The sequence below is a fragment of the Chitinivibrionia bacterium genome, assembly GCA_009779925.1.
Taxonomy (GTDB): Bacteria; Fibrobacterota; Chitinivibrionia; order Chitinivibrionales; family Chitinivibrionaceae; genus WRFX01.
Genome location: WRAZ01000013.1, coordinates 1 through 46,564 on the forward strand (window position 1 = coordinate 1; position 46,564 = coordinate 46,564).

The window sequence follows — 46,564 nt, forward strand, 5'->3', positions numbered from 1 at the left end:
AAGCGAGGTGTATAATGGCTAATATTTTTTATACAATGCAAAAAAACAGTTATGATTTAACTGCAATTGATGTTTATAACGATTTGGCGAACTCGTATTTTCCGACATACAAAGGAAGAATTTACGATAAAATAAATCTGCTGAACGACAAATATCGGCTTTACGGCGATATAAACAAGGCGTTGCAAGAAGCAAGGGAGAGAGTGTAAATAATGGCAATAGAGCAACATCAAATCAGAACAGCGGAAAGTCAAAATATGTACGCAATAGAGCGCAATATCATAATAAATGACAGTTTACTGCCGTCCGCCGATGAATTGTCAAAATTGGCGCAAATAGACGTGTCTATTGTTAAATGGCTGATGGATAAAGCGGATATTGAGCAGGAAATCAGAAAAAAGGTAACTTTGGAAGGAATAACGCTTGCTAAAAATTCTATGTGGATTGCTTTTTCAATAATACTGCTTGCTATGGCTATATCTGTTATTTTCGCCCTTGTAGGAAACGAGTATTTAGGAATAGCGTTTAGTGTTATTTCTGTAATCGTATTCGTTCAAGCATTTCTGAGATTCGGTCGCAATCAAAAGCAGTAGGCGGATATTTGGGCTGGCAGCCCCCGCCCCTATAAAACGCAATCGTCTGGAATCTAATCAACCAATCAGGCAGATACGTCGCCAACGGCACATACCTAATCATTGTAGAGACGCAAACGTATGTTCGTGGAGCGGAGCGTAATCAATGCCTTGCGTCTCCCAACGGTCGAAGATTTTCGTATTCTGCGAGGATTGGGGTAAGTAGGTAAGGAATTTTCGGTTATTTGTAAAGGCAGACCTATGTGTCTGCCTTTTTTTTGCATTTTCTTGCAGGTGTACCGAGAAAAGTCGGTAAAAATGTGGTTTTTTCACGGTATAAGTGTAAAAACTTGCAAAATAGCGAGGTTTTTTGCTTTGTTCTCAAAACCCCAGCTCTTTGGCTACCTCGTTCATTTGTTTTTCTACTAAAATTTTTCTTCGTTTTTCTGCGCAGTTTACTTTCACGCCGAAATATGACGGGCAAAAATCGACTGCAACGGCGATTACAAATGCTACTCCCATAACGGCGGAGAAAATTTTTACGGTGTTATTGGGAATAGAAAAAGTCGTTATCGCAAAAACTGTGGCGATTATCAGCATTCGGAGTATTCGGTCTTTTTTTTCGGCGGTCATTTATTTGGCGCGGGCAAAAAGATATTTCAGTTCCCCCTCCTTAGTGAGCGGGATTATTGTGTTTTCGTAGAAATTTCCGATTAAGTACGAGTCGATTTTTTTTCGCAGTTTTGAGGTGTAAGCGTCTTGGATTTTGTCGCATTTTTCTTGAACTCGCAGAATTATTTTCTCCTCGACTTCTTTGCGGGTCAGCATTGCCATTACGGCTTCTTTATCGTTTGCTTTTACCGCTTCTTTGTAGGCGGGCGGATTAGACAGAAATTTGCTTTCGGCAACATAAAAAGAGCCGTAGTGTATTCGCTTTGAAACGGCTACCAGCGCCGAAATATCCGCTTCCGCCGTGCTTCCGTATTCGCCGTCGTCGCCATTTTCGCAGGAATTGTTTATAAACGACAAATAATGCGCTTTAACTTTATCGGTTATGTTTATTTCGCTTAAAATATCTTTGGTAAAATTCTCTTTGTTTTGGACGATATTCGCGTTTATCGGCAGAGTGGTATCGTGGAAAAAAGGTTTTTCTTCGGCGACGGTGAATTTTCCGAGTTGCGCAAAAATCTGCTCGATTTGCTTGTGCATATAGTCAAGCGGAGAAAAGGCACAGGGGGAGAGGGTGTTTTTTATAAGAACTTTGTCGGTCGAGTAAACGGGCGAATTTTTTTTGTATTGCATACGGTCAAGAATTCGCGAAATTATTGTTTCTTCCATCGACTCCAAACGGTCGGCTATTTGCATAAGGTCAAAGTTATTCATAATCATAAAAATTGCTTTCCTTGCTCTTACGAATAATAACTTGCGTTTTTGCTTGAACGGGAAATATCGCCGTGCGCAAGGGAGCCCCAAACTCTTATTGCTCTTATTTCGCAGGATGAAATACAACGTCCGCAACCTATACACAAATTTTTGTTTACACTGTGGCGTTTGCCCTTTTCTCCGACAATTGCTCCTTTTACGGGGCAGATTTCTACGCATTTTCCGCAACCGTTGCATTGCATATCAATATTTACTGTAGGGCGACCTTTTGCCAAATCTGTGAAGCTGTTTGAGGGGCATTTTTTCATTGCAAGTATAAAGTTTTCACTTGTTTTATAATTAAGTTTAGGCAAATTGTTTTCCATTTCTATGGCGTTTGGATCGACCACCGCTTTTATGCAAATTGTGCAACCTGTGCAACCGACTGAACAGCACGACCTTACGTTTGCGCCTCTGTTGTGGTTGTTGCAAGCCAAAAATATTTTTTGCGAATCGGGCGTAATATCTATAAGGTCTCGCGGGCAAGACGCTACGCAGGCAACGCAACCGCAACATTTTTCGTTGTCCACAACGGCTATTTGGTTTTTGTTTATTGAAATAGCGCCAAATGGGCAGGCGGCTACGCAATTTCCGAAACCAAGACAGCCGAAACTGCATTCTTTTGAGCCTCCCGCTACTAAAACAGCGGCAAAACAATCATTAATTCCGTCGTAAATTGCTCGTTCCTTTGCCTCTGCTCTTCCGCCTTTGCAACGAATTTTGGCAGTTTTCGGCACAATCTGACCCGTGGATTGGCTTCCTGTAATATTTGCTATTTCGCTTGCGACATTAGCTCCTCCGGGAGGGCAACCGTTTGTTTTTGCGCTTGCGTCGGAAGCGGCAAGCGCTTCGGCAAATGCTTTGCAACCTGCAAATCCGCAGGCGCCGCAGTTAATTCCGGGGAGAACCGAAAGAATTTTTTTTACTTTCACGTTTTCTTCGACATAAAATTTTTTATCGGCGAAAACCATAATAATCGCGAGTATTAAGGCAAGTGTGGTAAAAGCTAAAATAGTCGTAAACATTTATCCTCCTATCGACATTCCTGTAAAACCCAAAAACGCAATCGCCATAAGTCCTGCGGCAATCAGCGATATAGGCAAGCCTTCAAGCGCTTTGGGAACATTGGCAAATTCGAGCCGTTCTCTTATCCCCGCCATAAGAACGATTGCAAGCGTGAAGCCTACTCCCGACATAAATGAATGTACAATCGCTCCGTGAAATTGGAAGATTTCGCCTGTAAATTGATTTACTTGCACGTTAAGCAACGCCACGCCCAAAATAGCGCAGTTTGTCGCCATCAGGGGTAAAAATACTCCCAAAGATTCGTAAAGCATCGGAGAAAATTTTTTCAACATCATTTCTACGACTTGGGTGAACGCCGCAATAATCAAAACAAAGGAAATGGTTTGAAAATATTCCATACCGTTTGTTGTAATTCCCCCGCCTATTCGCATTTGTGTTTCAGGGTCGATAATCATTGGCTTAAGAATAAATTCGTTAAACGGGTAAGCGAACAGCGTTGAGCCGACCATAACAAATGTAACGGAAAGCCCCATTCCTAAAGCGGTCGACAGCTTTTTTGATACACCGAAAAACGGGCACAAACCCAAGAACCTCGACAAAACGAAATTCGAGATAAATATGGCGCCGATTGATATTTGCATAAAAACTACAAGCATTTCACTCATTTTGCACCTCTCAATTTAATGTGATTTATTATAGCCAATACTAACGCAATTGAGAAGAACCCGCCAGGCGCTAAAATAAATATTGTCATAGGTGAAAAATCGGGGATAACCGTTAGTCCGAGCAATCTGTTTGCGCCCAAAAATTCGCGAATGGCGCTTACGACCACAATCGCCAGAGTGTAGCCTATCCCCATAACAAGCCCGTCGGTTATTGACGGGAACACGGGATTTTTTGCGGCAAACGACTCGGCTCTTGCAAAAATTATACAATTTACGACAATCAGCGGAATAAATATCCCCAAACTTGTGTTGAGTTCGGGAGAATATGCCTTAATAAGCAGTTCAATCACGGAAACAAAAGTCGCAATAATTACAATATAGCAGGGAATTCGCACTTTGGCGGGGATTAAATTTCTGAAAAGCGAAATTATAGTATTTGAACCGATAAGCACTGCCGTTGTCGCTACGCCCATTCCTATCCCGTTTTGGACGGAAGTGCTTACGCCGAGCGTCGGACAAAGCCCAAGTCCCAATATCAGTATGGGATTTTCTTTTATAACGCCTCTTTTTAGTTCTTGTATGAATTTATTGAACATCAGTTTCGTCCTCCGTTAAATCTTCGGCGTACGGCTCTTTGTTTGGCTGTGAATATTTGTTTACAGCAAGCAAAGCCATAAGTTTTTGCGCTCTTGCCGAAAGTTCTTCTTTTATCACTCTGACAGTTATTGTCGAGCCTGTGATAAGCGTAATTTCGTTTTTTCTCAGCAAATCGTCTCTTTGCGAGGCGGATAATTTGTGCCATTCGTTGCTTGTTCTGTTAATGCTTATAGGTTTTGTCGCCAAAATTCCTCTGAATTGCTCGCCAAACCAAGGCGTATTATCTTCGCTTCTTCGGAACGGAAACCAAGTGCCCGAAGCGGCTTCTGTTATTCTTGCTCCAAGACCGGGGGTTTCGGTTTGGCTTATTATGGAAAGTCCTTTAATTTTGCCGTCCAAATCTATACCGCAAATAAATCTTATTATGCCCGAATAGCCGCGCGTTTCCCCTATAAATGCGTATCCTATGGCATTGCCGTCTTTGTCGTATTCTCTCCAAAATTCACCGAAGCCGTCGAGCGTGTCCGTCTTTGCGTTTGCGCCGTATGACAAAACATTTCTAAGCGATGCCTGTTCTGCTTTGTTTTCGTTGTCCTTAATTATCTGATATGTTTTTTGATGGACGGAGCTTATCGTTAATGCCGCGATAAACGAGAAAAACAAAATAGCCAATATCATTTTAACAGAGTTGCTTTTAATCATTTTTTACCTCCTGTGCCGTAAACTTTCGGTCTGACGTATCTGTCTATGAGCGGGGTCAGCAAGTTCATAAATAAAATTGCATAAGACGCTCCCTCGGGATAGCCGCCGAACGAGCGTATGAGAACTGTTATAACGGCGCAACCCGCCGCAAAAAGCGCCTGCCCTTTTATGGTTATCGGTGTGGTTGTCATATCGGTAATCATAAAGAATGCCGCCAAAAATATTCCGCCCGAAAGTATGTGGAAAGTCGGAATTGTAAGCGCCGTCGCGTTGAAAAGGCTGGCGTTGCTTCCCGAAAATAGCCAATAAATCAAAAATATGCCGCCTATATATATTAAAGGTACAATCGGGTGTATAACTTTTCTTAATATCAAATAAATTCCGCCCAAAAGAAGAGCAAAAGCCGATGTTTCACCGATAGTTCCGCCGACATTTCCCCAAAATAGAGGTACGAGCGCTTCTTGTAAAACTTGCAGGTTAATGCCTGCATTCTGCAAAATATTGAGCGCGGCAAGCGGTGTTGCCTCCGAAATTCCGTCTATTGCTATGGCGCTTGATACGGTATCAAGTTTAAAGCCCGACAAATGTATGTTTACAAATCCTCCCGAAACATTTTGTGCGAAAATGCTGCCTGTCATAGCCGCAGGATACGACGCCATCAAAAACGCGCGACCTGCAAGCGCGGGGTTTATGAAGTTGCACCCCAAACCTCCGAATGCCATTTTTGCAACGCCGATAGCAAAAACCGTTCCGACAATAACTAAAAGCGGACTTATTGCAACAGGCAGGTTAAACGCTAAAAGAATTCCCGTAATAACTGCGCTTAAATCGCCTATCGAAGTTTTTCTTTTCATCATAAATACCGATATAATATGTTCGGTTATTACGGCGGTGGCAACTGCCAAGAGCGTAATAAAAAGCGCTCTTACCCCAAAAAACATTACTGCTCCAACCATTGCAGGCATAAGCGCAATAATCACGTCGAGCATAATTTTTGGCACCGTGCGGCTGTTTCTTATATGCGGCGAAGACGAAATATGTAGTAAATTAACCTCTGTCATTTTATTTTCCCTGCTTGGTTGATGATTTTTTAGCGTTTTCGCGAATGATAGCGTCTTTCGCAAAACGAATTTTATGCAAAATGTTTACCTTTGACGGGCAAAGATATGAGCAACATCCGCACTCCATACAATCTCTGATGTTGTTTGCTATAGCCTGTTCAAGCATAAGTTTTCGGGAATATTTTGCAAGTATCGAGGGAACAAGCCGCGCAGGACATTTACTTACGCAAAGTCCGCAGTTAATGCAGTTGTTTTCGCACATTCCGGGAGAAGATTTGCTCAAAACCAAAAGTCCCGATGTCTGTTTCATAACGGGAACATCCAGCGATGACAGCGAAACGCCCATCATAGGACCGCCCATAATAACTTTTTTTGTGTTTGTAAAGTCGGTTTGGCAATATTCTAAAATTTCACGAACGCTTGTTCCTACAGGAATAAGATAATTTCCCGGTCTTTTTACGCCGTCGCCCGTTATTGTGATAATTCTTTCGGTAAGCGGAATTCCCAGCACTACTGCGTTGTAAGCGGCTACGGTAGATGCCACGTTTTGCACTACGCAACCTGCGTCCGAAGTTAGCTTACCGCTCGGGATTTCTCGTTTCAGAACCGCATAAACCAATTGTTTTTCGCCGCCTTGCGGGTATTTTGTTCTGAGTGCAACGACTTTTATATCACGGAATTCCGTGTTTGGGGCAGTTAAGCGCTTAAGCGAAGCAATCGCTTCTGGCTTGTTTTTTTCTATTGCAATAAAGACTTTTTGTACGCCTAATATTTTTTGAAATATTTTTGTTCCGTTAAGAAGTTTCTCTTGACGGTCTAACATAAGGCGATGGTCGTTTGTAAGATACGGTTCGCATTCGGCGGCGTTAATTATGAGTGCGTCTATAGTTTTGTCGGGCGGCGGCGAAAGTTTTACGTGCGCAGGAAACCCTGCACCGCCCATTCCCACAATTCCGCAGTCCTTTATTCTTGCGATTAAGGTTTGCGGCGCCTGAGTTTTCCAGTTTTTTATAGGTTCAAAGCGATGCTCTTCGTTTTGGTCGTCGCTTAAAATTTCTATTCCCGCAATCGACTGTCCTGACGCGTGCGGAAAAATTCCCACAGTATTGACAACACCCGAAACGGATGAAAATACAGGAGAAGAAACGTGTCCGTCCGCTTCGGCAAGGCATTGTCCTTTTGCAACTTTATCGCCTTTTTTCACGATTACCTTTGCAGGAGTTCCTATGTGCATTACAGTCGGAATGATGACTTTTTGCGGCAGAGGATATCTTTCGATAGTCAAGCCTTGAGTTGCATCTTTATTATGTGGGGGGTGAATTCCGCCCGGAAAAGTATATCTTCTAAACAATATATTACTTCTGACCTCCATAAAAAATTTGTATAAAATTGCACAAATTTATATAAAAATTCGCATAAAAATACTTTTTGGGCATATACATATAGTATCTTTTCGTAAAAAAAGCAAAAAAAAGGCGGAAATATATGGGAATAAGCAAAACGTTGCAGTCAACCGAAATCTTGCAAAAGATAGCAGGGAAATCGTTTGACGAAACAAAAGAAATCTTGCTTGAGGCAGGAAATGTTTACTACGCTCAAAACGTTGAGGAGAGTGAAACTATAAAACAAAATTTGGCGAGTTTCGGCTTGCCGAGCGACGAAGCAACAATAAAAGAAGTGCGCGATAATATAGTTTATCATTACGCCGAAAAAATTTTCCCGCTTACGGGAGCGCCCGCGCAACTTGCCGAGTTTATTAAAGAACGGATAGATTTTTCCAAGGCTCAATCGCAAATAGAGACCGCGCTTAAAGATGGGGCGGTTCTTATAGCAACCCCGCATTTCGGCGGCGTGGAATGTATAACGCCGACAATATCGCTTATGAAAGTCCCCGCAAACGCCGTCCTTAAATTCAGTACGCAAAACTTGTCCGACAGAATTCGCGCCTTTGCCGACAATATGGAAAAGAGCGGACTTTTCGCAAAAATAAACTTTATAGAACTCGGCAAACCCAATTCGCAGGGCGCTTTGGCAATGGCGCAAGTTTTAAGTAAAAAAGAAGTTCTCTTTTCAGTTTTCGACGAAGAAACGCCTTACTCAAAACCCGTAAATCTTTTCAACAAAAAAGTATTAGGCGGCGCAGGATTAGATAAACTTCTGAAATTCGCAAGCGACAACGTCAGCGTTTTCACCGTATTTATGATAAGACACGGCAAAAACTACGAAATGAAACTCCTGCCGATAGACCCAAAATCCGACAACCCAATTCAGCAAATGTACAACAATCTCGAAAGCGTTCTGCGCGAGCATTACGTTCAATGGTATTTCCTGCACGAAGAAATCCCGTTTGCGGAATGAAAAAAGGGTGGCGCTCGTCGCTCAAAACGTATTTTCTTGCTAAAAACGGAGAATAAATGAACAAAGAAATGCAATTTTTAATATACAACACCCCGCAGGGAGATGTGAATGTTAATGTTGTCGTAAAAGACGAAACAATATGGCTATCCCAAAAAGCAATGGGACAGTTGTTTGACGTGGATAGAACGTCAATAGGAAGACACTTAAAGAATATCTTTGAAGAAGAAGAACTTGACGAAAAAGTGGTTAGTGCATTTTTTGCACATACCACTCAACACGGAGCAATAGCAGATAAAACGCAAACAAATGAATCTAAATTCTATAATCTCGATGCAATTATCGCTGTCGGCTATCGCGTTAATTCAAAAAAAGCAACCGCTTTTCGTATTTGGGCAACCAAAACACTGAAAGAATTTATCACCAAGGGCTTTATTCTTGACGACGAACGCCTAAAACTCGGCAAAACCGCTTTCGGAAAAGATTATTTTCGCGAACTTTTGGAGCGCGTTCGTTCCATTCGTGCAAGCGAGCGGCGAATATGGCAACAAATTACGGATATTTTCGCCGAATGCAGTATTGATTACAACAAAAATTCTTTAACAACCCACGATTTTTACGCAATGGTGCAAAATAAATTCCATTTTGCCATTACAGGACAAACGGCGGCGGAAATTATTTACACAAAAGCTGACAGAAACAAAGAAAATATGGGACTTACAACTTGGAAAAACGCACCCGAAGGACGAATTCTTAAATCAGATGTTAAAATAGCGAAAAACTATTTGTCGGAAACAGAAATCAGGCGTTTGGAAAGAGCGGTAAACGGTTATTTTGACTATATTGAAGATGTAATAGAGCAAGAAAACGCCTTTAGTATGGCAGAATTTGCACAAAGCGTAAATGAATTTTTATCATTCAGAAAATTCAAGATTTTGGATGGTAAAGGCAAAATTTCAAAAGGAGAAGCAGAAGAAAAAGCAGAGGCTGAATATGATGAGTTTAATAAAATTCAAAAGATTGTTTCTGATTTTGATAAAACAATAAAAATATGCAAGGAGTGAATATGGTAATCACAGGACTAGCGCAACTGTCGGCGAATATCGACAAATACATCGGCAAAAAAAACATTGCAATTTTATGCCACGCGGCTTCGGTAGATGCAAAACTTAATCACATAATCGACATTTTGCAGAAAAAAGGCGCGAACATCAAAGCGATTTTCGGTCCTCAACACGGACTTTTCGGGCAAACTCAGGATAATATGATAGAGTGGGAGGCGACGGTCGCCCCCCGTGATGAAAAATCGGCGAAAAACACCGCAAGCGTTTACTCGCTTTACGGACAAACCCGCACGCCCTCGGACGAAATGCTTTCAGGGGTCGATTGTCTTATTGTCGATTTGCAGGATGTTGGCGCAAGACCTTACACATACATCTGGACAATGAAAGAATGCGCGGGCGTTTGCGAAAAACTTGGGATAGAAATGCTTGTTTTGGACAGACCTAATCCTATCGGCTTTTTTGAGGAAGAGGGCGCGGTGTTGCAACCGAAATATTTCAGTTTTGTCGGCGGCGCGCAAATTAAAATGGCTCACAAAAAAACTATCGGACAAATCGCCAAAATGTTCAAGAACGAATTTTTTCCAAACCTTAATTTGAATGTTGTTGAAATGCAAAACTACGACATAAATATGAAATTTGAAGAAACGGGGCTTCCCTGGGTAATTCCGTCGCCGAATATGCCGACCGTCGATACCGCGATTGTATATCCCGGGCAGGTTTTGCTCGAAACCACCAATGTTTCGGAGGGAAGAGGAACTTGCAAGCCCTTTGAGTTTTTCGGCGCGCCGTATATTAAGCCCGCGGAATTTCTGCAAACATTTAATTCGTTCAATATAGACGGTTGCATTCTGAGACGACACGATTTTTCTCCGACATTCAACAAATATTCGGGAGCGGATAATCGAGTTTGCGGAAAAACCGACGATAAAACCTTGCAAAAACACGATTGCGTAGGCTTTCAAATTCACATTACGGATTTGGCGAAATTTAAGCCCGTGAAAACAAGCGTTGCGATACTGAAATCAATCGCGCTGACTTCGCCCGACGATTTTTTACTTAACCCACCGCCTTACGAGTACGAATACGTAAATATGCCGCTCGATATTGTTTGGGGCGACAGCTCGCTTCGGGAGTATTTGGCGGATAGTTCGGCGAGAGATTTTTAGAAAACCGCAGGGGCGGCGTATGGTATTACGCTCCCTAATAGGGTATCTTGGGCGAAGTCCTATATATACAATTTTAGCAATTCGTCTTCAGTTATATCAATTCCTATATTCTTCAAAATTTCTTTATGTTGGCTAAACATTTCTTTTACTAACATTTTTTTTACTTCAGAATCTCCAAAGTGTACTGCTCTATGGCAGGTAGGACAAATACATACTATGTTTTCTACACAATCTATATTTACATTGTATTTTTTTTCAAAATCTTTAGCATTTTTCACCGTACAAGGTATCAAATGGTGCCCTTCCATGTATTGAAAGCCGAGGTTAGTTAAAAATGTTGTATGAGAACTTTTTATTTGACAGACGTAATTTGCCTCTTTCAAAACATATTTAGAATATTTTATATCTCTTTGAACGGCTTCACTATTTTTATTTCCCACAATATCAAGAGTTCTTTTTGAAGAATTTTCTGCTTGTTGTGTAGTTGCAGGTTCAGCTAAATTTATTTTTTCTTGAATTTGATTATCATCATTGTCCAACAAATCAAATGCAAAAGCATTTGCAATTTTTTCTGCGACAGTATTGGGTAATTTTTTAGATTGAGGAATTGAAAAACCCCAATCTTCTAACATTTTAAAAGTTATTTTCTTTTGAGGTAAATCATTACAAAATTCAAACTCAAAAAATAAATCTTTTTCTTTGTAATTTCTTTTTTTTATTATAAATTCACTATCATTAAATTGTAAATCTGAATATTTAATTTTTACTTTTGTAATTATAGCTTTATATTTAATTTCTGAATATGGTTTTGTTTTATAAATATAAACAATATCTCCTTCTTTCATACCCAGCAAAAACCTATTTTGTGCCCATTCTAATTTTTGCACTTTTTCAAAGGCTATATCAACTAAAAACCAATCTTTACAAGGAATAAGCCAACTTGAATGTTTTGTCATTAATAGATACTCCTTTTTTATATGTTCTATTTAATTACCACTTTTGCACTGTTAATATAGTACTTGCACAGTATAATGTGCGTGAAAAAAACAACAATTCAATGTTTTTTTTACAATTCGGTGCACGCAAAAATTATTTTATGGGTGCGATAAAAGATAAATCGTCGAGATTTAGTTCTTGGCTTTGTATCTGTTCTTTGAAAAATTTCTTTTTATCGAAAAGTCATCAAAACACTTTTGGGCTGTTTTGTCGGAGGCTTTTCGGTACAATTAAAGTACAGGTACATATTCATCTTTTATCGCAAGAAACATGAATTTTGGCAGAACAGCCTTTCCCGCTGTTTTTGCTTAACTTTAATTAACTTGCCGTTAGAAACGGTGGAAAGGTGTGTTTTTATGAAAAGATTGGTAGTTGCCGCAATGATGGCGGTATTGGTTGTAGCGGGGAGTGTGTTTGCTCAGGCGCTTAGCGCGTATGAACGAAGGTTTGTAGAACTTATGATAAATTTTTTCAGAGAAACTACACAAGATATGCCTGCACACGATACACCTTCTGTTAATCGTCGCAATAATATGTTTGCGCAGATTAGAAGGCTTGAAAACCTTCCAAACGACAGAGAAAAAAGGCGTGAGGTGGTATTCCAATATCAAGAGTTTTTCCCTGCGGCGCAAATGGCGGCAAATAACGGTATAATAAACGCAACTGCCTTTCAAGCAAGAGTTGAGAGGCTTGGAAGAGATTTGACCGCCGCAAGGAGTTTGATGACTCCTGTTGAAAGACAGTTAATGCAAGAGCAAGAGGAAGGACAAAGGCGTGAAGAACAAGAAAGGGCGCGTATAGCGGCAGAACAACGAGCAGAGCAAGTGCGGATTTTGCTACTGCCTAGTATGTGTAGTGAAACGTTTATTGTGGCATTGGATACAGTGCGTTCTTGGTCTAGGAATGTTAGAATTGACGCTAATACTTTTAGGTTATCTCCAGATTCATTGAGACAGTTAATTCAAACAGAAAGCTCTGAATATGATAATCAACATCGAGCATTAGCAACTCTCGCTAGCTTTGGAAGTATGTATCGTTCGTATGTTATAGAATCCTTTAATAGTTTTGTTAGAACAGGCGGCTTCCCTAGAACAAGGGAAACTGCTAATACAATTATTATAGGGACGATGATACGAGATGAATCGTGCCTTATTGAATTTAGAATACCGCTACAACGATTTTTAGAAGAGGAATTCACAAATCATTTTGGGAATCTTTAGAGCAAGTTATAGAAATTAGCGAAAAAGACAGTGCCCAGCCCTTGTGCAATAGGGTTGGCACTTTTTTTGCTTCAAACAGAGAACGCGAGAGAAGAGCGAGAAAGTCGGATTTTGATATTAACACAAGAAAAAACACCAGCCAAGAAATCTTTGAACAGAGAACAATAATCGATAATTTTGGAAACGAACAAACTGTTTACGTCAGAAGCAGTTTGTTTGTTCGAGAAGAAACAAGAAACACAAACCACAATGTTAAAATCCAAGAAACGTGGTCGCCTCACGTTAGGCAAACACCTGTTAGCCGCACAGGAAGAACAGCTGAACAGCGTTCAAATATCAGAATCGGAGTTTTTACGACTTTGGGGTTTGCGGCAATTTTGGTGCCGACAGGAATTTATTTACACAAGAATAAAGACAGAATAAACAATCGTCATAAGTCCAGATAATTTTTGCTTCATTCAATTTATAGAGGAAGAAACAACTAAACTCGCAAGAAAGAGATAAAAAACGTCCCTGACAACTCACCCCTGCAACTCAAACACAATTGTCTGAGTAGCCCTTATCTGAACGGGAACGCCGTCTTTTTTGGCGGGAGTAAAGCGCCACGACATAACAGTTCTTCTTATTGTTGCCTCAAACGAGGGGTGGGGAGGCATAGACAGTATTTCTACCGAACGCACGCGCCCTACCACATCTATTATATAGGCGATTTCGGCTGTTCCTGTGATATTTGCGGCTCTTGCGGCTCTGGGATAGGGAACTTGCGGCATAAAAATCGCCCTTGGCGCTTCGGTAAATTGGACGACGGTTTCCTCTCTTGTTTGAGAAAAAGCGACTTCGTCCGTGTTGCTTGATATTTCGCCCGTTTCTACAAAAATTTCGCTTGTTTCGCTACTTTCTTGCGTGTGTTCGGATATTTCTTCCAAAATTTCGGTTTCGGTAATTTCGATTTCTTCTTGCCTCGGGGTAAATGCCTCGGGGTCTGTTATGCGCTCTTGTCTTGGTTGCTGTTCTCTTGGCGTGGGCGGGGTTTGTTGTGGTTGCGGGGGGGGCGTTTGTTGCGTTGCGGGTTGCGGACTTACAAGCATTACTGTAATTACGGATTTGTCGATTTCGGGGAATGGAGTTGATTTTGCGAAAATAAACGCTAAAAAAGCAAAGGCGGCAATATGAAATATTGTCGCTAATGCGAAATTTACCGCTAATGTTTTCTTTTCCATTTCTAAGTCCAAAACGCTTTTTCTTCCTTTTGTTAAATTGAGCAGGGCAAAAATAGTATTTGCGCCTGCTCTTTCACAATAGAGAGCGGGGGAATTTCCCTCACTCTCTTAAAAATCCGAATTAGTTTGCTGCCGGGGCAATCGTTGTAGCATCGAAATCCCAGTTTGCAGCGTTCATTATGATTGAACCGTGTATTTCATCCCAAAGCGTTCTTCTTGCCGGAAGCGTTCCTCTTGTCGGAACGTATGCAGGAAATTCAGGGTTATCTGCAGTTCCGCTTCCAACGTGTGCAATAACCAATTCACGACTGAAAATGATGCGTCCTACAACATCTGTAAGTCCGAGATCATAACTTCTTTGCGCCAAGTATGCAAAGTCATAATGTATTCTGTAGAATGCAAGAACTTCGTTTAACCATCTGTGAACTTGCGCTCTGCGACGGAAATGAAGCGTTTCGCCTGCCGCTACCCAGTATTGCGACCAAACAGGACGAGCGTGTTGTTGGCTGTCGAAGTATCCCGTATGAGATTCGTTCGTTTCGTTGGGACCTGTAGGTCTGTTCACAGTTCCCCACCAACGACCCAAAACTTCAAATGAGAAGTTATCTGTGCCGACGGTTAATCTTCCACTAAGTAAATATCCTGCGCCCAAACCGTCGTGTCCTGCGTTGCGCAGTCTGTCTATTGCAGGGGCGGTGTTATCTAGCGAACCGTCTTGGGACATATCTATAACTACGCGATTCCACCAATTGTTAGCGTTTTGGCTACGACTATATCCTGCAACGCTGTCGTTTGGCGTGCTGGGAACACCACGTGGGTGCTCGTATGCGCCGGGCCAAAATACTCTCATCCAAGGCGAGCCGTGCTCTCCGCCTTCAAGACGTTCTGCCGCAACTAATTGCAACTGTGTTCTTTCTGCGTCCGTAAGCGGGTTTCCTGCGGCATTTGTTCCGAGCTTCAAGCGTTCTGCCGCAACAATTGCGTTTGTGGTTCTGTCGGCAGTTCCAAGGTATTGGAAATCGTCTGTGCGCAAATTAACTGCGAAAGCGCCTGCAACAGGGTGAGTAATATCGCGTGAATTAACGTCGAGGTTGGGCCAAAGTTCTATTGAACCCGAAGCGTGCCTTAGCGTTCTTCCTGTTTCTACATTAACGCCTGCCCAGTGTCCCGATTCCATATATGGGTATCTTACCAAAATGTATGCTTCGTCTATGGTTGCGGTGAACGGATTACCGGGTATTGCTATGGGAGATTGAAGCGCATTTACTCCGTTTACTATCGGTCCGCCGACGTACCACGAAATTAAAATGTTTCCTGTTGATTGTCTCCAGTCCGTCCAAATTGCGTAAAGAGTCATATCGCCTTCCACGGGAATTGTGTCGCGAATGTTCCAGAAGTCCACTCCGCGTTCTGCGTTTGGCGCTATTGTGGGAGTAAGGCTCCATTCCGTAATAGAGAAACCCTGTTGTGTGCGATTAAAACGCGTGCCGCTGCTTACGGCAAGAACGGAAGCGTTAATCATTTGCGCCGCAGGTACTGCAGGTGCTCCTGCCCGGCTGATTACAGTCATTTGAGCGGGAGCTCGTCCTTGGAATGTTCCTGCGGGAGTATTCGCGTTGAAAGTTATGGTTGCTCTTCTATCGGCGTTTATGGGAAGCCATCTTGGACTTAATGTGTCGGCTGCTGTTATTACAAGGGTGTCGTTTGCTCCGCCTACACGGTTGCCTGCTTGGTTAAACCAACCATCAAAACGCCAGCCGAAGTTTTCAAATGCCTCTATTTGCGCTCGTGTGGCATTGGCTCCGGGTGTGGCAGGTCCGCGCGAACCGGAAACCGGCAAAATTATTCTGCTGCCGACTTCTGCTCTGATAGTAGCGGGCGCCGCTGGCGCGCCAAGGTCGGTAGTGTTATTCCAGAACAAAATTGAAACAATTTCTCCTGTTTTTTTGTCTTCTTTTTCGTCGTCAGAACAACCGAACAAGAAGAACATCAGCATCATCGCCATTGCGATTTTCAAGGAAACCGCTAACCTTTCTTTCAAAAATTCCATTTAAGGAACCTCCTTTAAATAAAAAAACATAAAAAAAATACAAAAATTATCCGTTAAAACGTATTCCAAACCAAAAAGTTCTCCCTCTGACGGGAGCCCAAACAGAAGTCGATAAATAAAAATCACCCTCGTGATGAAAAACGGGCTCTATACTCTGCTGATAAAAATCGCCGATATTTTGACACGAAGCGCTGAAAGTCCATCTGCCTAAGGTTTTGTCAATTTGCGCGTTAAATACCGAAAACGGCTCGCTGTGCCTTTGGGGAAGCACTACGTTTGTGCCGAAGCGAACTTCTCTTAAGCGTTGGCTTCCCGTGTAATTCCAGTCCGCCGACAGTGCAAGCCCCGTTCTTCGCGGCTCCCAAAGCACTCTACTTAGCGCAGATACGCGCGGCGAATAATAGGCAAAATAAGACGATGTTTGATTGCGCGAGTCGAAATCCGTGAAATTTGTGCCTGCGTCAACGGTAAATCCGCGCGGAAGTATAAATCTTACCAAACCTTCTACGCCGCGCGTTATAGCCGTGCCGTCAAGATTTTGGTAAGACACGATTTGCCGTCCGCCCGTCGTAAATCTGGAATAATACGGCTGAATATAATCCGAAATCATTGCTTGGAATACCGTTATTTCGGTCGCCATTCCCAAATTTAGCAACCAAAATTGCGACCAACGGGCATTTAGCGCTACCGACCAAGCGGTTTCAGGACGAAGATTTGCAACGGAAGTCGAGTCCACAATATAGAGCGCGCTCGTAATAGCCGCGTGATTTTCGGAGAATAAATTAAACGTTCTGAAACCTTTTCCTGCGGTCGCCATAAAATTCCAGTGGTGGTCGGGGCTGAAATTTACTGCAAATCGCGGCGAGAATATGCTTCCGTGAACATTGTGAAAATCGTAGCGCGCGCCTGCGGAAAAATCCCAGTAATCGTTTATTAAAAAAGTGTTTTGCAAATAAACGGCGGGAATTGTATAAAGATGCGTTCCGAGCGAGCGGTTGTCTTCAAATTGGTCATAAGTAAAACTCACGCCTGCAAGCAGTTGATTTCTGTCGAAGTTAAACGTGAAATCCGAGACCCCGAAAACCATATTTTGCAACGCTTCCAAGGTTAAAAATCCATACCAACTTTCTTGGTAATGCTGAATGAAATTTACGCGGTTTTCGTTAACTATGCTTTGCGCGGGAATTATGCTCGGCGTAATTTGGGTTTTGGAGCCAACACCGTAATTTACGCGCCGTGTTCGTGCGTATTCCTGATAAATTATCGGTCGATGTCTATGGTTTCCCTGATTATCGACAAAACTGCTTTCGGGCTGAAATACGCCTATCCATCTGCGATCCGAGTTGCTTGTTCCGCCAAATCTGTCTTCAAACGAAACTTGCGCGTTTGCGTTGAGTTGGGTGTTTTGCCCAACTTCTTGAGTGAGCCGCATAGAAATTGCCACGCGGTCAAATTCAGGCGAATTATCCATAAGCGTTCCGAGTTTGTCTATGGCTATGCCGTCCGTGTTTATGCGCGGGGCGGAGGTGTAATTCAGCGCAACTTCTACGCCCGTTTTTGTTTCGTCGATAAATTTAGAGAAAAATGCGTCGTAATACTGTTCGTTAAAATTTGAGTACATTGCTCGGAAATACGTTTGCGTTTCACGCGGAATTGGTCTTTGGATAATATCGACCACCCCTGCGATTGCGCTGTTTCCGTGTCTGACGCTTGACGCTCCGCGCATTACCAATATATTTTCGATATTTACGAGCGGGATTTGCTCTATTCCGTAAATATTTCCCAAACCCGAAAAAACAGGCAAACCGTTAATAAGAATTTGCGAATATCCGCTTCCCAATCCCAAAAGTCGAATGTGCGCGGTTTTGCAGACGGAGCAATCGATTTTCTTTTGGACGCCCGGCATTGTACCGAGTAAATCCAAGAGGTTTGTGTTCATAGACCTTTCGATTTGCGCGCGCGTAATAGTATCGACTATTGCAACTCTGTCGCTTGGTTGCGTGAGTTGAGCGTGGGCTTCTTGCACAAGCATTACTCCCATATCAAGCGTTTCGACGGGCGCGGTTTCCGCCGTCTCTTGGTCTTGCGCAAACAAAGCTACTGCAGACAAAACAGATATTACTATTATTTTTTTGCCGTTTTTCATGTTTCGCCGTTTACTATCTTTTGATAGTTATAAGGTCCATTGAATTAGTTCCGCCAAATCTGCTTATAAAGCGAGTAAGTTGAGCGGTATTGTTTGAGCCGTCTATTCTTATATTATTGCCGTCAGCTGTAAGCGCGCCAACTTCTATTCCGCCAAACCAATGCGCAAATCTCGGCGATAATTTGAAATCCCAGACTTCATCAGCCTGAACCGGTAGGCGAAACATAGTATCGTCCAAATCGTTTTCGCCAAAAGCAACGCGAGTGCGGAGCACAAAATTACGTTCGACCGCGCCGTTGTTTACTTTACCTGCAAAATAAAACGTAAATCCTTCGCCGAGAGTTTCGGAGAAAGGAGGGGTTGCTATTCCAACAATGTTTTGCCCTGTTCCGCTTAAACTATTTACATTATGCGCAGTCTTATGAATGTGGCTGAATACTCCCGGAAGCGGCATTGAAAATCCGACGTATTGTTCTTTCAATAAATCAATGGCGAAATGCTTGCCGTCGCCGATTAGCGCGGCAGGTCTTCCGCCCGTATCGTGGCGCGGTTGTCTTTGCGCGCTTCTCGGCGCCCAATCTTCTTCCCAGTGAATACCTATATCGCCGAATGATACGTGCGCCGTATCTATTGTCCAAGTAGCGCCGCCTGCGCTAAAACTTACCGTTCCCGCCCCCAAATCGACATCGGGCACAAAACTGAAATGAATGGTCGCGTACTCAACGGTTGGGGTGTCGGTAGAGGCGCAGCCAAGCAATAAAAGCATCGCAAACAGTGGCACAAATAACTTTTTCATAAATATAACTCCTTTAAAATAAGTTCAAAAAGCATTTTTGGGTTTCTTTTCGGGAATAAATTAAGTTTTATTAAACGTTTAAGTCAAGGAATTTCAAAAACACTGAATGAGCATTTTCTTTTACGGCGTTTTGTTAAATGCACAATTTGAGGATGAACAAAAAAATAGTTGATTTTTTGAGTGTTTTGTGTGGCGCAAAATGTATTTTCCTGTCAAAAGGAAGCAAAAATAATGAAAATACGAATAAACAGATACCTCGCCGAATGCGGGGTCGGCTCTCGAAGACAGTGCGACGAAGTTATTTTGTCGGGCAAGGTTTTAATTAACGGTGAGGTTGCGCAAATCGGCGCACAGGTCGATAAGGATACTGACGAAATTCTGCTTGATGGAAAAAAGATTTTGTCTGATTTGCAGAAAAGATATTACGCCTATCATAAAACCAAAGGCGCCATTGTAAGCAGAAGCGACGAAAACGGGCGGGCGACTATTTACGACGCGCTGAAAAAACTGAATGTCGAAAATTATGAGGCGCTGAAATACGTCGGTCGGCTCGATTTTAATTCCGAAGGACTGCTTCTTTTAACAAACGACGGAGATTTGGCGTTTACGCTAACTCACCCGAAATTTCAGGTTAAAAAAGTGTATTTTGTAAAAATCGGCAGGGAATTGGGCATTGCGGAAATGAAGAAAATTGTTGAAACAGGCGTTGTGTCGGAGGGTGAAAATCTGAAAGCGGCGGCAGTAAGATTTAAGTTTCGCGACGGCGACAAATTTTGCTATGAAATGGATTTGTGCGAGGGGAAAAATCGGCAGGTACGCCGAATTTTTGAAGCGCTCGGAGAAAAGGTAATTCAACTGAAACGCCTGTCTTTTGCAAGCGTTAAACTCGGAGATTTGCCTTACGGAAAGATTAGAGAGTTGTCGCAGGCAGAAGTTGAGGCGCTAAAAAACAAGTTTCAATAAAAAATACGAAAAAATTCTTAAAAAATCGCTATTTTGCTTTGGCATATAGTATTTTTCCTCCTCAAAAGTATAAAAAAAGTGTTGGAGAAAAAATGTCGAGTGTTAAAGGTAAAGCGGGACTTCCGTTGCCGTTCATAACAAAACACCTTATTCCGTGTCTTTTGGAAGATTTAAGCAGAGCTAAATTGCTTCGTTCGATGTGGCGCCGTTATTTCAAAAAATACGACCCGAACAAAGACGTTCCGATAAGCCAAATTTCGCTGAGGGTAAATGAAGCGTGTAATTTGCGTTGCGCAAGTTGCGGACAATGGGGTGAAAACGGACACCTTCGCGAAAAAGTAAAAGCAGGACATAAATTAGACCAACTCGACTTTGAGGTCGTCAAAAAACTTATAGCCGACACAAAACACGACTGCCCGACCTACTACATTTGGGGGGGAGAGCCGACTTTGTGGAAGCCGCTTGTGCCGCTTTTTCAAGAACTCGGAAAAAATAAACTTTACGGCTCTATTGTCAGCAACGCACAGGCGCTCGAGCCGATTTTGGAAGAATTGATAGACACTGGCGCACTTATGATACTCTTTTTGTCGCTCGACGGCTGGGACAGCGCATCGCAAAACAAAATGCGCGCTCCTGCAGGCGGCGAGGGTGTCGGCTCGGACAACTTCGAGAAAATTATGGGCGTTATAAATAAAGTCGATGAAATCAAAAAACGCAAAAAACTGAAATATCCTATGGTGGTGCCGATTACGGTTGTTTCAAATTTGAACTACGAACATTTGGCGGATATTCACCGTTTGGTTATGGATAAAACCCAGCTTCACCCTTATTATTACGGTTGGTATATTACCGAGGAACGCGCGAAAGAATACGAAACTGTCTATAAAAAATGTTTCGGCGAAGTTCCGACTGCGCACCGCGGCTATCTGAAATCTTGCTTTAATGACGTTGATGCGGAAATAACATCAAAGCAAATAAAAGAAGTTATGAAAATATCCAAAGGGCGTGAGAGCGTTCCGCAGATATTGCCCGATATTTACGAAAAAGAAGACATCGAACGATACTATAACGACCATACTTGGACTTGCGGCTACGACAAATGTCAAAGCATATATCACGTTGTAGAAGTGTCGCCCGACGGTCGTGTTACACCTTGCCGCGATTATCAGGATTATACCGTGGGCAATATAAACGAACAGCCGTTTTACGAAATTTGGAACGGCGAAAAATATAAGGAATTCCGCAGACAACTTGCCAAAGGGCTTATGCCTGTTTGTAGTCGTTGTTGCGGTTTGCAAGGTTTTTAAAAGAAAATAAAACACTAAAAATAAAAAAAGACCCAAAGCGGTCAGAAGAGGAGATGGTATGAGTGACGGAAAAGCGGTTTCAAAAAAAGAGGAACTGACTTCTGCACAAGAAGAGCAGATGGCGGAAATTAAAAAACTCGATTCGCAGGCGATTAAGAAAGAAGCAGAAAAAAAAGAAGAAGGTTCGGCGTCAAGCGACGAGAAAAAATCCAAATCAGGAAAAGCGCCTAAAGCTCAACTTCGGGAGATGGCGGAAAACAAAACCGTTGTTTCGGGAACAGTTACGGGAGTAAGCAGAGGCGGTTTGAAAGTTAAAGTTCTCGGACACGACGCATTTTGCCCTATTTCGCAACTTGATACGAAAAAATTGAAGCCTGAAGATTTGAACTCATACCTTAAAGAAAATTATGAATTTGTTATAACAGGAATTGAGAAAGGTACAAATGTTATCCTTTCAAGAATTCCGCTTGTTGCAGGCGATGTTGAAGGAAGAGTTGCCGAAATAGAAGCAATCGTAAAAGGCGGCGGCACAATCAGCGGCACAGTTTCCGGCATTCTTATGGATAAAAGCAAAAAAGAAGAGACCGGCGCTTTTGTTGATTTGGATGGAGTAGAAGGTTTGGTGCATATTTCAGAACTTTCTTGGACGCGTGCCGCAAATGTCAGAGATGTTGTTGAAGTCGGTAAAGACTACACTTTCAAAGTGATTTCCGTTGAGCGCAAAGACCCGCTTACCGCTACAAAAGTAAAACTTTCTCTCAAACAGGTGGGCAACGACCCGTGGAAAGACCTCGGCAGTCAATTAAAAGTCGGACAAAAAATCAGCGGCATTGTGTCGCGCACGGGTAATAACGGTGCATTTGTTTGTTTGAAAGAGGGAATTGAAGCGCTTATCAGAACGGAAGATTTGAGCTGGGAAAAATTCAAGAAAATCTCGGACATCGTTAAAAAAGGTGATGAAGTTAATGCGAAAATTATAAATATCGACCTTGAAAAACGCCGAGTAGATTTGTCGCTCAAAGACGAAAACAGCGACCCTTGGACTAATATTACGAGCAAATATCAAGACGGAATGACCGTAAAAGGCACCGTTGCCGATGAAAAAGAGTACGGCTATTTTATAGATATTGAAGCAGGAATTACAGGACTTTTGAATAAGGCGCGCATTGCGGGCGAAAAAGGCAAAAAGGACAAACTTTGGAAAAAAGGCGAAGAGGTTGAAGTCGTAGTTCAGTATATTGATACCGAAGAAAGAAAAATAGTGCTTTCTTTTGGCGAGGTAGAGCTTGCGCCTATGCAGAAAATTTCCGACCAGCCGAAAAAGAAAAGGGAAAGAACGGACAAATCGTCTTCAAAAGGCGGTGGCGCACCTTTAACTTACGATACAGCAAAAACAGGCGGCGAAGACGGAGCGAGCGAGTTTGCAAATTTGTTGCAAAATGCAATCGACAAAAAGAAGAAGAAAAAATAATCTTTATAAAAAAAGGCGTTGAAGAAATTCAGCGCCTTTTTTGTTTTCTAGGGCAAATCAAAAAACTTATGCTTTGATTGCGTCTGCAGGGCAAGAATCTACGCACACACCGCAATCAGTGCAATCATCCGCGTTAATTACGTATGTTGAACCTGATTCTACGATTGCGTTTGTCGGGCATTCGGGAACGCAAGCGCCGCACGCCAAGCAATCTTCTGTGATTTTGTAAGCCATAAAGATACCTCTTTCAATTAAAAGTAATAACAATTTTACTCAGTGCCAATAAAATAAGATATTCCACATCCGTTTGTCAAGAAAAATTGTCGAATTGGCAATATTTTCCCTATTTGTTAAGAAAAAAATTTGCATTTTCAGCAAAATATGGATGGTAATTGCGTTTTTGGCGGCTAAAAACAGTGTTGGCACGCATTTTGCATAGATAAATGTGATGAAATGTATGGAACAAAACTTTAACGAAGGGATTCATTATGAACGGCGTTATCAACAATATGCAGACAGTCGGGTCAGAGTACTCCGATTATTTGAAAAGTCTGCGCAAAGACGTGTCGGAGCAGGAAGCGAAAACACAAAATTCGCCTAAAGCGAAAGACAGAGTAGAAGTTAATACAGGTAAAACTGCCGCAGCACCACTTGACATTTTTGACAAGAATTATGCGGACAGCGTAGTATCAATGCTTCTCGGCAAAATTATGCAGGAGCCGGGTTTAGCATTGGAAGCACAGGGCGGTTTGCAACCAAGCAGAATGTCTGCCCTATTAGAATCGTAAATTAGTGTCTCCTTTTAAATCCCATCCCTAAAAAAAACCGAACTTAAAAAAGTTCGGTTTTTTTTGTTATTGCAGAATAAAAAATAAGGGCAAAAGATTTTTTGCCCCTACATTTTGTGTGTTTTTTCAAAATAAATTTTATTTACATCGCGCCTGATTTCAGGACGTCAATCATAGAAAAGCAAGTGCCTTCGCCTTTTGGTTTCAGGTTTTTCGCCAAAAAGATTATCGCGTCAACTGTTCCGTCGGCGTAAATGCTTCTGCCGCAGACGTTGTGGCGGAATTCAAACGCGACGGTTTTGTCTTCGCTTTCCAAACGATAGGTATGGAACGCGTGTCCGCCGAGATATTTTTCAGGTACGCCGAATTCCATTTGCTCGCGCTCGTCGCGGACTTGTTGTATGTCGTCGTATGTAATCGGTTTAATTCCCGTTTTGTTGAAAGTATCAACGATTGCTTTGGCGGTTCCAGAAGTATCCGCTTTGGTTTTTTGGTGGCTTTCCTTACACGACAATGTGTAATTTTTGTATAAATCGGGAAAGTTTTTCTGCATTTGTTCAAGCATAAACTGAAGCGCGACTATCTGCTTTGCCATATTCGGCGCGATTACACAGGAAAGTTTGGCGTTTTTGATGTCGTCGAAAAGTTTTACTCTGTCGCCACCCGTTGTTCCCATAACAAAAGGTAAATTGTGCGCGATGTAAAACTCGGCGTTTGAATTTACCGCTGTCGGGTGCGTGTAATCGACTGTGATAAATTCGCCGAACTCGCTTTTTATTTTTTCAATAGCGCTTTCTTTTTCGTCGGGTTTCAGTAATTTTATCTTGCTTTTGCCGATTTCTATCTCTTTTTCGCTTATCTGCGCGCCTGTCAGCGAGTAGGGGATAAGTTCAAGCCCTCGCGCTATAACGGCTTGCGCCACTTCTTTTGCCACATTTCCCGGCAAGCCGTTTATCATAACTTTTATTGACACATTATCTCCATTCTGCGGGCAACGGCTCGGGTCTGATTACCTGCGCTGTATTGTTTGGTGATGTTTCTCTTTGGTATTCAATCAAATCCAAACGCGTTCTTTTGATAATATGCGGTGTCACAAAAATAACGAGGTCTCGTCTTCTTACGTCGCTTTCCGTGCTTCTGAAAAGACGACCTAAAATCGGAATATCCATCAAAAGCGGTATTCCTCTTGCGGTTTGCTGGTTATCGTCGTCTGTAAGACCTGCGATAACGATTGTTTCGCCATCACGAACAACTACGTTTGTCTGTGCGCTCTGCTCGGTGATAACTGGTCCGTCCGCTGACATACTGTATGACCTTTTGATTGGGTTGAGCGCCATTTTTATGTCGCCTTGTCCTGTAATGGTCGGTGTGACAATCAATTCCGTACCTGCGTTAAGCATTTCAACTATGTCGTTTCCTGAGATGTCAAGACGGGTTACGGGGATTTGACTACCCATAAAAATTCTCGCCTCTCTGTTTTCCAAGGTCGTTATTTGCGGCTCTGCAACAACTTCGCTGTTTTCTCTTGTAAACAAATATTCCATCGTTATGTTGAAATCGACTTCGTTAAGTATTCCGAATGTCGCACTCTGAAGAGCGCCCGCAATAGGCGTCATATGATGAATATCGCCCGAAACTGTGTTTCCGCCGACACCGAAGAAACTCCATTGAACACCCATATTATTACGTACTCTCGAAGAAATTTCGACGATTTTTGCGGAAATTGAAATCTGCATCATTTCTCTGTCCATTTCGTCAATAAAATCCATAACGGTATTGACATTCCGAGAGAGTTCGTGAACGACCAAAGAATTGGTGTGAGTAATCGCCGAAACGCGACCTCTTTGCGAAAGGACTGCGCGAACGGCTCTTTCCATTTCGTCGGCGGTGGTGTTGCGCAGGCGTATCGTTAATACTTCCAAGGTTTCTATCGCCTCTAAGTTGCGGCGCACTGTTTCTTCGCGAATTAGTTGTTCGTTTGCGTCGGTAGCGGTTGCTACAAAAATATGGTTGTCCGATACGATGTATGCCCAACCGTTTATCTGACACAATATAGCAAGAACTTCCTGCCACGTTCTGTTGCGAAGCGAGAGGCGTATTCTTTCGTTAGCGATAGTGTTATCGACCACAATGTCAACTCCGCTTACAGTCGAAAGTTGCGTCGCGATTGAACTGAGTGTGGCATTATTCCACTCCCATCTTTCAAATACTCTGTCATTTGTTCCGCTTGGCAATCGCTGTGTAGCGAACAAACACATCGGAATCAGCAATAATCCCGCCAAGATGATTTTGTTTACAAAATTCCTTTTCATATATACCACCTTTAATTAACGTTCAATTCTTTTATAACCGTGTATGAGAAATTCGCTTCCCGCAAAAGGAAAATAGCTTTTCCGTCTTCTATTCTCAACAATTTACCACTTACCACAGGGTCGCCTATTTTCATAGAGAACGCGGTAATCTCGCTTCCTATTCTTTCTTCAAAAAGCGCCAATCCGCCTGATGCGTCATACAAAATTCCCACAAGGGTCATATTGTTCAAGTGGGGGAGACCTTCGCGCAAAAAGTGCGACCTGTCAAGCGGTAAGAACGGGTCTCTGCCTCTTCGACTGTATGTGTGTACCGTTCTTGGTGCGGAAGGAGGCGTTTGCCCTTCTTGGACTTGCGTTGCCGTTTCGGCAACAATCGCTGTATCTATAACCAATGGACGCGGAGTAAGCACTGTTGCGTCTTGCACCGGAACTATTACATCGCCTACGACAACTTCGTCTGTTGCTCCGCGCGTCGGAGTGGGGGCGGTAGCGGCAATTCCTTGTTGCGCCGCAAAAACAGCGCCGTTTGCCACTACGCTTTCGTGTATCCAAGCCGTGGTTCCGTTTTCGAGCTCGACGGCGTACCAGTCTTGCTCTTTACGCGTTGCCGAAATTTCGTCGCCACGTCGTTTTCTTGCGACAACCTGAGCGGTTGTTGAAGGTCTTGCTCTCAGATTTACAGTGTTTCCGGAAACAGCAAGGCGAATTCTCTGTCTTTCGGCAGTTTCGGCTATTTGAGCAATTCCTGCGGCGCTCGGTAAAAGGAACAATATTCCGTTTTCGTTTTGTCTGCTTTGCATATCGCTTGCATTCGCTCTGAAATTCTGAAGCAAAATTTGGACTTCACCGTCTTCTACTCTGCTTGCCATTGCAGACATAGGAAAACTGTTGTCGAGGTTTCTTAATCCCGTCAAATTTGTTTGCCTCGTGAAATTAGGCGATTTTATTCTTATAAGCAAATTTCCGTCTTTACTCTCATACGAAATCTCCATATCGGCGGCTCTTGTCTCGACATTTATGATATGCCCGAGTTGCCCCGATACCAATCCGATATACGAAACCGTGTTCGCCCAAACCGCGACGCCGCAAAGCAATATTGCAGAAATAATTATTTTCATTGTTGCGCCCCCTGTAAAGATGTGTATGTAGTCATTCTGAAATTGACCAAAACGCTTCGTATCATTTCGTCGCTTGTTTTGTTGCCCCGATAATTATCGAATGCTTGCAAATCGTTCATAAGCACCGAACTCGCTCTTAAACTTACTCGGTCTATATTTACAATCATATCGAAATTTGCTACCTGTGCGAAAAAATTTCCTATTCTGTGGAACGAACCCAAAAGCGACATTTCATAAAGGTTTTCGGTGAAATATTCCCGCGAAATTCTTTCAAGTGGTCTGAAATTCATAACCGCTATATTCTGACTTCTCGCAACTCTCGATATACTCGTTATAAGTCCTGCAACATCGGGTTCTGTCGGGAAAAGCGCTTCAAGCGAGTCCATTTCCTGCTGTAATTGGGCAACCTCAATCCGCATTCTGTCTAACTGTGGTCTTAACTCCAAAATTCTGTCCAATTCTTGAGTAAGTTGTGCAGAACGAGCGTTAAGATTTCTTAAATTTTCCATTCTCGGCATAATTTTAAAATAGACAAGAAGCCCTGCGCCAATTATGCCGACGGCGAGTATCGCGGCTATAATCTGCGTTTTTCTGTCGCTGAAATCAATATTTATATTTGTTGCCATATTTTGCCTCGCCCTCTATTTATTTTCATTTTGGTTTGTGTTTACGAGAGTATGCCGAAGCGTGAAACTTTTCAGTTGTCCGTCTCTGCCCGCGTCTCTCATTTCTACCAAATCAACGCCGCCTACGTTTGGCGCCGCATACAGTCTGTTCATAAACTGTCCTACTTCCGAAACCGCTTCGGTCATTCCCGAAATCGTCATTCTGCCATCTGCTTCTTCTGCACTCGTTATCCACGTTGTTGAGGGGAGAACTTTTGCGTATAATTCAAGCACGTCCACCCATTTGGCGCGATTTACGTCTATCGATTTAAGCGCGTTTACTTTTACCTGTATCTCTTGCTGAATTCCCGTCAGCGTTCTTATTTCGTCCTGTATTCTTCTGTTTACTTCGATTTGCCTTCTTGTGTTTGCGATATTTGTTTCCACCCGCTTGATTTGTCCGTCCAAAATTAACATACAAATAAGCGCGCCCAAATTCAGCACAATGGCAATTATGGCGGGAATAAGATACTTCAAATTTATTTTGAGGTGTCTGTCTCGGACGGCTCGCGTTGCCGGAATTAAGTTAATTTCAATTCTATCTATCATATTCTACCTACCCCTCGCAATGCCAAGCCGGTTGCTATGGACAGAAGCGCCGCAAAATTCGACGGGTCTGCATTGTTAAACAATTCTTCGTCATACTTCAAAAACGCGAACGGATTTGAGAGGCGCACCTGAATTTCCAAGCGGTTTGAAAGAAAGTCAATCAGTCCCGGAATATAAACACCGCCGCCGCAAACCACAATTTTTTCCACTTTTTCGTAGCCTGCTTCTTTGCTGTAATACGAATACGCCATATCAAAACTTCCCACAAATTCCTCAAACGCAAATTGCAGGGACGCTTGAACATCGTCGAGCGAAACACCTTGAACTTGTTGCCCGGTAAGTATTGACAACGCGCGCTGATAATCTATTTTGAGCTGTTTTTGCAGAGTTTTGGCAATGTAGTCGCCGCCTATGTTTATGTTTCTTGCCGAATGATAAATTCCGTCCTTAATAAACAACATTCTGCTTCCTTGGTGTCCTATATCCATAAGTACGAGCGTTTCGGGGAACTCTTCCACTTCGCTCTCTAAGGCGTAGCAGTTGTTGAACGCGTAAGAAGAAACATCGACAATCGTAGGGCGAAGTCCTGCTTCGTAGAGCGCGTCGATACACCATTTCATATTTTTTTCTTTGGCGGCAACGAGCAAAACCGTTACGTCGCCTTTTTCTTCTTCCATTTCTATGTTTTCTTCTTGCGTTAGGCTTTTCGGCAATATCTTGTATTGAATTGTTACGTCTCCGCCGTCAAAAGGACTTCTTTGGCTTGCTTCAAAAAGTATTGTCTCGGCTACGTCGTCGGAGCCTTCTATGTTTAATTTGATTTTATCGCTCAGAATACTCGAAGTCCCCATAGAAATTATCACATCGACTATTTCGGGGTCGCATCTGTTAATAAGCTCGCTTATTGTTGAAATAAAGATTTCTTTCTCTTTTATTTCGCCGTTCGAGACGATACCGTCAGGCAAATCTTGCACACCAACGGCGACAAGACGGTAAAAATCGTCTTCTTTTTTTATTTCAACCAACTTTATGGACTTGCTTCCAATATCAAGTCCTACGCTGTAATTCTTTCTTTTTCTTTTAGCGAACAATCCCATATTTAACTCTCAATCAAAAAGGTTCATCGTTCAGATTTAAATTATACGCAAAATCTGTGCCAAATGAAGTCAAAACTCCCGAAAGAGTTTTTTTATTTATTTCATCTCGTTTCCGGAAACCAATTTACGGTATCGGGACTAAACAAAAATATCTCCCTAACCTGAAAATCCGTTGTATTGCCGAAAGTTCCGCGCGACTCTATGCGTATTCTTATACTGTCTGCCGTAATTTTATTTTTTATAACATTTACCGAAAAACTCCTGCCTTCTTCGGTTTGCCCGGAAAACTGCAAAAAATTCCCGATAGAATCAAGTATTATTGCGCCTGTTTCAAAGTCCATCGCTTTTTCGGCTATTTTTTCGTAAAACCTTTCTATTCCCAAATCGGAACTTTGACGCGCCCGCAAATCGAAATCTCTTGCGTCGCTTGCACTTTGTCTTACCACGGTAATTGTTATCGCAACTACGACTGCGACCGTAATAAATACCATAAGTAATTGAATTTTGAAGGATAATTTTACCATAATTTGTTTTCTTCCTTTTTCTTATCTGAATTGAATTTTTTCACGTTGTTTTTCGTAAATAAATTTAACAATCCGCTCAATATCACTTTCTAACGGATTAAAAAATATCAATCTGTGCTTATAATATACGTTTTGCTTACTCTCGTGTGAGGAAATTGCGATGATTTTTCCCTTCATTGCAAATTTTTGTTGATTTAAAGTAAATTCCAAAAAGACAATATCCTGAGGGGAAAGCGAAGCAGGGGCGTTAAAAGCAAGTCCGCCTCCGCTTATGTCTATCAGAGCGGCATCCTGCAAGATTTCGCCGATACCGGGTTTTGCTTTTTCGTCCGCTCTCTTTATTATTTTACAGTGAATAAGTATATCTACAGGAAGTCGGGCATATTGGCGCGCTTGCTGTCTCTCGAGCGTGGTTGTGTGATAAAACGAGAGTGTGTTATGGTTAATGCTTGTCGAGCGAATAGTAAGCGGGATAGTATAAATTGCGTCTTGTTTGCGTGTGATTTTGGCGACCAACGTACTTTCGCTTCTGTCTTTTCTGTAATTATCAAGCAAAGAAAGGTCAACTTCAAAATATAATTCGTTGTTGCTCAGAAGCCTTGTTTGTCCGACAAAAACATCGTTGTATGGTTTGTAAAGCAAAATTTCCTGCCCGAATTCAATGTTTCTTGTTGATTCGAGCGCTTTTTCTTCAATGTAGGTAAAGCCCAGTCTTTTACGGATGAAGGAAATTTCATCGGCAATGGCGAGTGCTTTCGGAGTGTCGTCTCTGTAATGCCTTATGACCTTGTTTATTTCGACATCAACGGCATTTTCAAAAATCATCAACGAACTGAAAACGTCGGCAAGCATATCGGGAGCTACGGCTTTAGTCATATTTCTTAAAAGCGTTTGTTCTGAGGCGGAAAGTCCTGCATTTCTTGCCCTTTGTTCAAATTGACTGCCGACAAAATCGCTGATGGTCTTCTTTTTCTCCTTTTGTTGGACTATGCTTGCTATGATTAACGCCGAAAGCGCGGCGGCAACGGCAATTAAAACGCCGATAATTATTTCTTCGGACGGTCCGTGCCATTCAAATCTTTGTGCCACGGAATGATTATTCGGTCGTGTTTGAGCGACCGCAAAAGAAAGTATTGCAAAAACAATAGCAGTAAATTTAGGCAAGAAGTTGTTCTGCATATCGCCGTTCCTCCCGCCTTTTCATAAGTATAAATCTTGTAAATTGTTCTTTCTCGAACGTTTTCGGCAAGACAAAGATACGAGTTGCGATTGCTGTTAAAATCGCCAAAAACAATGTGGATACCCACCCGCTCGTAAATAAAATATCTACAATATTCATATTTTCCGCCTTGTCAAAAGTCATTACTCTTACTGAAATATCGGACGTTTCATATAAAAAGATAATAGCAATTCCGTAAAATTGCTCGTTTTTTATACTTTTACAACTGCTTGAATTTTTCGCTCGACGAATACAGTGTTCCGATTCTCACACAAATTTGGTTGTTTTCGACGGTTACTTCGCCTTTCGCAAGCAATTTTCCGCCGACAAAAACGTCCACAGCCTCACCCGACAATCGGTTAAGACGAACTAATTTTCCTTTTTTAAGTTTAAGCAATTGCCTGACGCTCATATTGGTTTGTCCGAGTTGTACGGATATTCCAAGCGGTACGTCAAGTAGCATATTCATAGAATTAGCAGCCATAAAAACTCCTTTGTCAGTGTAAATTTACCACGGTAAAGTCGATTGCTCCATAAGGGTAGCAAATGTCGCTCCCAATAAAACAATTACCATAGTAATAAATATCGCCAATATAATAATCGGAAGAATTACAAAAAACATAAACACTTTTAACGCAGAAACGTTATGAACCGCCGAAATTCCGAAAATAAAAGCGCGAATGTTGAAAATCGCCGCCAAAAAAACGCCGATTACGGGCACTACCAAAAGAACGCTTGTAGCATTGGAATAAGCGATTACTTTAAGCGTCTGTTTGAAGTTGCTTCTTTTCGGAACAAAGAAAAATATCGCCAAATGCACAAAAAATGCCGACACATACAAATTCATAACGATAAGCGCAGGCATAAAAATCAACAAACTGATTTTGGCAGCCCACGCTATTTCCTGCATTGAAGCGGTCGGCGCGCTTACCACCATAAACGCAAAAAATGCAAGCGAACCAATAATCATTGCAAAAATCAGCGCGTCTTTTACGGAATTACCTTTTGGCATTTCGGCGCTGAAATACTCATACGGATTTTTGATTATCGCCCAAATTATGGAAATGTATTTTTCAAGCATACAAAACTCTCCTTACTTTGTCGCCCAGAATATTCCGTAAGCCATAAGTCCGCGTTGCAACACAAAAAATTGGTGAAACATAGCGTCGGTAGGGTAGTCGTTCAGTTCGATTATTTTGTCTAATATATGCAATGGGAAAAACAAAATTCCCGAAATAATCACCATTATCCACGCAGACGGCATAACGATTTTGCTTACGTCGACGTAATCCGCCGCCGCAAAACCGGCGGCGGAAGCAAAACCTTTCCAAGCGTCTAACGTCTCCATATTGTTGAGTTTCCAGCCGTCCATCCAGCGGTGCATTACTCTTTTGTCGTTGCCTTGCATTGAGTCCACTTCTTTGCCCGCAAATCCGTCCGCCATTCCGAAACGTCCGCCTTTTTTGAGAACGCGGTAAACGCCCTTAATAAACTCGCTCTTAGGGTCGGCATAGCAAATACTTTCGAGCCCCATTACGACCGTGAAAGTTTCGTCGGGAAACGTCAAATTCATATAATCCATAACTTTAAAATCGCACAAATCCGCAACGCCAGCCGCCGCCGCGCGCTTTTTCGCCGTTTCGATTTGTTCGGGAACAATGCTCACGCCGACTACTTTACAGCCGAATGTTTTTGCAAGCCACACCGCGTTTCCGCCAACTCCGCAACCCGCGTCCAAAACGTAGTCGTCTTTTGTTATTCCGCCGACTTTTTCTATAAGCTTTTCGTTCATTCGTCTTGCGGCGGCGCGCTGAGTTTTTACGCCTTTTTCCCAATATCCGTAGTGCATATCGGGACCCCACATTGCATAAGCTTTGTCGTTTCCGCGATAATATTTCACAATGTCGTCGTTAGTCCAAGTTCCTTTTTTCTTCCATCCCATTTTGTTCTCCATTGGTAAGTTTTTTTAGTAAAATACTATATTTACAAGAACATAGTGAGCGCAATGCTGAAAAAATATATTATTTTATGGACTTTTGGAATGGTCGAGAGGAAATTTATGAGAAAAATTATATTTATGATAATGTTTTGCGCGAGTTTTTTGTTTGCTTCGCCGATTGCGACAAACGTTATGCGCGAACTTAGGTTTGTGTATCAAACGCAAAAAGCCGATATGTTTATCGAGGCGTATCTCAGAGAGCGGCGATTAAGCGACGAACAAGTTCGCAGAATTCGCGAAAGAATGGACTTTTTCTTCAATTCAAACATATTCTTAGAAACAGGCGCGGCGTATTTGGCGCATTTTTTCTCCGAAAGAGAACTTATGGAAATATACGATAATTTGCGTTTTGGCACCGACCCAAGCGCGGCAATGCGGCGAATGGACAGATTGTTCAGGAGGTTAGACCCGTTTTTGTTCGATTTTTTGCGGCAGAATGTTTTTACAAATCCTCAATCTTAAATTCGCTGTATCCTTCGTAGTAATAACTGACGTCAATGCCTTTCATATACGTTTCGCGTTCGTCCGCTTTGTCTGTTAAAGCGTTTTTTAAAAGGTGTTTTATCTCAATGTCTTTTATAGGACTGCGTTTCATTGCCGAGAGGTAGTCTTCTTTGTCAATGCTGTTCCAATCGACAACTTTTTTTAACTCGTTTTTTAAAATTAAATCCAGCCAAATTCGCGCCGAGCGACCGTTGCCCTCGCGAAACGGGTGAGCGATATTCATTTCCACATATTTTTCGGTGATTTCGTCAAATGTTTTTTGCGGCATAGTATCGATATGTTTCAGCGATTGTTCCAAATACATAATCGGAACAAAGCGAAAATTGCCTTTGGAGATATTTACATCGCGAATTTTACCTGCAAAATCGTAAATTTCGCCGAACAAAAACTCGTGTATTCGGCAAAGTCCTGCAAAAGTCCCGACTTCGACTTTATTGATTTCGCCGCTGTCAAAAAACAGTTTAGCCTTTTGCTTGCTGATTTTTTCCTCGGCTCTGTTCAGTTCAACTTGGTTTTCAATACCTAATTTGTTTTTCAGTATCATTTTTTCTCCGCTTCTTTTGCTAATTTTATAGAAAATATTATTTGCCGCGGTTAAAAATTATAAAAAAACTACCAAATCACCACTCCGCTCCAAAATAAATAGTGTTCTACATAGACAACTGTACAGTCGCCCCCTTTTTATTTTCAAGCGAAATTCGACTTTTTGTATTATATTTATAACGGCAGTTTTATTCATTAGGTATATGATACAAAGGAGGTTTCTTTATGAATTTAATAAGTAAATTTAAAGCGTTCGTATTGTTTTTTGTCTTATTAGTGTGTTTCGTCCCTGCGGCTACGGCGCAGGATTTTTCCGGAAAAATTTCACCCGACTTGCTTGAAGCAATGAACAAAGCGGGCGAAAGTGATTTATTTGACGTCTATCTTTGGCTAACAACCATCGACCGCAAGGCGGTGGACGAGGAAGTGGAAAAACTCACGGGTTTTACCGAGAATTCGTTTGAAGTTGACAACGAGGAATTTGATTTGTTGGCGGATTTGATAATGGGCGACAACGACGACGAGGACGAAAATAAAGCCGAACGTCGGCGAGAAGCGAGGGAACGCTTTCAACAAAACGCAAGAGAACGCGAGCGCAGAAGTCAAAATGTCGATCGTTTTATTACGGAACGCCGCAGAATTGCCAGCCGCGAATATAACAATATGCACCGCAGTTTCGGACGAAATCATTTGAGCAACATAGAAGTTGTATTTCAGAGCCAACTTACGCCAATGGCTGTTATTAAAGCGACAAGAGCCGATATTATGCGACTTGCGCGCGTGGACAATGTTCAGAGTTTGGGTTTGTACGTAGAGGAGGAATACGTAAATAATAGCGAAGAGCATTGGTTGGTTACTGATTTAGCCATAAGTTTACCGAACGCAGGCGCAGATTATACAAGAAATGTGATGGGGCTTAGAGGCGAAGATATTCGTATAGGACAATTTGAAAATGGTATTGCGCCGAGAGAGGGTTTGTTGGCGCACGTTCCTATGACTCATATAGGATCCGGACTGCCCGGCGCCAACGATCACGCTTATACTGTTGCGATTGTAATGCTCAGCAAAGCGGGAGTTGTTCCCAACGCGAGTTTAGTCCGCGGTGTAAATCAGGTGCCGACTACCGTTAGAAACGAGGGTTGGGAAGCGGCAGTGTTGCCTCCGCACAGCGTTCACTTAATAAACCAGAGTTCCGCATTGCTGGGGCAACCTCACGCTCATTATACGGCAAATGCCCGTTGGTTGGACTATATGGTTGCCAATCACCACGTTATGTTTGTGATGTCCACAGGAAATGAGAATTCTCCTACAGCCAGAAGAATGGTAGGTAATCCGGCGACGGCGTACAATATACTTGCCGTCGGTTCGCACTGGCACAATAATACGGTATCCCACCACGACGATAGATTTTCCGAGTTTACAAATCACGGTACATCTTTTGGGCTTATTAAACCGGATGTTCTCGCTCCCGGCGGCGGCGGAACAAGTTATGCCTCGCCATACGTCGCGGGCGTTGTTGCGCAAATGTTGCAACATATTCCCGAACTTAGAACGCAAGCTCATGCGGTTAAAGCAAGAATACTTGCCTCAACCGACAGAAAAGTTTTGAGGGGAGATGGACAGCCCGATGTCGGCGAAGTTATGGGGCAGATGACTCCGCGCCAAGGCGCAGGCGTGATAAATGCGGTAAACGCCGTTAATTTCGGGCACTACGCAGGAACTTTGGCGGCGAACGCAAACCACTACGAAATAAGAATTCCCGTGCAGGCAGGCGATACGACGCAAATCGCGCTTTCGTGGTTTATGAACATAAGCGCTACAGGTTCAACTCCCCAAGACCCAAGCAGTTTGCTGACCAACTTGGATTTGGAAGTTTATAACAGTAGCGGCACAATGGTAGGCTCTTCCCGTCATCGCATAAACAACAACCAAATAGTAAGATTTCGCTCGACAGCAGGCGGAGAATACAGGGTGCGCGTTGTTCGTCATTCTCAAAATAATACCGTTGAGCGCTTTGCACTTGCTTTCCCAAGGGTTGCAACTACCGACCCTATTCCTGTTGTGTTTGATTTGGACGGCGGCGCGTTTGTAAGCTTTACTCCGCCAACAACGGTTATTTCGAGCATTACGCTTCCTACTGCGGCGCAAGTTAGCAAAAGCGGTAATATTCTGACGGGCTGGCGTAATCAGGGCGGTACGACTTTTGCACCCGGTCAAACGGCGACAATTACTTCCGCCACAACATTTACCGCGCAGTGGGCTCCCGTCATAAATGTTAGTTTTGTTTTGGACGGCGGCGCATACGTAGGCGGCTTTACTCCGCCGTCGGAGATTGCGGCGAACCTTACGCTTCCTACCGCGGCTCAAGTTAGCAAAAGCGGTTATTCCTTGACGGGCTGGCGAAACCAAAACAACGAATTTTTTGCACAGGGACAAACCATAACGCTTACCGCTTCCGCGACATTTACCGCGCAGTGGGACAAGATTGTCGCCATTAGCCGCGTTCGCGTAAATTCTTGGGAAGCCGTAGCGCAGGGCGATATATTTGTGCCGACCTGTTTGTTTGACGGCAATCCCGCAACTTTCTGGCACGCGAGATGGAGCGGCGGCAGTGGTCATACAACAGGAGAATCGCTTGTCGATATAGATTTTGGCAGTTTGCATACGATAAGCCGAATTGAAATTGACAGGCGTTTGATTTCGGGGCAGAACATAAGGTCGGTACGTATGTTTACCCATACCGAGCAAGGCAACGTATTCCCCAACGGCGAAAGAATACCCGCCAATTTCCCCGCCAACGTTCCGCAAACCGATATTGATTTGGATTTTGCTATGACAGGCTGGACTGAACTCCAAAATCAAGACCGCGAAATCACAGGTCTTAATACGCCCAATTCCGTAGTGTTAACCCTGAATACTCCCATTACGGCGCGTTATATCCGCCTTGGCATTACGAATGGTACTGCAAGCGCCGCCGATTTTACCCAAGTCCGCGAAATCCGCGTATTCGGCGAGAGCGGCGGCTCTACTTTTATCAGAAACAGAGAAATTCTCGACAACCGTTTCGGCATTCTCTTGGAAAACGCAATAGTTTCCGCCTTGGCAAGAATTTCGGTGATAACTCCCGAGCCCGCCACTGTGAATATGGTAATTTTGGATAATTTGGGTAATGTTGTATTTTCGGCGGACGGCGTAGGAGCCGAGTCAGCGCGCCGTACGTACGGGCAGGTTTATAGCATAAACCTGCCACAACAAAACAATAACCCGATTGTCTGGAATTTAACCAACAACAACGGACGGTACGTCGCCAACGGCACGTATTTAATCCTCGTCGAAGCAATCGGTATCAGCGGTCGAAGATTTACATATTCGGCGCGAATTGGGGTAAACAGGTAGTTTTTACAGGGGCGACTTTAATTAGTCGCCCCTTTTTATTTTCACGGATATTTATGACTATAAAGGAGGTTTCTTTATGAATTTAATAAGTAAATTTAAACCGCTCGTATTGTTTTTTGTCTTATTGGTGTGTTTCGTCCCTGTGGCTACGGCGCAGGATTTTCTCAATAAAATTTCACTCGAATTGCGCGAAGCAATGAACGAAGCGGGGGAAGACGATTTACTTAAAGTGCATCTTTGGCTGGCAACCATTGACCACAGGGCGGTAGATGAGGAAGTCGAAAAACTTACGGGCTTCACCGAATCGTCGTTTAAAGTTAACAGCGAGGAATTTGATTTGCTTGCGGATTTGATAATGGGTGAAAACGAAGAAGAAAATCAGGAGAGAATCAGAGAGCGCTCTCAACGAAACGCAAGAGAACGCGAGCGCAGAAGCCAAAACGTCAATCGTTTCATTACGGAACGGCGAAAAATTGCTCAACGCGAATATAACAATATGCACCGCGGTTTTGCGCGAAATCATTTGCGCAACGTAGAAATTGTATTTCAGAGCCAACTTACGCCGATGGTGATTATTAAAGCGAGCAAAGCCGATATTCTGCGGATTGCGCGTTTGAACAGTGTTCAAAGTTTGGATTTGTACGTAGAGGAGGAATACGTAAATAGCAATGAGAGTTGGTTGGTTCCGGATTTAGCCGTCAGTTTACCGAACATTGAAGCAGATTATACAAGAAATGTTATGGGGCTTACAGGCAGCGGTATTATTATAGGACAATTTGAAATGGAAGTTGCGCCGAGGGACGGTTTGTTGTCGCACGTTCCTATTACTCATATACCCAATCAATGGCAAGGCACAGGCGCTCACGCTCGGGATGTTGCGATTGTAATGGTCAGCAGAAGCGGGGTTGTTCCCGACGCGAGTATAGTCGGTTCCATTGCTCAAACGCCTGCCGGTTGGGAAAGGGCGGTATTGCCTCCGTACAACGTTCATTTAATAAACCAAAGCGCCGCAATGAGAGGCGCCGCCACTGTTCATTATACAACAAACGCCCGTTGGTTGGATTATATGGTTAGTCATTATCACGTTATGTTTGTGATGTCCACAGGAAATGAGAATTCCCCAACAGACAGAAGAATGGTAGGTAATCCGGGAACGGCGTACAATATACTTGCCGTCGGTTCGCACTGGCACAATAATACAGTATCCCACCACGACGATAGATTTTCCGATTTTACCAACCACGGCACATCGTTTGGGCTCATAAAACCTGATGTTCTCGCTCCCGGCGGCGGCGGTACAAGTTTTGCCGCGCCTCACGTCGCAGGTATTGTTGCGCAAATGTTGCAACATACGCCCGAACTTAAAACGCAAGCTCATTTGGTTAAAGCAAGAATACTTGCCTCAACCGACAGAAAAGTTCTGAGGTCGGACGGAACGCCCGACGTCGGCGAAGTAATGGGGCAGATGACTCTGCGCCAAGGCGCAGGCGTGGTAAATGCGAAAAACGCCGTTAATTTCGGCGGCTATGCGGGCGTTTTGGAGGCAAATGACAGACAACAAGAAATAAGAATTTCCGTGCAGGCAAACGTTTATACGCAAATCGCGCTTTCTTGGTTTATGAACCAAGGGGCGACAGGTACAACTGTCGCCGACCCAACCCACTTACTGACCAACTTGGATTTGGAAGTTTACAACAGCGGCGGCACTTTGGTCGGTTCTTCCCGTTCACGAGTAAACAACAACCAATTAGTCCGATTTCGCTCGACAACAGGCGGAACGTACACGGTGCGCGTTGTCCGTCATTCGGATAATAATGCCGTCGAGCGTTTTGCACTCGCATTTCCGGGGAGCATAGTTCCCAACGATCCCAGTCCTGTCAGTTTTGTTTTGGACGGCGGCGCGTTTGTAAACTATACCCCGCCGTCAAGCGCTTCGAACATTACGCTTCCTACGGCGGCTCAAGCGAGCAAAAGCGGTTATGTCCTGACGGGCTGGCGCAATCAAGGCGGCACGGATTTTGCGCCCGGACAAACGGTAGTGCTTAGTTCCGCTACGATATTTACGGCGCAGTGGGCTGTTCCCATAGACCTTAATTTTGCATTGGACGGCGGCACTTTTGCAAGCGACTTTACTCCTCCGCCGTCGCAAGTTCCTGCGGGTAGCAGTATCACGCTTCCTACGGCGGAGCAAGTCAGCAAAAGCGGTTATGTCCTAACGGGCTGGCGCAATCAAGGCGGTCAGAATTTTGCACTCGGACAAACCATAACGCTTACTGCTTCCGCGACATTTACCGCGCAGTGGGACAAGATTATCGCCATTAGCCGCGTTCGCGTAAATTCTTGGGAAGCCGCCGCCGCGGGCGATAGATTTGTGCCGACCTGTTTGTTCGACGGCAATCCCGCAACATTCTGGCACGCGAGATGGAGCGGCGGTAGCGGTCATACAACAGGAGAGTCGTTTGTCGATATAGATTTGGACGGCGTACAAACAGTAAACCGAGTTGAAATTGACAGGCGTTTGGCTTCGGGGCAGAACATAAGGGCTGTGCGTATGTTTACCCATACCGAGCAAGGCAATGTATTTCCCAACGGCGAAAGAATCCCCGCCAATTTTCCCGCCAACGTTCCGCAATCTGATATTGACGCGGATTTTGCTATGACAGGCTGGACTGAACTCCAAAACCAAGACCGCGAAATCACAGGTCTTAATACAAGCAATTCCGTGGTATTGACCTTGAATAATCTCATTACGGCGCGTTATATCCGCCTTGGCATCACGAATGGTCCTGCAAGCGGCGACCCTCATTATACCCAAGTCCGCGAAATCCGCGTATTCGGCGAGAGCGGCGGAGCTACTTCTATCAGAAACAGAGAAATTCCCGACAACCGCTTCGGCATTCTTTTGGAAAACGCAATAGTTTCGGATGTGGCAAGAATTTCGGTGATAACCCCCGAGTCCGCCACGGTGAATATGGTAATATTGGATAATTTGGGTAATGTAGTATTTTCGGCGGACGGTGTAAGGGCGGGTTTGAAACCCGCCCCTACGGCAGATGGTGCAATTATTTGGAATTTGCAAAATTTCAACGGACGATACGTCGCCAACGGCACGTATTTGATTTTAGTCGAAGCAATCGGTATCAGCGGTCGAAGGTTTACATATTCGGCGCGAATTGGGGTAAACAGGTAGAAAAATTTGTTTTATATGTTTTTTTTGTAGAGACAAGGCACGCCTTGTCTCTTTTTTTTGTTTTTGATTTTTTAGATTTGAATATCAAGTATTTCCGCAAATCTTCTTGGTGAAATAATTCCCTCTTCTTGCGGAAAATCGTCAAGATTTCCTGTTATTAAATAATCGGCATTCGCAGTTTTGAATGTCTCGTAAAATTTTTTATCGGACTCGTCGCTAAAATGCACATATTGAGGAAAAGGCGATACTTTTTCGCCGTTTTTTAAGATTGCTGAGAGCAGGGTATTTACTGTAATTGGGGGTATCTTTAGTTTCTTGCGGTTTAAAACATCAATGTATTCTAAAAGCATATCGTCGCTGTAAACAACAACAATATCGCCTCTTTTGAAAACAGTATCAACAATAATTGACGGAATACTCGGAGATTTAAGAAGTGAAGAAACAAAAACATTCGTATCTATAACAAGTTTGTAATTAAGCATATATTAACTTTTCCATTTCCCTTCTCTCTTTACGCGCGGCGGCAATCTCTGCATTTATTTCTTCATCAGTCATTTTGCTTGTGCCGTTTAATTTAGCTAATTCTCTTGCGTAATTCAATGCTTTGATTACTTTTTCACCCTCTATCTCCCTTTGAGTTTTGTAAGGGTTTGTTTTTAATTTATACATATAAAAACTCCTTGTTTGGATTTCTCTTTTTTATAAAATACCATTTCGCCAAAGTAAATGCAGAGATTATTTGAAAATATTGAAAAACCGCGGCGAATTGTGCAATGTCCTAAATTCTTGATTATTTACAGAGCTGTGATACCTTGCTTCTCTTTTTGTTTTTGACAAAACGTATTTTTACCCCAAAAAAGGAGACAAAAATGCCATTCAGCCTCGTAAGCAATTACCAACCCGCGGGCGACCAGCCGAAAGCGATTGCGGAACTCAGCGACGGGATAAAAAACGGCGAAAAGCACCAAACGCTTTTGGGCGTCACAGGGTCGGGAAAAACGTTTACGATGGCGAACGTCATAAAAAACGCGAATATGCCCGTCCTAATAATCTCGCACAACAAGACCTTGGCGGCGCAGCTTTTTGAGGAATTTAAGACGTTTTTTCCCGAAAACGCCGTCGAATATTTTGTCAGTTTTTACGACTATTATCAGCCCGAAGCGTATATCCCGTCGAGCGACACATACATCGAAAAAACCGCCGATATCAACGAAGAAATCGACCGCCTTCGCCTTAAAGCAACCTCGTCTTTGCTCTCTCGAAGAGACGCAATTATTGTGTCGTCGGTCAGTTGCATTTACAATATCGGTTCGCCCGAAAATTATCGTGCAAACACCATTGATTTGACGGTCGGAATGAATTTGCCGCAAAGCGAAATCCTCACAAAACTCGTGAATATGCAATATATCCGCAACAATTTGATTTTTGAGCGCGGGACTTTCAGGGTGCGCGGCGACACCGTCGATATTTACCCTGCCTACGAAGAACAGGGGCTTCGACTTTCGTTTTTCGGCGACGAATTGGAGCAAATTTCCATAATCGACCCGCTCACGGGAAACACAAAATACACGCTCGAAGAAACACTGCTGTTCCCCGCAAAGCACTACACGCAATCGTCGGTTTCTATTCCGCAGGCGGTCGAAGAAATAAAAGCGGAGATGGAAGAGCAGATAAAAAAATTTGAGGCGGAGGGCAAACTAATCGAGGCGCAACGCATAAAAGAGCGCACCACCCGCGATATGGAAATGCTGATGGAAGTCGGCTACATAAACGGGATTGAGAACTATTCGCGGATTTTGGACGGGCGAAAAATAGGAGAGCGCCCATACTCGCTTTTGGACTTTTTTAAGCCGCCGTTTTTGGTGATAATCGACGAATCGCACATAACAATCCCGCAAATCGGCGGAATGTACAACGGCGACCGAGCGCGAAAAACCACCTTGGTAAACCACGGATTTCGCATTCCCGCGGCTCTCGACAACCGCCCGCTGAGGTTCGAGGAATTCGAGCAAATGCTTGATTTTACGATTTTTCTTTCCGCAACTCCCGCCGACTACGAACTGCAAAAAACGGGCGGCGTAATTGTGGAGCAGGTCATTCGCCCGACGGGACTTGTTGACCCCGAAATCGAAATTCGCCCCGCCAAAACGCAGGTGGACGACTTGATTTTTCAATTACGTAAAAACGTCGCAAAAGGCGAGCGCGCTTTGGTGACCACGCTGACAAAAAAGCAATCCGAAGACCTTACGCATCACTTGGACAATCTGGGGTTTCGCGTAAAATATCTGCACTCCGCAATCGACACGCTCGAACGCCCGATTATCCTAAACGATTTGCGCAAAGGCGAGTTTGATATTTTAATAGGAATAAATTTATTGCGGGAGGGCTTGGACTTGCCCGAGGTCTCTCTTGTGGCTATTTTGGACGCCGACCGAGAGGGCTTTTTGCGCTCGACAAAATCGCTTATACAGATTGCGGGACGAGCCGCGCGAAACGTAAACGGACAGATAATTTTTTACGCCGACACGATAACCGATTCCATAAAAAAGACCCTCGAAGAAACCCGCCGCCGCCGCGAAATCCAGCTGGAATACAACAAAGAACACAATATAACGCCGCGCTCAACCACCCGCGAAATCAGCGAAACTTTCTACGGCTACAGCAACAGAGACGGCGAAGACAATCTTCTGATGGCAGCCGAAGAGCGCGCAAAATACGGCGAAGAACCCGACATAAAAGAAACAATCGCTCTACTGACCAAACAAATGCAATCAGCGGCGCAGAAACTCGATTTTGAAACCGCGGCGAAGATTAGGGATAAGATTATTGTTTTGAGTGGGAAGTGAGGATTCTTATGTAGGGGCGGGTTTTAAACCCGCCCCTACACTGATTTCACAAGAAATTTACTACACCCTCTCAAAATCCGCCGCGCCGTGTTTGCACAATGGACAAATAAAATCGGGCGGCAGAACATCGCCTTCGTAAATATATCCGCAGATTTTGCAGACGTATCCCGATTTGTTTTTGTCGGCGATGGGTTGCGGTTTGGGTTTTATGTGGTCGAAATAGTATTGGTATGTGCAAGCGGGAGTATCGCTCAGCGTTTTTGCCTGCGAGATTTGGGCTATGAAAATTGTATGCGTTCCGCAATCGACGGTCGAAATCACTTTGCCTGCGATTATGGCGTTGGCGTAATCGGCAAGGGCGTAAAGTCCGTTTTCTGTTCGTACGAGAGCGTTTGCCCACGAGTGATTTATGCCGCCGAATTTATCCGCGTTTTTTCCCGAACTAAGTCCGAAATGCTCAAAAATGCCGAACGGAGCGGCTTGGGTAAGAACAGAAACTGCCAATTCGCCTGTTTTTTTAATAATGTCGTGGGTTAAATTATCCTTGTTTATTGCAACTGAAATCTGAACGGGCGATACCGTAATTTGCGATACCGTATTAACTATGCAAGCGTTGTCTTTGTCGCCGTCTTTGGCGCTTATCAAGAATAAACCGTAAGGAATTTTTTGCAATGCCTGCGCATCCACACCTGAAGCGATTTTATCCGTTGAAACAACGTTTGCTTTTTTCGGGAAAGTGCCTGCCAAAGCGTCTGCAAGGGCGATTATTTCCGCCGCTTTATCCGGTTTTACGCCCGATTTTATGCTTATGTTGCCGATAATTTGTATGTTTTTGCACTGTTTTAGTTTTTCCGACATTAAATTTCCGCTTGTTGCCGCCCACGAGCCGTTTTCGATTAAAGCTACCGTGCGATTTTGAATGTTGTGCGCTACCAAATCGTAGATAACCGCTTCCATTGTTATAAAAATACCCGCGTTGTATGTTGTCGAAGCGAAAACCAAATGGCTCCACCTAAAAGCCGCCGCCACAATTTCCGACGTATCCGCAACCGAAACGTCGAACATTACCGTTTTTATGCCTAAATCGCGCAGACGGCAAGCCAAAATTTCGGCGGCGTTTTCGGTGTTTCCGTAAACGGACGCGTATGCTATCATTACGCCTTGTTCTTCGGGCTCGTAATTGCTCCATTGCGTGTAGGGGGTCAGTATATCGCCGAGATTTTTGCGCCACACAAAGCCGTGCAGGGGGCAAATCATATCTATTGTTAAGGCGGACGCTTTTTTTAGCAGGGTTTGCACTTGCGCGCCGTATTTTCCTACTATGTTTGTATAGTAGCGGCGGGCTTTATCCAAATAATCGCGGCTGTAATCCACTTCGTCGGCAAACATTGCGCCGTTCAGAGAGCCGAAATTTCCGAAAGCGTCGGCGGAAAAGAGAATGCGGGAGTAAGCGTCGTATGAAACCATAACTTCGGGCCAATGCACCATAGGAGCCATAACGAAATGCAGAGTGTGTTTTCCTGTGTTGAGCGTGTCGTTTTCGGCGACTATTTTTGTTTTTACGGCACTGCCCAAATCATAAAATTGCGCGAGAAAATCCGCGGATTTTTTGTTCAAAACGAGCGTTATTTCGGGATAGCGAGCCAAAACTGCGGCAATCGCGGCGCTGTGGTCGGGCTCTATGTGGTGCAAAATAAGGTAATCCAAAGGGCGACCTGCAAGTCCCTTTGCCAAATTTTCCAAGAAACGCTCTTGGACGGCTTTATCGACCGTGTCAAAAAGAACGGTTTTCTCGTCCGTCAATAAATAAGAATTGTAAGAAACGCCCTCGGGAACGGAATAAACCCCTTCAAAAAGCGCCAATCGACGGTCGTTTGCGCCGACCCAAATTAAATCATCGGTAATTTTTTTTATACAATGCATTGGTTATATTCTCCTTAAAAATGTTGCCTTCGACAGGCTCAGGCAACGGGTTATCAATCGTTTAAGAGTAGAATAGTGCCTACAACACAGTATAAAACACAGTTCGGTGGCTGAGCCTGTCGAAACCACCACAAAGAAAAGCCGATGACCGGAATCGAACCAGCGACCCACGCATTACGAATGCGTTGCTCTACCAACTGAGCTACATCGGCGATTTGGTTAGGGGAATATAATAAATTTCCCTAACCAAAAGCAAGGGAAATTAAATAAAAATCTCAAAAAAAATTTAATTATCCGACGCGACCGACCTGATTGACCGCTCTGTCTAAAGTTTGATCTTCGGACTGTATTGCTTTAGCGGTCATTTCGTACACCCTGTTTGACGAAATCATTTCGACCATTGAGCGTATAGGGTCAACGTTTGAATTTTCCAAGTAGCCTTGACGTATCATAAAACCGTCGCTTCTGACAACAGGATTGTCGGGTTGCATCGGGCGGAAATAGTTGTTGCCCATTCTTGTCATCCGGTAGGGTTTGTTGAAGTCGGAAATTCGCAATATCGCTATTTCGTGTCCGTCTTGCATAACGCTTCCGTTGTCGAGGAAACTTACGGGACCTTTTCTTGGGTCTATTGTAATGAAGCCGTCTTCGCCGAAAACTCGTCCGCCATTGCCGTCAACCAAAAAGTTGTCGGCGTCTGTTTGGAATGCACCGTCGCGAGTGTAGCGTATGCCCTGTTCGGTCATTATCGTGAAAAACCCTGAACCTTGTATCATTAAATCGAATGCACCTCCTGTGCTTATGGGGTGTCCTTGGCTGTAATCAATGAAAACTTCGTCGGCTTTGAGTATTCTTTCGGGGCGAATTTCGTATCCGTGATCAGGACCGCCGTGATTCGCCATGTGCCTTGTGATTTGCTCGGCGAAAAGTCCCGAACTCTTAAAACCTATAGTGTTCATATTAGCAAGATTGTTTGCAATCTGCTCTTGCCTCTGCATTTGAATTGTCATTGCCTGTGTAGCGTGTTTGATACTTCCCAACATTTTACCCCTCCTTGAGTTTAATTTGTTTTTATATGCAAAAATTGTGCCA

46 protein-coding genes and 1 tRNA gene are annotated in these 46,564 nt (G+C 43.4%); 15 read left to right on the forward strand and 32 right to left on the reverse strand.

Going from position 1 to position 46,564, the window contains the following annotated elements; translation table 11 throughout:
• Positions 1–209: hypothetical protein (locus tag FWE23_05500; protein ID MCL2844889.1), on the forward strand; the 209-nt coding region annotated here is incomplete at its 5' end.
• Between the two features lie 3 nt (positions 210–212).
• Positions 213–593, forward strand: a complete 381-nt coding sequence (locus FWE23_05505) for a hypothetical protein (GenBank protein ID MCL2844890.1) — start codon at positions 213–215, stop codon at positions 591–593.
• A gap of 360 nt (positions 594–953) precedes the next feature.
• Here the strand turns inward: FWE23_05505 and FWE23_05510 are convergent, their stop codons facing one another.
• From FWE23_05510 to rsxC, 8 genes are read right to left on the reverse strand one after another with little or no spacing between them, the layout of a single operon-like run.
• A complete protein-coding gene (locus tag FWE23_05510) occupies positions 954–1,205 on the reverse strand; it encodes a DUF2892 domain-containing protein (GenBank protein ID MCL2844891.1) in 252 nt (83 codons plus the stop codon).
• Entirely contained in the window at positions 1,206–1,961 is a 756-nt protein-coding gene (locus FWE23_05515; GenBank protein ID MCL2844892.1) for a hypothetical protein, read from the reverse strand.
• Between the two features lie 20 nt (positions 1,962–1,981).
• Positions 1,982–3,019, reverse strand: coding sequence for an RnfABCDGE type electron transport complex subunit B (locus FWE23_05520; GenBank protein ID MCL2844893.1), 1,038 nt, complete (start codon positions 3,017–3,019; stop codon positions 1,982–1,984).
• Entirely contained in the window at positions 3,020–3,676 is a 657-nt protein-coding gene (locus FWE23_05525) for an electron transport complex subunit RsxA (protein ID MCL2844894.1), read from the reverse strand. It abuts the gene before it with no gap.
• Between the two features lie 5 nt (positions 3,677–3,681).
• Positions 3,682–4,281: an electron transport complex subunit E gene (locus FWE23_05530; protein MCL2844895.1), complete on the reverse strand. Its 600-nt coding sequence runs from the start codon at positions 4,279–4,281 to the stop codon at positions 3,682–3,684.
• Positions 4,271–4,984 carry an FMN-binding protein gene (locus FWE23_05535; protein MCL2844896.1) on the reverse strand — a complete coding sequence of 238 codons (714 nt, stop codon included), beginning with the start codon at positions 4,982–4,984 and terminating at the stop codon, positions 4,271–4,273. Before FWE23_05535 ends, FWE23_05530 begins: the two co-directional genes overlap by 11 nt.
• Positions 4,981–6,045, reverse strand: coding sequence for an RnfABCDGE type electron transport complex subunit D (locus FWE23_05540; GenBank protein ID MCL2844897.1), 1,065 nt, complete (start codon positions 6,043–6,045; stop codon positions 4,981–4,983). The genes FWE23_05535 and FWE23_05540 overlap by 4 nt, the downstream gene beginning before the upstream one ends.
• A gap of 1 nt (position 6,046) precedes the next feature.
• Positions 6,047–7,396, reverse strand: coding sequence for an electron transport complex subunit RsxC (rsxC, locus tag FWE23_05545; GenBank protein ID MCL2844898.1), 1,350 nt, complete (start codon positions 7,394–7,396; stop codon positions 6,047–6,049).
• A 134-nt stretch (positions 7,397–7,530) separates the two neighbouring features.
• On the opposite strand from rsxC, the gene FWE23_05550 reads away from it, so the two are divergent.
• Genes FWE23_05550 through FWE23_05560 form a run of 3 tightly spaced genes read left to right on the forward strand, consistent with a single transcriptional unit; the run spans position 7,531 to position 10,630 of the window.
• Positions 7,531–8,403 (forward strand): hypothetical protein, encoded by an 873-nt coding sequence (locus FWE23_05550; GenBank protein ID MCL2844899.1) that lies wholly within the window; start codon positions 7,531–7,533, stop codon positions 8,401–8,403.
• 56 nt (positions 8,404–8,459) lie between these two features.
• Entirely contained in the window at positions 8,460–9,464 is a 1,005-nt protein-coding gene (locus tag FWE23_05555; GenBank protein ID MCL2844900.1) for a virulence RhuM family protein, read from the forward strand.
• 2 nt (positions 9,465–9,466) lie between these two features.
• On the forward strand, positions 9,467–10,630 hold the full coding sequence (locus tag FWE23_05560; protein ID MCL2844901.1) for a DUF1343 domain-containing protein: 1,164 nt from the start codon (positions 9,467–9,469) through the stop codon (positions 10,628–10,630).
• A gap of 59 nt (positions 10,631–10,689) precedes the next feature.
• Here FWE23_05560 and FWE23_05565 read toward each other — a convergent pair whose 3' ends face one another.
• Positions 10,690–11,586 carry a hypothetical protein gene (locus FWE23_05565; GenBank protein MCL2844902.1) on the reverse strand — a complete coding sequence of 299 codons (897 nt, stop codon included), beginning with the start codon at positions 11,584–11,586 and terminating at the stop codon, positions 10,690–10,692.
• Between the two features lie 378 nt (positions 11,587–11,964).
• On the opposite strand from FWE23_05565, the gene FWE23_05570 reads away from it, so the two are divergent.
• Both FWE23_05570 and FWE23_05575 read left to right on the forward strand, forming a co-directional pair.
• Complete coding sequence (locus tag FWE23_05570) at positions 11,965–12,846, forward strand: hypothetical protein (GenBank protein ID MCL2844903.1); 882 nt, start codon at positions 11,965–11,967, stop codon at positions 12,844–12,846.
• 41 nt (positions 12,847–12,887) lie between these two features.
• Positions 12,888–13,292: a hypothetical protein gene (locus FWE23_05575; protein ID MCL2844904.1), complete on the forward strand. Its 405-nt coding sequence runs from the start codon at positions 12,888–12,890 to the stop codon at positions 13,290–13,292.
• Between the two features lie 75 nt (positions 13,293–13,367).
• Here FWE23_05575 and FWE23_05580 read toward each other — a convergent pair whose 3' ends face one another.
• The 4 genes from FWE23_05580 to FWE23_05595 form a co-directional block, all read right to left on the reverse strand.
• Positions 13,368–14,078, reverse strand: coding sequence for an energy transducer TonB (locus FWE23_05580; protein MCL2844905.1), 711 nt, complete (start codon positions 14,076–14,078; stop codon positions 13,368–13,370).
• 109 nt (positions 14,079–14,187) lie between these two features.
• Entirely contained in the window at positions 14,188–16,116 is a 1,929-nt protein-coding gene (locus FWE23_05585) for a hypothetical protein (protein ID MCL2844906.1), read from the reverse strand.
• 46 nt (positions 16,117–16,162) lie between these two features.
• A complete protein-coding gene (locus FWE23_05590) occupies positions 16,163–18,262 on the reverse strand; it encodes a TonB-dependent receptor (GenBank protein ID MCL2844907.1) in 2,100 nt (699 codons plus the stop codon).
• Between the two features lie 13 nt (positions 18,263–18,275).
• Complete coding sequence (locus FWE23_05595) at positions 18,276–19,058, reverse strand: hypothetical protein (GenBank protein MCL2844908.1); 783 nt, start codon at positions 19,056–19,058, stop codon at positions 18,276–18,278.
• 231 nt (positions 19,059–19,289) lie between these two features.
• Here FWE23_05595 and FWE23_05600 point away from each other — a divergent pair, with 231 nt between their 5' ends.
• From FWE23_05600 to FWE23_05610, 3 genes are all read left to right on the forward strand, one after another.
• The gene (locus tag FWE23_05600) at positions 19,290–20,021 is read left to right on the forward strand and encodes an rRNA pseudouridine synthase (protein ID MCL2844909.1); all 732 of its coding nucleotides are present in this window, start codon (positions 19,290–19,292) and stop codon (positions 20,019–20,021) included.
• Positions 20,022–20,113: 92 nt separating this feature from the next.
• On the forward strand, positions 20,114–21,328 hold the full coding sequence (locus FWE23_05605) for an SPASM domain-containing protein (protein MCL2844910.1): 1,215 nt from the start codon (positions 20,114–20,116) through the stop codon (positions 21,326–21,328).
• 58 nt (positions 21,329–21,386) lie between these two features.
• The gene (locus FWE23_05610; GenBank protein MCL2844911.1) at positions 21,387–22,799 is read left to right on the forward strand and encodes a S1 RNA-binding domain-containing protein; all 1,413 of its coding nucleotides are present in this window, start codon (positions 21,387–21,389) and stop codon (positions 22,797–22,799) included.
• 66 nt (positions 22,800–22,865) lie between these two features.
• On the opposite strand, the gene FWE23_05615 is transcribed toward FWE23_05610, so the two are convergent.
• Entirely contained in the window at positions 22,866–23,033 is a 168-nt protein-coding gene (locus FWE23_05615) for a 4Fe-4S binding protein (protein ID MCL2844912.1), read from the reverse strand.
• A gap of 254 nt (positions 23,034–23,287) precedes the next feature.
• Between FWE23_05615 and FWE23_05620 the strand changes: the two genes are divergently transcribed.
• The gene (locus FWE23_05620) at positions 23,288–23,587 is read left to right on the forward strand and encodes a hypothetical protein (protein ID MCL2844913.1); all 300 of its coding nucleotides are present in this window, start codon (positions 23,288–23,290) and stop codon (positions 23,585–23,587) included.
• 142 nt (positions 23,588–23,729) lie between these two features.
• Here the strand turns inward: FWE23_05620 and dapB are convergent, their stop codons facing one another.
• The 12 genes from dapB to FWE23_05680 form a co-directional block, all read right to left on the reverse strand.
• Positions 23,730–24,560, reverse strand: coding sequence for a dihydrodipicolinate reductase (gene dapB / locus FWE23_05625; GenBank protein ID MCL2844914.1), 831 nt, complete (start codon positions 24,558–24,560; stop codon positions 23,730–23,732).
• A gap of 1 nt (position 24,561) precedes the next feature.
• Complete coding sequence (locus FWE23_05630) at positions 24,562–25,899, reverse strand: DUF4974 domain-containing protein (GenBank protein MCL2844915.1); 1,338 nt, start codon at positions 25,897–25,899, stop codon at positions 24,562–24,564.
• 11 nt (positions 25,900–25,910) lie between these two features.
• On the reverse strand, positions 25,911–27,017 hold the full coding sequence (locus FWE23_05635) for an SH3 domain-containing protein (protein MCL2844916.1): 1,107 nt from the start codon (positions 27,015–27,017) through the stop codon (positions 25,911–25,913).
• Positions 27,014–27,643, reverse strand: coding sequence for a type 4a pilus biogenesis protein PilO (locus tag FWE23_05640; GenBank protein ID MCL2844917.1), 630 nt, complete (start codon positions 27,641–27,643; stop codon positions 27,014–27,016). The genes FWE23_05635 and FWE23_05640 overlap by 4 nt, the downstream gene beginning before the upstream one ends.
• Before the next feature lie 15 nt (positions 27,644–27,658).
• Entirely contained in the window at positions 27,659–28,231 is a 573-nt protein-coding gene (locus tag FWE23_05645) for a PilN domain-containing protein (GenBank protein ID MCL2844918.1), read from the reverse strand.
• A complete protein-coding gene (locus FWE23_05650; GenBank protein ID MCL2844919.1) occupies positions 28,228–29,328 on the reverse strand; it encodes a pilus assembly protein PilM in 1,101 nt (366 codons plus the stop codon). Before FWE23_05650 ends, FWE23_05645 begins: the two co-directional genes overlap by 4 nt.
• 101 nt (positions 29,329–29,429) lie before the next feature.
• Positions 29,430–29,852 carry a hypothetical protein gene (locus FWE23_05655; protein MCL2844920.1) on the reverse strand — a complete coding sequence of 141 codons (423 nt, stop codon included), beginning with the start codon at positions 29,850–29,852 and terminating at the stop codon, positions 29,430–29,432.
• A 21-nt stretch (positions 29,853–29,873) separates the two neighbouring features.
• A complete protein-coding gene (locus FWE23_05660; protein MCL2844921.1) occupies positions 29,874–31,031 on the reverse strand; it encodes a PilZ domain-containing protein in 1,158 nt (385 codons plus the stop codon).
• Complete coding sequence (locus FWE23_05665) at positions 31,009–31,191, reverse strand: hypothetical protein (GenBank protein ID MCL2844922.1); 183 nt, start codon at positions 31,189–31,191, stop codon at positions 31,009–31,011. The genes FWE23_05660 and FWE23_05665 overlap by 23 nt, the downstream gene beginning before the upstream one ends.
• A gap of 100 nt (positions 31,192–31,291) precedes the next feature.
• Positions 31,292–31,555: a FliM/FliN family flagellar motor switch protein gene (locus FWE23_05670; protein ID MCL2844923.1), complete on the reverse strand. Its 264-nt coding sequence runs from the start codon at positions 31,553–31,555 to the stop codon at positions 31,292–31,294.
• A 24-nt stretch (positions 31,556–31,579) separates the two neighbouring features.
• Entirely contained in the window at positions 31,580–32,152 is a 573-nt protein-coding gene (locus tag FWE23_05675) for a YIP1 family protein (GenBank protein MCL2844924.1), read from the reverse strand.
• Between the two features lie 12 nt (positions 32,153–32,164).
• Positions 32,165–33,013, reverse strand: coding sequence for a methyltransferase domain-containing protein (locus FWE23_05680; protein MCL2844925.1), 849 nt, complete (start codon positions 33,011–33,013; stop codon positions 32,165–32,167).
• 117 nt (positions 33,014–33,130) lie between these two features.
• On the opposite strand from FWE23_05680, the gene FWE23_05685 reads away from it, so the two are divergent.
• On the forward strand, positions 33,131–33,532 hold the full coding sequence (locus tag FWE23_05685) for a hypothetical protein (GenBank protein ID MCL2844926.1): 402 nt from the start codon (positions 33,131–33,133) through the stop codon (positions 33,530–33,532).
• On the opposite strand, the gene FWE23_05690 is transcribed toward FWE23_05685, so the two are convergent.
• Positions 33,513–34,118 (reverse strand): Fic family protein, encoded by a 606-nt coding sequence (locus FWE23_05690; GenBank protein MCL2844927.1) that lies wholly within the window; start codon positions 34,116–34,118, stop codon positions 33,513–33,515. The genes FWE23_05685 and FWE23_05690 overlap by 20 nt on opposite strands.
• A gap of 224 nt (positions 34,119–34,342) precedes the next feature.
• On the opposite strand from FWE23_05690, the gene FWE23_05695 reads away from it, so the two are divergent.
• Both FWE23_05695 and FWE23_05700 read left to right on the forward strand, forming a co-directional pair.
• Positions 34,343–37,513, forward strand: coding sequence for a S8 family serine peptidase (locus tag FWE23_05695; GenBank protein MCL2844928.1), 3,171 nt, complete (start codon positions 34,343–34,345; stop codon positions 37,511–37,513).
• 76 nt (positions 37,514–37,589) lie between these two features.
• Positions 37,590–40,703 carry a S8 family serine peptidase gene (locus tag FWE23_05700; GenBank protein ID MCL2844929.1) on the forward strand — a complete coding sequence of 1,038 codons (3,114 nt, stop codon included), beginning with the start codon at positions 37,590–37,592 and terminating at the stop codon, positions 40,701–40,703.
• Positions 40,704–40,774: 71 nt separating this feature from the next.
• Here FWE23_05700 and FWE23_05705 read toward each other — a convergent pair whose 3' ends face one another.
• On the reverse strand, positions 40,775–41,185 hold the full coding sequence (locus FWE23_05705) for a putative toxin-antitoxin system toxin component, PIN family (protein ID MCL2844930.1): 411 nt from the start codon (positions 41,183–41,185) through the stop codon (positions 40,775–40,777).
• Entirely contained in the window at positions 41,178–41,372 is a 195-nt protein-coding gene (locus tag FWE23_05710; protein ID MCL2844931.1) for a hypothetical protein, read from the reverse strand. The genes FWE23_05705 and FWE23_05710 overlap by 8 nt, the downstream gene beginning before the upstream one ends.
• Before the next feature lie 200 nt (positions 41,373–41,572).
• On the opposite strand from FWE23_05710, the gene uvrB reads away from it, so the two are divergent.
• Positions 41,573–43,549: an excinuclease ABC subunit UvrB gene (uvrB, locus tag FWE23_05715; GenBank protein MCL2844932.1), complete on the forward strand. Its 1,977-nt coding sequence runs from the start codon at positions 41,573–41,575 to the stop codon at positions 43,547–43,549.
• Positions 43,550–43,609: 60 nt separating this feature from the next.
• Here uvrB and FWE23_05720 read toward each other — a convergent pair whose 3' ends face one another.
• The 3 genes from FWE23_05720 to FWE23_05730 all read right to left on the reverse strand — a co-directional run bounded on the left by FWE23_05720 (position 43,610) and on the right by FWE23_05730 (position 46,515).
• Positions 43,610–45,472, reverse strand: a complete 1,863-nt coding sequence (locus tag FWE23_05720) for a flavin reductase (protein ID MCL2844933.1) — start codon at positions 45,470–45,472, stop codon at positions 43,610–43,612.
• A gap of 139 nt (positions 45,473–45,611) precedes the next feature.
• Positions 45,612–45,684, reverse strand: a tRNA-Thr gene (locus tag FWE23_05725).
• Between the two features lie 78 nt (positions 45,685–45,762).
• Positions 45,763–46,515, reverse strand: coding sequence for a flagellar hook-basal body protein (locus FWE23_05730; GenBank protein ID MCL2844934.1), 753 nt, complete (start codon positions 46,513–46,515; stop codon positions 45,763–45,765).
• Positions 46,516–46,564: the final 49 nt, after the last annotated feature.

What these genes read in the sequence shown, in the direction of transcription:
- FWE23_05540 (MCL2844897.1), bottom strand. Translation starts at nt 6,045, where the DNA reads ATGACAGAGGTTAATTTACTACATATTTCGTCTTCGCCGCATATAAGA.
- FWE23_05665 (MCL2844922.1), bottom strand. Translation starts at nt 31,191, where the DNA reads ATGAATATTGTAGATATTTTATTTACGAGCGGGTGGGTATCCACATTG.
- FWE23_05525 (MCL2844894.1), bottom strand. Translation starts at nt 3,676, where the DNA reads ATGCTTGTAGTTTTTATGCAAATATCAATCGGCGCCATATTTATCTCG.
- FWE23_05690 (MCL2844927.1), bottom strand. Translation starts at nt 34,118, where the DNA reads ATGATACTGAAAAACAAATTAGGTATTGAAAACCAAGTTGAACTGAAC.
- FWE23_05610 (MCL2844911.1), top strand. Translation starts at nt 21,387, where the DNA reads ATGAGTGACGGAAAAGCGGTTTCAAAAAAAGAGGAACTGACTTCTGCA.
- FWE23_05670 (MCL2844923.1), bottom strand. Translation starts at nt 31,555, where the DNA reads ATGGCTGCTAATTCTATGAATATGCTACTTGACGTACCGCTTGGAATA.
- uvrB (MCL2844932.1), top strand. Translation starts at nt 41,573, where the DNA reads ATGCCATTCAGCCTCGTAAGCAATTACCAACCCGCGGGCGACCAGCCG.
- FWE23_05505 (MCL2844890.1), top strand. Translation starts at nt 213, where the DNA reads ATGGCAATAGAGCAACATCAAATCAGAACAGCGGAAAGTCAAAATATG.
- FWE23_05620 (MCL2844913.1), top strand. Translation starts at nt 23,288, where the DNA reads ATGAACGGCGTTATCAACAATATGCAGACAGTCGGGTCAGAGTACTCC.
- FWE23_05615 (MCL2844912.1), bottom strand. Translation starts at nt 23,033, where the DNA reads ATGGCTTACAAAATCACAGAAGATTGCTTGGCGTGCGGCGCTTGCGTT.
- FWE23_05645 (MCL2844918.1), bottom strand. Translation starts at nt 28,231, where the DNA reads ATGATAGATAGAATTGAAATTAACTTAATTCCGGCAACGCGAGCCGTC.
- FWE23_05655 (MCL2844920.1), bottom strand. Translation starts at nt 29,852, where the DNA reads ATGGTAAAATTATCCTTCAAAATTCAATTACTTATGGTATTTATTACG.
- FWE23_05510 (MCL2844891.1), bottom strand. Translation starts at nt 1,205, where the DNA reads ATGACCGCCGAAAAAAAAGACCGAATACTCCGAATGCTGATAATCGCC.
- FWE23_05675 (MCL2844924.1), bottom strand. Translation starts at nt 32,152, where the DNA reads ATGCTTGAAAAATACATTTCCATAATTTGGGCGATAATCAAAAATCCG.
- FWE23_05515 (MCL2844892.1), bottom strand. Translation starts at nt 1,961, where the DNA reads ATGATTATGAATAACTTTGACCTTATGCAAATAGCCGACCGTTTGGAG.
- FWE23_05550 (MCL2844899.1), top strand. Translation starts at nt 7,531, where the DNA reads ATGGGAATAAGCAAAACGTTGCAGTCAACCGAAATCTTGCAAAAGATA.
- FWE23_05630 (MCL2844915.1), bottom strand. Translation starts at nt 25,899, where the DNA reads ATGAAAAGGAATTTTGTAAACAAAATCATCTTGGCGGGATTATTGCTG.
- FWE23_05595 (MCL2844908.1), bottom strand. Translation starts at nt 19,058, where the DNA reads ATGAAAAAGTTATTTGTGCCACTGTTTGCGATGCTTTTATTGCTTGGC.
- FWE23_05640 (MCL2844917.1), bottom strand. Translation starts at nt 27,643, where the DNA reads ATGGCAACAAATATAAATATTGATTTCAGCGACAGAAAAACGCAGATT.
- FWE23_05685 (MCL2844926.1), top strand. Translation starts at nt 33,131, where the DNA reads ATGAGAAAAATTATATTTATGATAATGTTTTGCGCGAGTTTTTTGTTT.
- FWE23_05600 (MCL2844909.1), top strand. Translation starts at nt 19,290, where the DNA reads ATGAAAATACGAATAAACAGATACCTCGCCGAATGCGGGGTCGGCTCT.
- FWE23_05530 (MCL2844895.1), bottom strand. Translation starts at nt 4,281, where the DNA reads ATGTTCAATAAATTCATACAAGAACTAAAAAGAGGCGTTATAAAAGAA.
- FWE23_05520 (MCL2844893.1), bottom strand. Translation starts at nt 3,019, where the DNA reads ATGTTTACGACTATTTTAGCTTTTACCACACTTGCCTTAATACTCGCG.
- FWE23_05605 (MCL2844910.1), top strand. Translation starts at nt 20,114, where the DNA reads ATGTCGAGTGTTAAAGGTAAAGCGGGACTTCCGTTGCCGTTCATAACA.
- FWE23_05555 (MCL2844900.1), top strand. Translation starts at nt 8,460, where the DNA reads ATGAACAAAGAAATGCAATTTTTAATATACAACACCCCGCAGGGAGAT.
- FWE23_05590 (MCL2844907.1), bottom strand. Translation starts at nt 18,262, where the DNA reads ATGAAAAACGGCAAAAAAATAATAGTAATATCTGTTTTGTCTGCAGTA.
- FWE23_05710 (MCL2844931.1), bottom strand. Translation starts at nt 41,372, where the DNA reads ATGTATAAATTAAAAACAAACCCTTACAAAACTCAAAGGGAGATAGAG.
- FWE23_05695 (MCL2844928.1), top strand. Translation starts at nt 34,343, where the DNA reads ATGAATTTAATAAGTAAATTTAAAGCGTTCGTATTGTTTTTTGTCTTA.
- FWE23_05720 (MCL2844933.1), bottom strand. Translation starts at nt 45,472, where the DNA reads ATGCATTGTATAAAAAAAATTACCGATGATTTAATTTGGGTCGGCGCA.
- FWE23_05565 (MCL2844902.1), bottom strand. Translation starts at nt 11,586, where the DNA reads ATGACAAAACATTCAAGTTGGCTTATTCCTTGTAAAGATTGGTTTTTA.
- FWE23_05660 (MCL2844921.1), bottom strand. Translation starts at nt 31,031, where the DNA reads ATGCAGAACAACTTCTTGCCTAAATTTACTGCTATTGTTTTTGCAATA.
- FWE23_05700 (MCL2844929.1), top strand. Translation starts at nt 37,590, where the DNA reads ATGAATTTAATAAGTAAATTTAAACCGCTCGTATTGTTTTTTGTCTTA.
- FWE23_05560 (MCL2844901.1), top strand. Translation starts at nt 9,467, where the DNA reads ATGGTAATCACAGGACTAGCGCAACTGTCGGCGAATATCGACAAATAC.
- FWE23_05705 (MCL2844930.1), bottom strand. Translation starts at nt 41,185, where the DNA reads ATGCTTAATTACAAACTTGTTATAGATACGAATGTTTTTGTTTCTTCA.
- FWE23_05650 (MCL2844919.1), bottom strand. Translation starts at nt 29,328, where the DNA reads ATGGGATTGTTCGCTAAAAGAAAAAGAAAGAATTACAGCGTAGGACTT.
- FWE23_05680 (MCL2844925.1), bottom strand. Translation starts at nt 33,013, where the DNA reads ATGGGATGGAAGAAAAAAGGAACTTGGACTAACGACGACATTGTGAAA.
- FWE23_05585 (MCL2844906.1), bottom strand. Translation starts at nt 16,116, where the DNA reads ATGGAATTTTTGAAAGAAAGGTTAGCGGTTTCCTTGAAAATCGCAATG.
- FWE23_05730 (MCL2844934.1), bottom strand. Translation starts at nt 46,515, where the DNA reads ATGTTGGGAAGTATCAAACACGCTACACAGGCAATGACAATTCAAATG.
- FWE23_05635 (MCL2844916.1), bottom strand. Translation starts at nt 27,017, where the DNA reads ATGAAAATAATTATTTCTGCAATATTGCTTTGCGGCGTCGCGGTTTGG.
- FWE23_05535 (MCL2844896.1), bottom strand. Translation starts at nt 4,984, where the DNA reads ATGATTAAAAGCAACTCTGTTAAAATGATATTGGCTATTTTGTTTTTC.